This window comes from Azohydromonas lata NBRC 102462 (assembly GCF_001571085.1).
GTDB classification, from domain to species: domain Bacteria; phylum Pseudomonadota; class Gammaproteobacteria; order Burkholderiales; family Burkholderiaceae_C; genus Azohydromonas; species Azohydromonas lata.
Genome location: NZ_BCTC01000046.1, coordinates 1 through 48174, shown reverse-complemented (window position 1 = coordinate 48174; position 48174 = coordinate 1). Strand labels below are relative to the sequence as shown.

Genomic DNA, 48174 nt, shown 5'->3' with positions numbered 1-48174 from the left:
GGCCGCCGGTGAAAAGCCCGTAGCCATAGGCCACGTGCACGATGTCGCCGGCGCGGCCGCCCGCGGCGCGAATGGAGCGCGCCACGAGGCCGGCCCAGGTGTCGATGTCGTTCCTCGTGTAGCCCACCACCGTGGGCTTGCCCGTGGTGCCGGAGCTGGCGTGCACGCGCACCACCTGCTCGCGCGGCACGGCGAACATGCCAAACGGGTAGTGGTCGCGCAGGTCCTTCTTGGTGGTGAAGGGGAATTTGGCGAGGTCCGCCAGCGTCTTCAAGTCGCCCGGGTGCACGCCCTTGCCGTCGAAGGCGCGGCGGTAGTGGGGCACGTTCTCGTAGGCGTGCGCCAGCGTGCGGCGCAGGCGCTGCAGTTGCAGGGCCTCGATCTCGTCGCGGCTGGCGCGCTCGATGGGCTCCAGGTCGGCGGCAACGGGTTGCTTGACGGGCATGGCTTGTCTCCTTCCTCTTGTCGCAGCGGGCTCAGGCCTTGACCGCGGGCCGGCCCTTGGCGGTGTAGGAGCGGCCGCGGAACACCGCGATGCGCTCGCCGCGCTGGTTGTCCACCGTCACGTCATAGACGCCGGTGCGTCCGGCGCGCGAGACCTCCACGCAGCGCGCCGTCAGCACGTCGCCCAAGCGGCCGGGGGCGACGAAGTCCACTGAAAAGCCGGAAGCCACGGTGAGCTCGCCGTGGGCGTTGCAGCCATAGGCAAAAGCCGTGTCGGCCAGCGTGGCAATGAGGCCGCCATGGCAGATGGCATGGCCGTTGAGCATGTCCTCGCGCACCGCCATGGCCAGCGTGGCGCGGCCCGGGCCGATGTCCGTGACCTGCATGCCCAGCGCCTGCGCGGCGCGGTCCTCGGCAAACATGCCGGCGCGCACGCGCTCGGCCACTTCCTGCGGCGTCGCGGTCATGGGCGTGCTCCTGGCCGGTTCAGCGGTCGGTGAAGACGGGCGCGCGCCTGGCGCCAAAGGCGGCCACGCCTTCCTGGTAGTCGTGCGCAAAGCCCAGCTCGCGCTGCAGCTTGGCCTCTGCGGTGAGGGCGTGCGTGAGGTCCAGGTGCTGCGCCTCGTCCATGGCCCGCCGCGTGGCCACCAGCGCCTTGGTGGGCATGCCGGCCAGGCGTTCGGCCAGGGCTTGCGCCAGCGGCAGGAGCTCGGCGTCGTCCACGCTGCGCCAGATCAGGCCCATGCGCTCGGCCTCGTCTGCGGGCAGCTTGTCGCCCAACAGCGCCAGCCCAAGCGCCCTCGCCCGCCCAACCAGGCGCGGCAGCAGCCAGGTGCCGCCGCTGTCGGGAACCAGGCCGATTTTTCCGAAAGCCTGGATGAAGCTGGCCGAGCGCGCGGCCAGCACCAGGTCGCCGCAGAACGCCAGATTGGCGCCCGCGCCCGCGGCCACGCCGTTGACGGCCACCACCACCGGCACGGGCATGCTGCGCAGCCGCCGCACCAGCGGGGCGTAGTAGCGCTCTATGGCCACGCCCAGGTCCTTGGGCTGCGAGGTGTCGGGGCACACCAGCGGATCGGCCAGGTCCTGCCCCGCGCAGAAGGCCCGGCCCGCACCCGTGAGCAGCACGCAGCGCACGCCGGCATCGGCCGCGGCGCTCTCCAGCTCGGCGCGCAGCAGCGAGTGCATCTCGCCGTTGAAGCTGTTGAGCGCCGCCGGGCGGTTGAGCACCAGCGTGCGCACCGCGCCGCTCTGGCTCTTGAGAATCATGGACTCCGGCACCTTCACCACTCCCACTGCAAGCCACTGCCACGCTCCAGTCCCGTAACGTATGCACATTCGGGACTGAATCATTTACCGACCGTTCGGTAGATGATAGGTGCTGAACCGCGCTTGAGCCAGGTCAGGCGCACCGGGACAAACCCCGAGAGCCGGTACGCTCATGGCAAAGTCCGGGACAGTGGTGTTGCATTTGCACCGGCACGCCATGTGCACCACCCGGTCATGAGGCGCCCGCGGTTCTTGCCGCGGGAAGATGGAGCGAGCGGCGCGGCAATGCGCCGCTCATGACAAGCAAGGATGGAGACAGCGCATGGACAACCCTTCGACGCCGGACGCCGGCCAGTGGTTCACGCAGTTGCTGAAGTCGCAGCAAGCGGCGTTAGGCCCTTTCACCGCCGACCAGGCTTTCGCGCCCTGGATGCAGGCCGCCACCGCCTTCACCTCCTGGCAGCAGGAGACGCTCAAGCAGATGACGGCCTTCTGGCCCATGTCCCTGGCCGCGGCCATTCCCGGCTTTCCCAGTGCGGTCAACGTGGCCTCCGACAAGCGTTTCTCGGCCGAGGCCTGGAGCAGGCACCCGGGCTTTGACATGCTCTCCAAGAGCTACCTCGCGCAAACGCAGGCGCTGCGCCAGACGCTGGAGGCCACGCCCATGGACGAGCGCACCAAGGCGCAATGGGGCTTCCTGCTGCGTCAGGTCGTGGATGCGCTGAGCCCGGCCAACTGCCTGCTCACCAACCCCGAGGCGCTGCAGACGGCGGTGGACACGGGCGGGCGCAGCCTCATCGAGGGGGCACGCCTTTTCATGGAGGACTTCGCCAAGGGCCGCGTCTCCATGACGGACGAAAAGGCCTTTGAAGTCGGCAAGAACGTGGCCCTGAGCCCGGGCGCCGTGGTGTTCGAGAACGAGCTGTTCCAGCTCATCCAGTACGCGCCCAGCACGGAGCACGTGAAGCGCACGCCGCTGCTGATCGTCCCGCCCTGCATCAACAAGTTCTACATCCTGGATTTGCAGCCGGAAAACTCGCTGGTGGCCTATGCGGCATCGCAGGGCAACACGGTGTTCCTCGTGTCCTGGCGCAACGTCGACGAGTCGCTGGGCCACCTCACCTGGGACGACTACGAGCGCCAAGGCGTCATGACCGCCATCGACGTGGCCCGGGAGATTGCCGGCAGCGAGCAGGTCAACACGCTGGGCTTTTGCATCGGCGGCTCGCTGCTGGCGTGCACGCTGGCCGTGCTCTCGGCCCAAGGCGAGGCCGGCAAGGTGGGCAGCATGACGCTGCTGACCACGCTGCTGGACTTCACCGACACCGGCGAGCTGGGCCTGATGATCACGCCGCAGTCCATGGCGCTGCGCGAATCCACCATAGGCCAGCGCGGCGTGCTGCACGGGCGCGAGCTGGCGCACATGTTCGCGGCGCTGCGCGCCAACGACCTGATCTGGCCCTACGTCGTCAACGGCTACCTGCAGGGCAAGGCGCCGCCGCCCTTCGACCTGCTGTACTGGAACGCCGACGACTCCAACCTGCCCGGCCCCATGGCCTGCTTCTTCATGCGCCAGGGCTACCTGGAGAACAAGGTGCGCCAGCCCGGCGGCACGGTGCAGTGTGGCGTGCCGGTGGACCTGCGCAAGATCACGGTGCCGGCCTTCCTCTACGCCTCGCGCGAGGACCACATCGTTCCCTGGAAATCGGCCTACGCCAGCACGCAGCTGCTGGGCGGGCCCATCACCTTCGTGCTCGGCGCCAGCGGCCACATCGCCGGCGTGATCAACCCGCCGGCCAAGAAAAAGCGCAGCTACTGGGAGCTGCCGCCGCCGGATGCGGATGACAACGCACCCTCCCCGCACGCCGAGGTCGCCGCGCTGCTGCCCGCCGACCCCGAGCACTGGTTCAAGCAGGCCCAGCAGTACCCGGGCAGCTGGTGGACGGCCTGGAGCGAGTGGCTGGCTCAACAGGGCAGCGACGACGAGGTGCCGGCCCGCGCCGAGCTGGGCAGCGACAAGCACCGCCCCATAGAACCCGCGCCCGGCCGCTACGTGAAGGCCAAGGCGAGCTGAGCCGGCTTCGAGCCGCCAGCGGCCTGCCCCGGCACCGCCAGGGCATTCACCATGGAAAACGCCGCGCAGAGCGCGGCGTTTTCCACATTCAGCAGCGGAAATTCAGCGCGTGAGCCTTACGCGTTGCCATCGCCCACTTCGGCCGCGAGCTCCAGCAGTTGCTCGGCGCTGGGCTTGTCCCAGCCGGGACCGCGCGCGCCGTTGGCGTAGAAGCGGATGAAATCCTGGACGAAAAGCGAGTGCGTCCAGCCGCTGGTGTCAAAGCGCTTGAGCAGCGGGGAGCGCTTGTCGGCCAGGTACTCGCGAAACTGCGCCACCCAGCGCTCGCGCTCGGCTTGGGGCAGCGCAAGGATCTCGTGGCGCAGCGCCTCGCGCGCACGGCGCAGCCACTCGTCCAGCCAGCGCGCCTGGCGCCTGGGTGCGTCCACAACCGCTGCCGCGCGTGCGCGCGGCGGTGCGGCTGCAGGCGCGGCCTGGTCGGCCTCGGCCGGCTTCTTGAGCACACCCGGCAGCACGGCGCGCAGGTAACGGGCGGGGCTTTGCACCGGCTCGGCAACGCCGGGCGGCAGTGCGGTACGCCGCTGCAGGCTGTCCAGCCCGGCGGACAGCGCCGTTGGGCCGAACTCCTGCAGCAGTCGCTCGGCGTCCTCCTGCTTGAGGCCGCTGTCCATGGCCCGGCCTATGAGCGGCAGGTCCACCGGCTCCAGATCGCGGGCGCCGGCAGCCTTGCCGCTGGGCACGCGGGCACTGGCCTTGCGCAGCACCGAGAACTGGATCTGCTCGATCGTCTTGTTGTCCGCGCCCTTGTGCTCCACGGGGCCGCGCACCTCGATGTCGGACAGGGCGTTGATTTCCGCTATCGCCGGCGTCAGCACGTCGCGCTTGAAGTACCGGTACTCGGGCGGCTTGCGCGTCGGGTCGTCCTGTTGCCCGGTGAGTACCGGGCGCCACCAGCGCCAGTGCTGGCGCGCGGTGAGGTGGCTGGGGTTGTCGATGTAGCGCACGCAGATCTCGTACAGCGCCATGGCGGCGTGGCTGCGAAGCTGCGTCACCACGTCCAGCGCGATGCGCGCGTAGCGGTCGGGCCCCATGAGCTGCTCGCGGATCTGGGGCGAGTAGGACCACTCGATGGTGATGGCGCCGCTCTTGCGGTTCTTGATGAGCTTGCAGCCGGCCAGCAGCGTGGAGGCCTCCCACACGTCGAACTCGCCGGCCGTTGGGCTTTGCCACTCGACCACCGTGCCCATGAGCTGCTTGAGCGTCTTCTTCAGCAGCTCATAGTTGTTGGAGTCAAAGCGCGAGAGATTGATGATCTCGCTCAGCGGCGCGCTGTAGATGTCCTTGCCGCTCTGGCGCTGCGCCACGTGCAGCAGCACGTTGAAGGAGCGGCGCGCCAGCAGCGTGATCTTGCGGTCGCGCGGCATGAACGCCACGGCGTTGACGTGCTTGCGCACCACGTCGGCCGAGGCCGGCGCGTCTTCGTCATCGTCGTCAAAAAGGACGGGTTGCTGAGCCATGCCGACATGGTAGGCGATCACGTGAGTGAGCCGACCCAGACAGCTCACATGTGCTGTTCTGCTCCGCCCTGCCGGGCACTACCAAATTTCCTCACCTGCCCGACGTGTGGCCCGTGGCACCGGCCGTTACGGCCCAGCGATCTCGCTCGGCCGGCGCTACCAAATTTGCTCACCTGTGCCGAGCTTTCTACGGTCAGCGCAGGCCGTGGGCCTCGCGCCGGCACTACCAAATTTCCTCACATGGCGTTCACGCAACGGGCGGATTCAGGGCAACTTGGCGTGGTGACCATGCGGCCTGATCGCTACCAAATCTCCTCACACAAGCGACGAGCGAACAGCTTGGCGGCGCGGCATGGCGCCGGCTTGCCGCTGGATGCCATGTTTGGCGGCTTGTTCACGTCTGCCGCACGCGTATGGCCGGGCGATTTGGCCTGCTCACACGGCCAGGCGCACGTTCTTCGCCCGCCACGTGAGTGGATTTGATAGCGGCAGTGGCGCCAAGGCCTAGTACAGACCATTCACTTATCCGCTCACGTTCGCTACCAAGCACGCTCACCTTTATTACCAAGAGGGCTCACCTTCGCTCCCAAAACAGCTCACCTTCATTCCCAAGAAGACTCACCCATTTGCAGATAAGTCATTGATGCGTAAAGGAAATTCCGTCCGTAAAGGTATTAAAGGCTTTGAAGGAATTTGAACCTCTTAAATCCCGAACGGGGTGTTTGATAAGAAAACTCAGGGCTGACAGCTGCTTGATTCCTGATCCGTCTCGTGAACCGAAGCTACCCAAACGTTTCAGCAAACATGCGCTGACGCAGCCTTCAAACGCTGACTCGCCGTTATGATCCGTGCTCACGAAGGAGGACAGGAATGAACACGAATACGGCGACGCTGGCTCCCCAGACGCTGTCCGATGTGATGGACCAGGCTGACCGCTCCGGCCTGCTCATGAGCCGGGTGCGCAGCGCGATGCTGTCGCCCACCTCGCGCAAGCGCTCGCCCGTCTACAGCAGCGGACAGTTGGGCGCCATTTGCGGGCTGGACCGCAACCAGGTGGCCTACCGGCTGCAAAAGAGCGACTTGCCCGCAGGCCGCATGCTGGGCAACGGGCGGCGCGAATTCTCGCTGTCCGATGTGCAGACCTGGGCCCGCGCCTACCGCGGCGCGGCCATGCGGCCCGCGGGCGCCGAGGCCGTGACCATGGTGCTGGCCAATTTCAAGGGCGGCGTGGGCAAGACGACCACTGCCATGTCCGTGGCCCAAGGCTTGAGCCTGCGTGGGCACCGCGTGCTGGCGGTCGACTGCGACCCCCAGGGCTCGCTCACCACGCTGTTCGGCATCCTGCCGGACACCGAGGTGGAGGACGAACAGACCATCCTGCCCTTGTGCGTGGGCGCGGAGAGCTCGCTGCGCAGCGCCATCCGGCCCAGCTACTGGAGCGGCGTGGACTTGGTGGCGGCCGCGCCGCTGCTGTTCGGTGCCGAGTTCTCGCTGCCTTCGCGCCAGCAGACCGAGGACGACTTCGAGTTCTGGAACGTGCTCAACGTCGGCCTGGACGAGGTGCGCGACGAGTACGACGTCATCGTCATCGACACGCCCCCTTCGCTGTCCTACGTCACCATCAACGCGCTGATGGCGGCCAACGGGCTGCTCATGCCGCTGCCGCCCAACGCGCTGGACTTCGCTTCGGCCTCCCAGTTCTGGCGGCTGTTTTCCGACCTGGCCGGCCAGCTCGTCGAGCAGCGCGGCGTGGGCAAGGAGTTCGATTTCATACGCGTGCTGCTCACGCGCGTGGACAGCAGCGACTCCACCGCCACCGTTGTCCGCGACTGGATTGGTCAGGCCTACGAAGGCAAGGTCATGCCGGTGGAAATTCCCAAGACGGCGGCCGCCGCCTCCGCAGCCGCCGAGTTCGGCACCATCTATGACGTGGGCAAATACGATGGCAACGCCCGCACCTACAAGCGCGCCGCCGAGGCCTATGAGAAGGTCACGGAGCTGGTCGAGCAGCTCATACAAGCCACCTGGCGCCGCAAGGCTGCCGCGGCCTGAAGCGCGTTCCGGAGACGACCATGACCAAGAAGATCGCCGAGAAGTCCAAGCTGGTGAACCTGCTGCCGGACCCCGAGCCGCCCGCCGCCCCTGCCGCCCAGCCCCTGGTGGCCGAGGACGCTGCCACGCAGCGCAAGGCCTACACCGGCGTGGGCCAGATGATGGGCGTGCTGGGCCGCTCCAGCCCGCTGGGCAAGGAGCTGGCCGAGGTCAAGGCCCGGCTGCGCGAGTACGAAGGCAGCGTGCCGCTGAAGCTGCTGGACGCGCGCACCATCGCGCGCAGCCGCCTGGCCAACCGGCACGAGTCCGAGTTTGAATCCGCCGATTTCGCCAAGCTCAAGGGCGAGATCGAGCATGCCGGTGTCAACGTGCAGCCCGTGAAAGTGCGGCCCATCGAGGATGCGGACACGCGGCGCGACGGCGTGCAGTACGAGCTGGTCTTCGGCCACCGCCGCCACCGCGCCTGCCTGGAGCTGGGCATGCCGGTGCTGGCCATGATCGAGAGCGTCAGCGACAAGCAGATGTGGCTGACCATGGACCGCGAAAACCGCGAGCGCCGCAACCTTTCTCCATGGGAGCAGGGCCAAAGCATCCAGCGCGCGCTGCAAGCCAACCTCTTCAGCTCCATTCGCCGCCTTGCCGAAGAGTCCGGCATGGACCACAGCAACGCTGCCAAGGCGCTGCGATTGGCCGAGCTGCCTGCGGCCGTGGTGGCGGCGTTCAGCTCGCCGGCCGACATCCAGCTTCACTGGGCGCGTCCCTTGTCCGAGGCGCTTCAAAAGGACCCGGACGGCGTGCTGTCCCGCGCCAAGGCCATCGCGGGGCGGGGTACCGTACCACGGGCGCCCAAGGCGGTTCTCGACGAGCTGCTGGGCATGGCGCAGGTGCGCGGCTTGGCGGACAAGCGCCACTTGAAAAAGGACGGCAAGACCGTCGCCGTGCTCACGCAAAAAGCCGGTGGCGCCTTGGCGGTGGAAATCCGTCAGCCGGTGGACATGGCTGACGTGGAGGCTTTGTTGAAGAAGCTGCTCAAGCTCTGAGCCGGCTGCAGCGGGTCCGGGACGCCCACGGCGCCCGGTGCGTGGGGTACCGTACCACGCACCGGGCGCTTTGCTTTTGGGGGGCACAGGCCGTGCGGTAGGGGGTGTCGGCGGGGTGTGGTCCCGTACCACGGCGGCAAAGGAGCAGCATGCGTATGCCGGTCGGTCTTCCACGCAGGCGGCAGCTGGGAGGGGTGTGGTCTCGTACCACACCCCGTGTCGAACGAGGCCCTGGCTCATGTGCATCGCCGAGCCGCCGTTTCGACGGAAGCATTGGCGTACCCCCAACCGCTTTTTACCCACCTTCTTCAGAACCCTCGATGACGAACCCGCCGCGCCCGGACGCTCATGGCCACGCGGCTGCAAGCACGGTGCGGACGTCTTGCCGATCCAGCGTTTGGGACGAAGCCGGCCCTGGCTATGGCGGCGAACGTATCTCATGCAGGGGTGTGCTTCGGGTTGGGCTCCCGCGCGTTGCCAGTGCCGGCACGAGCGCTGGCCAGTGCACGCCTTTGTTCGGGATGTTCTTGCGCCGGCCATGTACCGGGGATCGGAGTGCCTGGTTCAGCAGTCGTTTGGATGCGCGTCTTTCCGGAGACAGACTGCGCGTGCCATGGGGCGCCGAGGCCTCACCAGTGCGTACTGGCTGTCATGCGGATCTGCCAGCTCCTGTACCGGCCGTGAGCCGCAGGCCGCTGCGCGCTGGATGCAATTTCGCCGGCTGGTCCTGTAGCCGCATGTCGCGGGCCGTGGGCAGTGGGGTGTGGTCTCGTACCACACTGCCGGGGCACCACGGGGCGTGGTCTGGTACCACACCCGGGCGGCGCCCTGCAGGTGCATGAACGGCGGACGACAACCTCCGGGGCTGCCTTTGCGGCGTCAACATATTGACGACTTCCCACATGAGCATCCAGGGCGTTGGAGGCATTGGGGCAAGCGCTCCGTCCACGCAAAAGGGTCGCGCACGCCAGGCCTGGTCCTGGTCCGCTGCCCGGCGTTCTCCGGCCAGGTCGCCTTCCGCTGCTCCGCCCAGCCAGTCATGGGCGGATGCCGGCCGCTTGTCCGTCCCGTCCAGGCCAGGACTGAACGCATCGCCCCGTGGGCAATCCGTAGGGACGGCCGTGCAAACGCCGAAATAATGTCGCCCGCGTGCGGGTGCGTTGCCGCGCCCGCCCCCTTGACCCAAGAAATAAGGAGCTCCCTTGGCAACCCCCCTGCGCATCATTTCCTCCATGGCCACCAAGCAGCTGCTGGCCGACCTCGTGGCCCAGTACAGCCGCCTCAGCGGCCAAGCCGTGGAGGTCGAATCCGTCGGCGGCGTGGACGCCGCCAAGCGCGTGCAGGCCGGTGAGGCCTTCGACGTGGTCATCCTCGCGTCCAACGCCATCGACCAGCTCACCCAGGCCGGCAAAGTCGTGGCCGGCAGCCGTGCCGATCTCGTGAAATCCGGCGTGGCCGTGGCCGTGCAGGCCGGCGCGCCGCACCCGGACATCAGCTCGGAGGAGGGCGTGCGCCAAGCCGTGCTCTCGGCAGGCAGCCTCAGCTACTCGACCGGCCCAAGCGGCGTGGCGCTCGTCAAGCAGTTCGAGCGCTGGGGCATCGCCGATCAGATCAAGGACCGCATCGTCCAGGCGCCGCCCGGTGTGCCCGTGGGCTCGCTGGTGGCCAAGGGAGAGGTGGAGCTGGGCTTCCAGCAACTCAGCGAGCTCATCCATCTGCAAGGCATAGACGTGGTGGGCCCGCTGCCGCCGGCCGTGCAGGTCACCACCATCTTCTCCGCAGGACTGGCCACGGCTTCGCAGCAGCCTCAGGCCGTACGCGCCTTCCTTGAGTTCCTGGTTTCCGACCAAACGGAGAACGCCAAGCGCGCCAACGGCATGGAACCCGCCTGAGTCCGACGGCCGTGCAAGCCGGCTTGCGGCCGGACAGGGCAGGGCGCAGGCCGTATGGGGCTTGCGCCCGTTTCACAAGCGATGGAGCTGCGCGGAAACACCCCGGGCTCAAGAACGGGCTGCCGCTCAAGCGCCCAAGTTAAACCAGCCCCTTCCACGCGGGCTCTTTCGGTCAGGGCTGCGGTATGCAGCAGGGCGCCATGCGAGAGCTGCTGGAGACACCCGCCCCGACAAGCTCTGGGCTGCCGGACCTCCGACGACGGGGGCTCACACACAGGAGCCAGGCACGCCGCTGCCGTCGTGGCGTGACGAGCTCACAAGGCCCCCGGCAAACCATGACCCGCACTCCCACCAGCGCACGATTGACGTCCCTCACATCCAGCCCGGCAGCTTCATTTAAGCCCTTGTCAGGCTGGCATCTTCTTTCCCGTCATTCGAGCAGCGGCTGATTTGTTGCTGTTTTTTGAAGGTATTGATAATTGGAGTTATCAACATCACGAGTTGACAATCAATGCAGCGAAATAACGAGGACATGGCGGCGGGCTGATCAGGGAAAACAGGGGGCGCACGTCATCCCGCATGGCGGGCCACCACGGCAACGAGGCCGGCTCGGGGCACCGGCAACCTTAGGGCAGCTGCACTGTGGCTTGAAGGCGAAATCGTCTTGGCGGGCATCAACACCCGGCACCGATGCGGCAGCCGAGTACGAAATCCAACTTCTGGGCACAGTGCCGGCTGATGCCGTCGGCAACGGGCTTCGTGCTTCAGCCAGGAGGCGCCGGGCTGCCCGGCGTGTACTTGTCGGCCTGCCGGCTACCCCTGCAGCGCTTCCCGCAGCCCGCTGGCCCGCTTCGTCTTTCTCTCTATGGCCGCCGCCAGCACGCCCGGCTGCGGTGACACCAGGGTGAAGGCCGCGCGCGCGCGCGTGATGCCCGTGTAGGCCAGCTCGCGCGTCAGCACCTGCGCGGACGCCTGGTCCGGCAGCGCCAGCAGGGTGTGCTCGAACTCCGAGCCCTGCGACTTGTGCACCGTCAGCGCGAAAGCGGTCTCCACGTCGGCCAGGCGGCTGGCCAGCACCGAGCGCAACTGCGGCCCCTCCAGGAAGTACAGCCGCAGCGAACCGCCGCCGGCCGGGCGCAGCGCGATGCCGATGTCGCCGTTGAACACGCCCAGCGCCGCCTGGTTGCGCGTGACCATCACCGGCCGGCCCTCGTACCACTCGCCGGTCTTCTTCAGCAGCCCGGCGCGCACCAGGCCGGCTTCTATCGCCTCGTTGAAGCCCTGCACGCCCCAGTCGCCCTCGCGCACGGCGCACAGCACGCGAAAGCGCTCGAATGCCGTCAGCACTTCCACGGCCCAAGCGGCGTGCGCGGCTTCGTCCCCGCCTTCGGGGCGGCGGTGCAACGCGTGCAGGTAGTGCGCGCTGCAGCCCGGGGCCCCGGGGCGGCCTTCCAGCGCGATGCGCACCACGGCGGCGGGCGAGGCCGCTTCCAGCCACGTCGCCTCGGGGCTGCGCTCGTCGCGCAGCACGCGCTGCGCGACCGCCACGTTGCCCTCGTTCACGGCCTGGGCCAGCTTGCCTATGGGCCCGCCGAAGCGCCGGCTCTCGCGCAGCATCACCGTCTGCTGCGCCAGCGCGGGGCCGTGCACGTGGCGGAAGGCGCCCGGAATCTCCTCGCCGCAGGTGTCGGCAACGTAGGCGCAGGCGTCTTCGCCGTATTGGCCTTTTTGTGCCTCGCCGCACAGGTCGCCGAGCACCGCGCCGGCCTCCACGGACGCCAACTGGTCCTTGTCCCCCAACAGCACCACGCGGGCGGACTGCGGCAGCGCGTCCAGCAGCGAGGCCATCATCTCCAGGTGGACCATGGAGGCCTCGTCCACGATGAGCACGTCCACGTCCAGCGGGTGCGCGGCGTCGTGCTGGAAGCGGCGCGTGTCGTGCCGCCCGCCCAGGAGGCCGTGCAGCGTGCGCGCCGCGCCCATGCGGGCGGTCAGCGCGGCCAGGTCCAGCCCGTCGCCCAGGCGCTCGGCCAGTGCCTCCAGCGAGCTTTCGATCGACTGTTTCAGCCTCGCCGCTGCCTTGCCGGTGGGCGCGGCCAGCGCGATGCGCAGCCGCTCCGGCGCGGGCGAGGTGGCCAGCAGCAGCGCCAGCAAGCGCGCCACGGTGTAGGTCTTGCCCGTACCCGGACCGCCGGTGATCACCGACAGGCGCCCGCGCAGCGCCACCGCGCAGGCCACCTTCTGCCAGTCCGGTCCCTTGGCCGGCTTCTGGCCCTCAGCCGGGGCAAAGAGCTTCTCCAACCAGGCCTTCACCGCGGCGGTGTCCACTGCTTCGCGCAGCGCGCCGCGCTCGCGCACCTGCGTGGCCACGCGTTGCTCGTAGGCCCAGTAGCGGCGCAGGTACAGCCGCGTGCCGCACAGCACCAGCGGGGCCGTTGAACCCTCGGCGCTGGGCAGGTGGGCGCCGGGCCCGGCCAGGCCGCAGGGAGCATGTTGCACCAGGGCGCAGCCGCGCAGCGCCGCGAGCCAGTCGTCCAGCGCGGCGGGCAGCCGGGGTTTCAACGCGTCCCAGGCCTGGCGCGGCTCGGCCGTCCAGCCCAGCAGCTCGTGCGGGCGGGCGTGCAGCTCATCGACCAGCAGGCAACTGTGGCCGCGGCTTTCCATGTGGGCCACCAGCGCCGCGCACAGCAGCGCGATGGGCGGGGCGTCCGGCACCAGCGTGGCGGCAAAGCGCGCCATGGCGGCGTCCAGGTGGCGCAGCCAGCCGGACTGCGTCCACTCCTGCAACGCCTCCAGCAGCTCGGCCGTGGTGAGACGGTCCATGGCCTCGATCCAGTCCAGCGTGTCCAGGTCCTTGCGTGCCTTCATGCCCGCGACTCCTCTTCGGCCATCGCCAGCGCCGCATCCAGCCCGTCCAGCAGCGCCAGGTCGGGCTCCACCAGCAGGCAGCCGCGCTGCGGGTGCCCAATGCCGCGCAGGAAGAAGTACACCGCCCCGCCCAAGTGCTCGGCCGGGTCGTAGGCCTCACCCAGCCGCGCGCGCAACTGGCGGTGCAGCGCCAGCAGGTACAGGGCGGCCTGCACGTCGTAGCGGTGCGCGGCCATCGCGCCTTCCATGGCGGCCTGCGTGTAGGCCGCGTCCGTTGGGCCCAGGGCGTTGGACTTGTAGTCCAGCACCCAGTAGCGGCCCTCATGCTCGAACACCAGGTCGGCAAAGCCCATGAGCATGCCGCGCAGGCGGCGCTGCGGCAGGGCAGGGCGCTCGCGCCCCGGCATCAGGTGCCTTGCACACAGGGCATCCACGTCCGCCGCCGACAAGCCTTCGCTGGGCAGCCAGAACTCCATCTCCGGCAGCGTGCCGCGCAGCCCCGACAAGGAAACGCCCAGGCCGGGCAGCTCCACGTCCACGGCCTGCGACAGCCACTGCAGCACCTCGTCGGCGCGGTTGCTCCAGCCCTGGCGTTCGCAGCGGCGGCGCAATTGCGACTGCAGCGCCTCGTTGTCGCACAGCGCGAAATCCTCGCCGGCCAGCCACTCCAGCTGGTCGTGCAGGAAATTGCCGGCGAAGGAGCCCCGCGGGAAGCGGTGCCAGGCCTGGCCGGCCGCGGGGGGCAGCACCAGCGCAGCGGGCTCGAACTCGTCGCTCTCGCGCGCCGGCGCCTCCTCCAGCCGCTCCAGCGGCGGCGCCGCCAGATGCTTCACGAGCTTGCTGAAGCTTCCAATCGTCCAGTCGCGCTCGAAGCGGGCGGCGTACTCGGCGCCGGGCTGCAGGGCAGGGGCGTCGTCGCGGGGCAGCAGCAGGGTCACGCCGCAGCTCGGCGGGGCTTCCAGCAATTCAAAGCCACCGCCGTCGCCGCAGGCGGCTCTCAGCTTTTCCAGCAGCGCGCTTTCGCTGATGGCCTCGCCGCCGCCCATGAGCTGCCCAAGCGCGCTCTTGTGCATCACGCAGCTTTTCACCTGCCCCTTCTTGAGGGCCGCCACGCCCACCCACAGCGCGTGGCGGGCGCGGGTGAGCGCGACGTAGAGCAGCCGCAAATCCTCGCGCAGCCGGTCGCGGTCGGCCTGCTCCAGCAGCTCAGGCGCCAGGTCGAAGGACAACTGCCGCGTGCCGTCCTCGGCCGCCACCTCGATGAAGCTGCGGCCCTTCTTCTCCACGGCGCGGAAGTCGCAGGGGAAGGGCAGGAACACCAGCGGGTACTCCAGGCCCTTGGACTTGTGGATGGTGACGACCTTGACCAGGTCGGCGTCGCTCTCCAGCCGGACGATGCGCTCGTCGCCCTCGGCCGTGTCCTCGTTGTCGATCTGCTCGGTGAACCAGCGCACCAGGGCCTGTTCACCGTCGAGCTGGGCGCTGGCGGCCTGCAGCAGCTCGGCGATGTGCAGCACGTTGGTCAGCCGCCGCTCGCCCTCGGCCTCCGAAAGCCAGCGCGCGGGCAGCGCCAGGCGGTGCAGGGTCTGGCGCAGCATGGTCAGCACGCCCTGGCGCTCCCACACGGCGCGCAGCTCGCGCAGCAGCTCCAGGCGCAGCTCCCAGGCCTCGTCGTCGGCGGCAAGCCGGGCCAGCTCGGCCAGCGGCAGGCCGATGAGCGCGGTGGCCCAGGCCGCGCGCGCCAGCCGCATGTCCAGCGGCGTGGCCACGGCGCGCAGCCAGCGCAGCAGGTCGCGCGCCTCGGCGCCGGCAAACACGGAGTCCTTGTCCGAGAGGTAGACCGAGGCGATGTCGCGCCGGCGCAGCTCGCGCCGCACGCCTTCGGCCTCCAGCCCCGTGCGCACCAGCACGGCGATGTCGGCCGGGCGCAGCCGCGTGAAACCGTCCTGGGGATGCCGGAAACCGGCCTGCGCGTCGTTGAGCAGCGTGGCAATGCGCTCGGCGCAGCGCTCGGCCGCGCGGCGGCGGTGGCTGTCGGCGTTGTCCAGCACCGCGTCCACGCACAGCGACAGCGCCGGCACCTCGCCCGCCGCGCACACGAAACGCTCGGGGCGTCCCTGGGCGTCCACGGCCTGGAAGGGCAGCGGGTCGTCCTGCGCGCTGCGAAAGAGGAAGGCGCCCGCACCCCCGGCCCGCGCCTCGGCCTGCTGGAAGAGCTGATTGACCGCCCGCACCAGCGCCTGCGTGGAGCGGTGGTTGGTGCCCAGCACGTAGTGCCGCCCCGCGGTGGCGCGCCGCGCACCCAGGTAGCTGTGGATGTCGGCGCCGCGGAAGGCATAGATGGACTGCTTGGGGTCGCCGATGAGCAGCAGCGCGCTGTCGCGGCCGCAGTCGGCCGTGCGGTAGAGGCGCTCGAAGATGCGGTATTGCAGCGGCGAGGTGTCCTGGAACTCGTCCACCAGCGCCACCGGGTACTGCTGCAGGATGCGCTGGCGCAGCCGCTCGCCCGCGGCCTCCTCGTGCAGCGCCTTGTCCAGCCGCGTGAGCATGTCGGCAAAGCCGTAGGTGCCGGCCAGCGTCTTGAGCTCGGCCAGGCGCCGCGCGATGCAGCGCGCGGCGTGCTGGCGCAGTTGCGCCTTCACGTCCGGCAGCGCGGCCAGCGCCTCGAAGAGCCGGTCGAGGGCTTCGAAGTGGTCCGGCAGTTCCAGGCCCGGCTTGGAAGCGTCCTCCATGCCGGCGCGCGTGAGGCGGCGCTGCCCGGCCTCGGTCAGGCCGATGTCCACCTTCAGGGGCTCCTGGGCCCAGGCCTCCAACTGGCTGAGCCAGCTCTCTATCGACGCCGGCTTGATCTTGACGCGGTTGAGCAGGCAGGCCTTGCGCGCCATTTCGACGGCAAACCATTCGCGCAGCTCACGCACACGCTCAGGCCAGCCTTGCTTGAGCCGCTGGAGCTGGCGGGCCTGCTCGCCCAACACGCGGGCGCAAAGCTCGGCAAGGGTGGGCGGAGTGGTTTCGCCCGCATCCAGGCGCGGGATCAGCGCCGCCACGTCGGACTGCAGCGCCGCCACGTCCGGCCACAGCGCCAGCACGGCGTCCAGCGCGGCGTGGTCCAGGGCGTAGACGTGCTGGCGCCAGTAGTCGCGCACGGCCTCGTCCTGCAGCTTGCGCTCGTCGGCCAGCAGCTCCTCGTCGAAGAGGTTGCGGCTGTCGAAGGCGTGCTCGCGCAGCATGCGCTGGCACCAGGCGTCTATGGTGTGGACGGCCGCGTCGTCCATGGCCTCGGCGGCGCAGGCCAGGCGCCAGGCGGCGCGGGTGCGCTCGGGGCCTTCGGGGTAGGCCCCGAGCAGCTCGTTGAGCAGCGCGTCGCCGTCCTTGGGCTGCCGCTCGCCGCGAAAGCAGCGCGCGGCCTCCAGCAGCCGCGCGCGTATGCGGTCCGACAGCTCGCGGGTGGCCGCGCGCGTGAAGGTCATGACCAGGATTTCCGAGGGCAGCAGCGCCCGGCCGAAAGCGTCGTCCCCGGAGCCGTGGCCCAGCACCAGGCGCAGGTAGAGCGCGGCGATGGTGTAGGTCTTGCCCGTGCCGGCGCTGGCTTCTATGAGGCGGCTGCCCCACAGGGGCAGGCGCAGGGCGTCCAGCCGTTCCCCATCATTTCCCGCAAAATCCATCATTTCTCTCTGAAAAGCACTGCCCGTTCACGGCTGTTCCCGCTCATTTCCTGCATCATTCACCCGCCAAAATCCCGCGCGGCATCCCGCGCGAAAAGAGGGGGAGTAGATGGCTTACATCAGGAAGGCGACGCGAGGATACCGCGCAGAAGTAGAGCGGGCGGGGCAGCGCCGATCGAGGACATTCCGCACGAAGCGTGAGGCGCAAGAGTGGGCTGCGCGGGAAGAATCCCTGCTGCTGGATGCGAAGTGCGGGAAATATCCCGCACACACCGTGCGCGACGCGCTGGAGCGCTACGCGCGGGAGATCAGCCCGAAGAAAGGCGGGGGCGACGTCGAGCTGTACAGGCTGCGAGCCATCCCGGAACAGCTCGGAGCAACGGCCGACAAAGTGCTCAGCGAGGTCACGACGGCCGACATTGCTGCATGGCGGGACGCAAGGTTGCGCCAGGTGACTCCGGGCAGCGTCCAGCGCGACATCAACCTGATCCGCAACGTCTGGGCCGTCGCGGCCGCGGAGTGGGGGTGGTGCGGCGAGTCTCCTTTCAAGGCGCTTGGAAAACCGGGGCAGAACCCGGCGCGAGAGCGGCGCATCACGCCGGCCGAGGTGCGGGTGATCTGTCGCACCCTGAACTACATCACTGGCGACGTGCGCACGCAGTTGCAGCAAGCAGCGCTGGCGTTTCTGATTGGCCTGCGCACGGCCATGCGTGCCGGCGAGATTCTCTCGCTGGTTCCCGGCGTGAACGTGGACCTGCAGCGGCGCGTGGCGCGGGTTGCGCACAAGACGCAGCACGTGACTGGCCGCCCTCGCGAAGTGCCGTTGTCGCGTGCTGCGCTGCGCCTGATGCGGCAGATCCCAGCCGACGGATTCACGTTGACCGGCAAGGCCTTGAGCAGCTCGTTTCGTACCGCGTGCAAGAAGCAGCTCATCGATGACCTGCACTTCCACGACAGCCGCGCCGAAGCGCTGACCCGGCTGTCACGCAAGGTGGACGTGATGACGCTGGCCAAGATCAGCGGACACAAGGATTTGCGCATCCTCCAGAACGTCTACTACCGAGAGACGGCCGAGGACATTGCCCGGCGGCTCTAGCGCACCCGCGCAAGCCATGCCGCGATGTCCTCGGCGCGCCAGCGGCGCAGCTTCTGGCTGAGGTTGACGTGCGGCCTGGGGAAATCCGGGCGCTTGCTCAGGCGGTCGGTAACGTGATCGCGGCGCACACCGAGCAGTGCCGCGATGTCGGCAGTGTCCAGCAGGCGCTTTTGGGTTGGCTCGGTCACTTCCTCAAGCTCCTGTTATGGTGGTCGAGGTGGGCGCTTTATTTGTTAAACCTTCTCTGAAGACGCCCCAAAGAATGTCATTGACGGCCCTTCTTTGCGAAGGGCGTGATACTCAAGTTGTGCCTTTGCAAGCCCGATCATCTTTCCTACGCAATTAGTCATTTCCGCAGCCTCGCTAGGCTTAATCGAGCCCGTCTTAAGGGACTCGAACACGGCTTGCAGTTCCATAGTCATCTGTTCAGCAGTTTTCATCCTTGTCCTTTCTGAGTTGGCGAAGCAGCCGCAGGTGCTCGCGCTTGAGGTCGATGAGTGCCTGCGGCACGTCTCCCGGCTGAATTCCGGAATCACGAATTAACTTCCTTCGCACATAGCCATCCGACAGCTCGGCCGTCTCCTGTCGCTGCTGCGCCCTGCGCTTGGGGGCGTGTTCTTGGTAATTGGATCGCCAGGCGTGGCGATAACAATTGCGGCACCAAGAGGTGTGGCCACTTGACTTTGTCTTGTCTACTGGAAATTCCGCCAGCGGATATATTGAGGCGCATTGCGGACATTTCTTTTTGTCCGGCGGCAATGCAGCCAGCTTATTGGTTCGCGCCTCAACCCTTGCCGCGTCTCTAGCGGCATTCTTGCGCTTTGACGCAATTCGAGTGCGCTCTGGATTTGCCTTGGTCCATGAGCGCCGTCTCTCGTTGTCGCAGGATTTGCAGCGAAGACGCAGGCCTCCGGCGCGCTGCGAATCCCGCGCAAACACATCCAGCGGCAGCGTCTCTTTGCATTTGGTGCAAGTCTTCATTTCAGGCGCCTTCGAACAGGTCGGCCATGGCCAGGCCGGCGCGGCGGGTGGCGTAGGCGGTCTGCTTGTGGTGCTCTGCGTCGTAGGCAAGGTGGTGCCGCTGGCACCATGCACGCAGGTTGTCGGGGTCCACGTGCTCCGGCACGTGATCCAAGTGGGCGACGGTCAGCACGATGCGGATCAGCTTCAGGCTGATGTGGCGGCCGTCCTTGTCCGTGGCGGCCACGGTGTCGCCGGCCTTGAAGCCGGCCTCTCGCAGCACCCGCGGCATTGGCACGAATTCGCCGTCGCTCCAGTAGCCGACCGTGTGGTGGCATGCCGTGCAGCCAGGCCACTCGCAGCGGTTGCCGGCGCGCTGGCGAATCGAGGCGCTGATGAGCTTCCAGTCCTTGGGGTAGCGCGCCAGGTTCTCAGGCTTGATTGGCATGCCCGCGCTCCTTGCTGGAAAGGTGAGTGTTTTTGTGAAGCCGGTCGCCGTTGACGTGCCAGCACGCCACCGCGGCATAGGCCGCGGCGACCAGGGCGAGGAGGGCGCGGCGGGGGTTCATGCGCGCGTCCTTTTTGCCGCCTTCGTCTCTGGCGCCCGGCCGTCCAGCCAGGCACGCACGTCGCCCACGCGCCATGCAGTCACCTGAGATCCGAGCTTCTTTGGTGCAGGGAATGTGCCTTCACGCACCCAGCGCCACAGGGTGGCATGGGACACCGGCACAACCGCTGGAACGATTTGCGCCAATCGCACATAAGCAGAATCGGGTAGCGCGTCGAAGTCGACTGGCGCTTGGCGAGACGCAACCTGATGCTGCCGAGGCCCATTCAGGTCTTCTTGCAATAGCCACGTTATGACCTTGCGCAGCGACTGAGCCGTCACCAAATTACTGTCCCCAGTATCAAGCTCCTTAAGGATCTGGCGCAGGCGCAGCACGTCGACGTTGGTAGGCTTCATGGAGGCCGCCATCAAACCCCCTCCCGCATCGCCACCCGCACCGCCTCATCCACACTCGCCGTATCCGTCCTCGGAAGGTTCGGCCACGCCTGGATCAGCGTCACAACCATCGGCGTGTCCGCAGGCGAGCCGGCTGGCTGCGTCGTTTCAATGTGGATGCGAGCGAGGTTGGCGCAGAGCCAGTGGTAGCGGGCAGCGATGTCGCGCAGACGGTCAACTTCTGAGGGTAGTTCTTTCTCGCGAAGGTGCTTCTCTACATATGCTTGGGCGTCACGAGGATGGACAAGCCACGACCTGTTCTTTCTGTCGTCCACCACGACGCTTCCCCAAACCGCCGGCAATGCGCCGGCTTTGATGTCCCGGAATACAGTCGCTCGCGAGCGGCCCGACATCTGGGCCACCCTGGAGCTCGGCAGGTAGCACGCATCCGGATCAATCTTCTGATGCTCGTGGTCCTTTTTGCATGTCACGCGCCGTTTCCGCAGCCTTCGCGAGTCGTCTTGATCATCTGAGGTCACCGCGTCACCCCGCGCCACACGTAGTCGCCCCGGTCCTCCCGCATCGCCGGCTCCTCGTCCTGGCACGGGCACACGTGGCCGCTCAAGTGGTCCGCCACCGCGCGCCAGAAGTTGCGCACCTTCCCGCCCGGCACGTGGTTGTCCTCCGTCGCGTCGAGCAGCTCGAACGCCGCCAGCGCGAACAGCGCATCGGCCGTGCTGCACCGATGCCCGCGCAGGCTGATGCTCAGGTGGTACTCCGGCCCCAGGTCTGGCGCGCCGGGGTCGTGCGCGACTTCCACGGCCGACAGCACGAACAGGCCTGACGCCGTGTGCTCCCAGGCCTGTACCGGGTAGCCGATCTCGGCCAGCTCGCGCGGGCAGGTCCACCAGGTGGCCAGGCGCCAGCCGGACGCGGTGGGCTGCCTGGGCTGGATGATGGAGAGGGTCACGGCCGCACGCTCCCTGCATCGCTCTCCCCGGGATGGCTGCGCCAGTAGATGCCAAACGCCTTGGAGCCGTGGTCTGCCGTGCGCTCGCTGATGCGATGCCAGCGGTCAAACATGCGCACCGGCTTGTGCGGTCGGCTGGCGCAGTGCCCGATGTGCCCCGGCGTCGGGTACGAGTAGCTGGCGCTGTCCATGCGCCGCTGCCAGAAGGGCGAGGTCTTGCAGTGCACCTTCTGCCAGTAGCGCCACTGTGGACGCATGCCGTTCATGAAGCTCATTCCTGGGGTCTCCCGCCGGCAACGGCCGGCTCTGTGTTTGCCGTCTGGTCTGCGAGCAGCAGCTGCGCCATGCGCTTGCCCAGCTCGGTGCTGATCACGTCCGGCGCCACCTTCCCGGCCTGCAGCGCCGCGGCCAGCTCGGTGCGCAGGTCGAGCAGCACCTGCAGCGCCTCGCTCGTGGACGGCGGCGCGGCGTAGAGGTTCGTACCCTCCGCCGGATGACCGCCGGGGAAATGGATGACCTTCTGCTGCGGGTCGTAGCCAGGGCCTTGCTCGGTCTGGGTAAGCACACGGCCGATGGGCTGTGGCGCCGGGCCTTCGTAGACCTTCATCGTGAAGCCGAACTCCGCCAGCATGCGCGACAGGTCGTAGAGCTTGTAGTTCGGGATGAAGCCGATGAGGTCGCGCCAGACGTGCTCCAGCCGCTCCTGAAAACCCTCCGGCCAGTTGCGGATGATGTTGAGCTTCACTTCGTTCACAGCGGGGCTCACAGTTCGTCCTCCGTCATCGCGCTCGTGTAGTGCGGCAGGTAGCCGCCCTTGAGCCAGTAGGTCTTGCCGCACGAGGGCGAGGAGCACGCGATCTCAGCGATGCCTTCGTTGCGGGCGAGTGCGAACAGGTCAGCTCCGCCTTCGCGCTTGAGCGCCAGCACTTCGCCAAGGCTGATCTCGTGCGCGCAGTGCGGGCACGTGGGCGCGCTGACCTCGAAGGTGTTGAAGAACTCGATGGGCATGCCGCTGCTCCGCTGCTGCGTTTCGAATGCCGCCTGCATGAGCTTCACGATCTCGCTGCAGGTGTCCTTGGCGGGTGCGCTCTGGGAGCGCCTTGCGATGTCGTAGGGCGCTAGGCCGGCCATGCGGTAGGCGTCCTGGCAGAAGCGCTCGAAGTGGGTCATGACTGCGTGCCTCCCCTGGCAACGGGCGTCAGCACCTTCACGGCGCGGCGCGACACCAGACAGCCGCCCTCGAACGGCTCACACAGGTAGTCGGCCGGGTTGCGACTGGTACCGGCGCGCAGATGGCAGCGCTCCAAGTCGGCAGCCGTGGCCTCCCGCAGCTTCAGCGTCTGGCCGGGACACACGTCGCGCCACCAGCCCAACTCGTCGCGCGGGATGTCGCGCTCCATCTCGCGGCGGGTCTTGAGCTTGGCACGGTAGAGTGGGGCGTCAGCCATGGACGCCTCCGCCGTCGCGCAGCCACTCGCCGAACTTTAGCCCGCTGTCGGCCGCCAGCCACGCGCGGTACCGGCGCTGGCCGCGCGTGAGCTTCGGTGGTGGTGGGCTCTCATCTTGTGCGGCCCGAATGCCTGCGCGCGTTGCGTTGAAGCAGGGCATACCGCCAGACAGAGTGCCCATGTCGCGCTCGGTCATGTAGCCCAAGGTCACCAGTTCGCGGCACGTTGTCTCGTCGTCGGCGCCGGCAACGAAGTGGTTCCGATATTGGCCGTAGGGCCCAAACCTGCCGTGTTCGTCCATGCCAGTGGTGTGCTGGAGGATGCGCAAGTGCTCGATGGTCAAGTCAGCCATGGCTCGCCCCCTGGGGGCTGGCATTGCGATCCGCGCCGTAGCGGTGATAAGCCGCGCTGCTGTCGAATTGCAGCGCGTTCACGGCCTCCCGGCCGCCCAGGTCGAGCACGATGGTCCACAGTGCGCTGGCGTAGTGGCTGTTGTCGTCGAAGTGCAGCGCGGCCACGGCCTCGCCAAGCGCATGCGCTACGTCCGGCTGCTGCTGCGCCGCCGTGGCGGCAGCCAGGGCTGCGCGCAAGCTCTCCGCGGTCGCCTCGCGGGGCGTTCCGTTTCGCCATTTGCCGGCATCCCGGCGCGGCATCTCGTCCGCCCTGCGCCAGTAGGCATCATTTGCCTCCAGATAGGCCGTGACCATTTCTGCCGTTACCTGCATCGGCGGCTGCACCGCCGTGGCGGCGGCCTCCCCCAGCCGCTCGGTGATGCTGTCGCGCTCGGCGCGCAGCTCGGCGAACGCAACGTCATCACGCACCGTGCGGCCCTCGTGCACCGCCCGTTCGCCCTCGCGCAGCGTCGCGCCCCAACCGCTGAACACGAACTCGCAGCGGTGCCCGGTGACGCGGGCGAACGCATCCTGCAGTGCCTCGCGCATGGGGCCATCTGCGGCGGGTGGCAGGCCCGTCACGCGCCCGCCGATCTTGCATTGCCAGATGCGCTCGACACCATCGGGCTCGCGCACCGGCTCCCGGCTGGCGACGGGAGTTTCCATGGCGGCGCGGGCCTGCCAACCCATCCACGCATGGTTGGGTGGGAGGGCGCCGGGCCATTGCGTGCTGGCCCATGCTTCAAACGCTGCGCGCTGCTCAGGTGAGCTTTTTTGGGAGTCGGCGGCCAGGGCGCGCCCAAGTGCATCAGCGGCCGGCGCGAGGGTCGGGTGGTAGCTGTTGCACGTCCAGCCCGGCGACATTTCCGCGCGCACGGCGCGCAGCAGGCGCTCGGCTGCCGCGATCACGTTCTGCGGCGGCTGCGCCGCCGTGGCGGTGCCTTCCACCTTGGCAAGCACCCGATTGGCCTTCGCGCGGGCGGCTTCGTAGCGATCACCTGGCCCCGTTGCCAGCAGCATGTCACGCAGCGCCGTGGCCAACTCATTGATGATGTCGCTCATGACTTCGCCCCCGGCGCAACGCACGTCCACCCACGCGAGCGCAGCAGCTCCACGGCGCGCTTGATCTCAGGCGGAATCCAGGCTTCGTTAATTTCCCAGGCCTCGCCGTCGTGCACGACCTGGCCGGCGGTGCGGCGCGCCTTGAGCAGGCCCCAGACGAGCTTGTCCTGCAGCCCGGTGGCGCGGGCCAGCTCGGCGGTGGTCAGCCGGCCGCGCTTGGTGAGCAGTTCGAGCAGCGCGTCGGTGCGCGTGCCGGAGAGGGTGAAGAGCGGCGGGCCTTGCGCGGGGTCTTCCTCGGGCAGCGGGGCGCGCTCGATATAGCCGCGGTCTGCGACGCGGGCGAGTTCGGCGAAGGGGTTGAGGTTCATCCGGCGCCACCTTCCTTGCGCACGGCCACAGCCAGGATGCCTGCGATTTCTTCCAGCGCCGCCGTCTGATCGCGGTATGCGGCACGCGCCTCGGTGAGTGCGGCAATGCTGAGGTTGTGCTGGCGCTGCTGCAGTTGCGTCTGCATGGTCTGCGGCGATACGACGCCACGGGCACGCCACTTCATCGTGTGCAAGCTGTTCAGCTTGATCTGGTCGCGGATGACTTTCATGCTGCGCACGCCTCCGCCTTTGCCTCGACCGTGCCCACCGGCATGTCGCACCATTCGATGACGCGCCAGCGCAGCGGCATGCCGTCGGCGCCGTGCCACTGCTCGCCGTCCCAGTAGCCGGGCCAGACCGGGCAGTCTTCGCAGTCGGTGTGCAGCAGGACGTCGATCTCGGCGTCGGGGAAAGCGCCTTCCTCAGGTTTGTGCCAAGTCAAGATTTCGGTGCGCATCAGACGTTCTCCGGTGGGTGCGATCCGCATACTTGGTTTCTCCAAAACACTCCAGGGATGGATACATGTCCGAGATCAATGCAGAGCTGGCACCTTATCGAGCGGCCACTGCGCATCACGCTGCAGTACTCACAAATGAGCAAATCAAGCTGGCGATTCAATTGGCCAACAAGCATTTCTCGGGTGCTGGCGACAACCCGAACTCGCCCTTTCTGGCTGCGGTTCTGACGGCGTTGGCGACCAACTACCACGCGTTCGTTCACGAGTCGAAGTAATTCCATCGAAGGCTCCTGCTCAGGAACCGGCCGCTGCCAGCAGCTCACCGTCATGCCGGCGGCGGTGTTGCAGGCGCAGCTTGTTGCGGTCGCAGCGCGGCGCCCGCGACGTGCCCACGTGCCAGGCGTGGCAGTGGACGCAGTGGTAGGCCTCGCGGCGGGCATCCTTGTTGCGGTTGGCGCGACGGGCGGCTTCGCTGGCCAGGGTGAAGCTGGCGAAGGGCTCCTTGCCGCTGCAGAGGGCGGCCGGGTCGGGGACGTGCTTCATTGCGTGGTCCGCCCCTGAAGCTGATGGACCATGCCGCCGATGCCATTGCCGGGCGCCGTGCTGGGCAGCTGCGGCGCACCGGCGCCGGCATCTATGAACGGCGACTCGCCGCCGCCCGTGGCGCGCAGGTAGTCCACCTCGACCTTGGCCGTATCCACCAGGGTCTTGCTCAGCTCGTTGATCGCGCGGGCCTTGTCCAGGTCCACGGTGCCGTCGCGCACGCCGCGCAAGGTCTCGAACAGGGCCGCGCGCAGAGCCGTGATGTCGTTGCTGTGGCTCATCGTCAGCCCTTGTTCGCAATGACGTAGCGACGCAGGAACTTGTAGAGCGGGTGAGCGGCCAGCGCGACGTTGTATTTCTCGGCCAAATCGCCATGCTCCGGCGGCAGCACATCCATCTCGATGGTCACCTTCACGGCAGACATCCAGCCGGCGGGCACGGCCCCAGCCTCCTGCGGGTGGTCCTTCGTCCAGAACGCGATGTGGAAGACGTTCTCTTGCTTCTCGCTCATGACTGGCGTGCCTCCTTGGTACGCTGGTTGATCTGGCGGGTGATCTGGCCGCGCAGCAGGACGCACGAGGCGATCTCTGGCCCGTACTGGTGGAAGGTGTGCCGGCGCATGTGCTCGACGCGGCCGATGCACTCCAGAACCTCGGGCGTGATCTGCTCCGGGTCGGTGGTGTGCGGACCCTTGAACACCACCATGTGGCCCTCGGGGATCGGGCCGTGCGTCTTCTCCCAGACGTGCCGGTGGTACATGACCCAGTCGCGCGGCGGGTAGCCGGTGTCGGTCAGCTTGATCTGAAGGTAGCTGCCGGACTCGGCGGACATGACGCGCAGGCTGCCGATGGGAAGCCAGTTCAGCGGCTTCTGGCCCGGCTTGAAGCGGGACGCCACAGGCGCCGTCTGCAGGCCCTTCATGCCGGTGTTCCAGGGCTTCTGGCCGGACTGGAACCGGGAGGATGAGCCTCGCACGCCATCGAGGCGGCCGCTGTCGGCGCCATTCAGGAATGCCGCCGACTTCTTGATGCCAAGGCGCTTGGCCAGCTTGACCACCTGGTGGTACTCAACGCCCAGGGCCAGCGCCAGGTCGGCGGTCTTGGTGTTGGCGAAGTTGCGGCGCACCAGCTCGATGTCGGCCTCGCTGGGCTTCCACTTCGGGCGGTTGATGTTGCGGCTCTTCGTCATGACGACTCGCCTTCCTCAACTACCCGCCGCACCGTCTCCGGGCACAAGCACAGCGCCTGCGCCGCGGCCTCGATGGCCTTGTCCAGCGCATCACCGAGCGGCTGCTTGCTGTGCGGGTCGATCTGCAGCGCGCGCTCCACGGCGGCGCGGATGCGAGTTTTCGGGACGATGTTCATGCCGACTCGCTCCCTTCCTTGACCGTGCCCACGAACTGCGCGAAGTCGGGCGGCTGCTCTATGGCCCTGGACCAAACCAATCCCTTGTGGGACTTTTTTGCACCAGAGAGGCAAGAACTTATGTTTGGAACACCGTAGCCAGCTCTTCCAGCGCTTGCCAAGGAATCAAACTCAACCATTCTTTTGCCGCTCTTCTTGTCGCATCCAATGACCGCCACGGCGTTGTGGTGTAGTGCGCCAAACTTCCCGGTGGTTGCAGACCTGCTGAGTCCGGTCACATAAGCGTGGCGTACGTTTTCTGACCGAGTGCACCACTCCAAATTCAATCGAGAGTTGTGCGTTTTGATGCCATCCTTGTGGTTCACATCAAGTTCTTCCGCATCGACGCGTGGCTCAAAGGCGAGCATGACAAGTCGATGGACCCGATGCGTCTTGGCTTTCCCATGCGCGCTCAAATAAACCGTCGGATAGCCTCGCCTGTCGGAGGATGCCTCCATCTTGTGACCCCTGATGGGCTTGAGCTTCTGCGTTGGATGGTCTGAAACAATCAGACGGTCTAGACTGAAAACATTGCCTTCGTCATCGACTTCGTAGAAGCCCTCGTAGCCAGGGACAGGAAGTCTCACTTTTCGGCCTCTTCGGATTGATTGGTCAGAAGGAAATTTGCGAAGTTGGGTGCGGTCCAGCCTGTCGGTTTCAACACCTTGGAACTGGCGTCCTTGATGAACCGCCCGTCCACCTGCTTGTCGGTGACGTTGCTGCGGTGCAGCTCGGCCCACGCGGCGGGGAGGCGGCGGCCGGTGAGGGCGCGGGCCAAGCCCAGCGCCACCCATGCGGTGTCCAGGGCCGCGTCCAGCGTGTCCGCCGGCTGCATGTCGGGCTTGAGCTCGCCGTGTCGAATGGCGCTGCTCAGGCTCTTGAGCTGCGCGCTCAGGGTCCGGGTGGGGCGCTCGAAGCCGCTGTCGGCGGCATAGCGCAGCGTCACGCCGTCTAGCATCTCGCCGCACTCTTCGAGCACCAGGGCGAAGTACAGGGGTGCCGTCTCCGGGCCGTGGCCCACACCTTCACACCAATCGGCGATGGATTGCAGGGGGTTGGGCGTCGTCACGCTGCGGCCTCCTCGGGTTCGGTATCCAACGCCGTGCCCTCGACACTCTTGTCGAACAGGCTGCCGTTGTCCGGCTCGCCCTTGAGCGCGCTCTCGGGCACGGCCAGCAGCTCGTCGATGTTCTCGATCACCACCGTCACGAACCCGCCGGCCACGTCCGCCAGTGCGTGCGTCTCCGGGTTGTTGACCAGCTTGAGCTTGGCCTCGACGTCGGTGGCACTTTTGAAGTTCACCCCGGCCACTTCGGCACGGAACGTCACGCGGGCGTTGGCAGAGATGATCTGCACCGCGTCCTTGACCACCACCTTCATGCTCTCGTGCAGGCGGCTGAGCACGGCGGCCTGCTCGTTCTCGCGCAGGCGGCTCCAGGGCTCGGCCAGGGTCGTGAAGTGGCGCTTGGCCACGTCGATCATGCGGCCGAGCATGAAGGCCTCGGCGTGGCCATCGGTGCCCCATTCCGGATCCTCTGCGACCGTAGTGCTCGGGTCCTTCGGCTCGTCGCCGGCCTCGGGCATCAGCCCTGCGCTGGTGGCGTCGGCGATGGCTTCGCCGATGGTCTGCATGGTCTCGCCGCCGAGATCGGCCTGGGCGGCCTCGCCGGCTGGCTCGGTGGTGGTGGACTTGGTCTTCTTGCTGCGGGTGGCCACGGTGGTACTCCTGGTGGTGGCGTTGGGCTTCAAGCGGGGGTGGGCAAGGTCGAACTGCGTGATGGGCTGGGCGGTGCTCATGCGGGTTCCTGGATCAGCGCCAGCCGTGGCGCCGTGCGCACCGCAGACCAGCGCTCCGCCCAGCCCGGCCGTTCGCTCGCAATCCAGTCGCCGTGCTTCTGCGGCATCACCAGCAGCAGCACCTCGGGATGGCGCTGGACTTGGAAGGTGATGACCGTCTCCGTCCTGGCCTGCATCGGCATCAGTTGCGGGCTGCCCGCGAAAGCCTCCAGCACGCGCGCCACGTAGGGACCATGGAATGGGTCGACCAACCCGGGGCGCAGCGCGGCAAAGTCAGGCATCACCTTGCGCCAGCAGTACCAGGGGCGCCCGTCATCGCGGCGCGCAGGCATGCAGGCGTCGTGCTCCTGGATGCGCGCGACAGCGCCGTCGGAGTCCACCAGCTGCAGCACGGGCGGGCGATCCTGCTGGGTCAGCAGCACCAGCCGGCGAGGGTCGGCGCCGGTGCCGCACCACATCGGCGGCAGCTCGTCGGCGAGTGCAAAGTTGGGCGTGAGCAGCGAGGGCTCGGTGCACACGGCGTCAGCGTCCTCGATGAGCACCAGCGTGTGGCCGTCGGTGCCGATGATGTAGGCGCCGCCGTCGGGGCGCGGCTCCACCATCACGCCGCCCAGGTAGTAGCGGGCGTCTTCTTCGATTGCAGCGGCACAGGTCAGCGCCAGGCGCGCGTGGGCTGCGCGGATGCTCACACGCAGGGTTGCAGGGGCCGTCATGGCTGTTCGCCTTTCTGGGTCGGGCGGTTGAAGAAAGAGGGCGGCCGCATCAGCGGCGCAGCACGGGAGAAGAGACAACGAAGGGGAGGAGGTCCGTGCTGCTGGTGTCGCCTGAAACTGGGTCAGCTCGCGGCCGGGTCGGCCGGCTCGGCCTTGACGTCCTCCGGCCGGATGCCCTTCTCCATGGCTGCGACGATGTCCTCCTGACTTGCCACGCTGCAGTCGTAGGCGTCGCTGGAGACGTGGCGCAGTGCAGAGGCCTGATGGGTTGCGCGCACGAGGCGCACGGTGTTGCTGGCCTTGTGGACCACCTGGTAGATGCGTGTGTTGGTTGCCATCGCGGCTCCTTGTTATTTGCCCAGCGCGGTGTTGATCACCTGCTTGGCGGTTTGGTGGTGGCGACCCTGCGGCGCGCCTTCGGCGTAGGCGGTCATGCGGCGGCTGCTCGGCCACCAGTGCACGTTGACCAAGCCGCCGATCACGAGGACACGGCCGTCCGGGTACTCGATGACTTCAAGCTCGGCGTCGCGCGCGAGCTTCTTGAGCTGCTTGACCTGCTCGGCGCTCACGAGGCGGCCTCTTGCTTGGGCCACGCCTTGACCAGCTCGTCCTGCACGTCGGGCGCGAGGGCGGCCCAGATCTGCTGGTATTCGTCCTCGGGCAGCGTGGAGAGGTAAGTGGCCGGCAGCTCTGCGTTGCCGGCGCGCACATCACGTTCGATCTCGGCCGCCCTGGTCTTGACGGACATCGCGCCGGCCGCGGGTGCGGGTTGCTGTGCCGGCTTGCCGCCCAAGGCCCAGCGGGCCAGCGCCGCGCCCATCTCCTCGTCCAGCGCTCGGCCAGGGACGACGATGGAGCGGTGGTCTTCCGGCACCTTTGGCACGCCGGTTTGCCATGCGTCCGGGCTCAGGTCAGGCACGCCGTTGGCGCCCGGCGGCAACAGGAAGCGGTCCGTCATCTCGTAGACGAACTCGTCGCCGGCGATGGCCTGCCAGCCCAGCGGCACGATCTCGGTCTTGCCCTGGGCGTTCTTCATCGGCTTGACCTTCTCTTTCGCGCGGAAGCAGAAGATCAGGTTGACGTTGAGCTGCAGGATGCCGTTGATGAGCTTGCGCCGCGCCGCCTTGGGCTTGGCCCAACCCAGGAGGTTGCAGGCCTCGCGCTTCTTCCAGTCCTGGCCGGCGATGCGATCCAGCTCGGCCTCGTGCCACTCCAGCACGCCGCCTTCGCCTTCGTGCTCGTGGCTCATGCTGTCCACAACCACGGTCTTGGCGCCGGCTTCCACGGCGGCACGAATCGCCTCCAGGTAGCGATCCGGGCCGTGCGGCGGCTTGAAGTCCAGGTGCAGGAACTTGAAGCGGCTGGCGTAGTGCAGCGCGCGGCGCGCCTCGGTGTCGATGACGGCGATGTCGCCGCCCACCACGGACTGGATGCCGCTGGCCAAGCGCAGGGCGGAGAAGGTCTTGCCGCCGCCGCTTGGGCCCACGTTGCCGAGCAGTAGCGGCACCTGGTCCCGCACCGCGGGCTTGAATGCGAAGCCGCTCATAAGCCCAGCGCCTCCTCGTCCTTGATCTCCCACGCGGTTGGGTACGCCTGGTAGATCTCCGGCGAGTAGCCGGGCCAGCGGTTGGAGCCGATGCAGTCGCGCCACAGCATCACGCCGCGGCTGATCTTGTTGGTGGCCAGCTCCACGCGCGCCTCGGTCAGTTCAACCAGGTAACACATGAACGGCTCGAAGTTCTCTTGCACCAGGAATACGAAGCGCGCACCCGGATAGCCCAGGACGGACAGGCCACGCGGGTACCAGACGCCCTGGGTGTCGTAGCCGTGGGCCGCCAGGTAGCGGCGCATCCACTCGCCCGGACCGCCGGCGCCGGTCGTCTTGTAGTCCAGCACCAGCGGCCGGCCGGTGTGGGGCTCCTGCAGCTCCAGCAGGTCCATGCGTGCACGGCACCAGATGCCGCCGACGTCCTGCCAGAGCAGCGTCTGCTCCGGCTTCGCCCGCTCGAAGATGCCGGTGAAGCCGGTGTTGGAGATGAATTCGCGCGCTGCAGCCACCATCGCGAGGGCACCGTCGTGCTGCTGCGGCAGCATCGGCACCAGGCCGGCGGCACGAGCCTTGTCGCGCGCCTCGCGGTGCTCCTTCTTGCGCCAGTCCGGCGCGTCGATGACGTGCGCCTTGTCCACGCCCTCCAGCAGTAGCGCGTGTGCGGCGTCGCCCAGCTCGAACACGCCGCCGCTCTTGGCCGGGTTGAACAGCGGGTTCAGGCGGGGATGCTTCAGCCAAGCGTGCCGCGGCGTGTTCTGGATCAGCGTCGTCAGCAGCGAGTTGCTGAGCGACGGCTGCGGAGCCGGGTCCGCGTGGTACTGCCACGCGGGCATCGTGTAGATGCCGGGCTTGAAGTCGCTCACAGCAGCTTGCCTCCGCACTTGGCCGCCTTGAGCAGCGCGCGCACCATGCGTCCGATCACGCCACGCCGCACGGGCCGCGTCTTCTTGAACGGCCCCTCGACAGAGCCGGCGGCCAGTAGCCGATTGATGTCCATCACGTCCCCTTGAATCGTCGTCAGAACTGCCGCGCTTCGGCGGTGTCGAGCACGGCAGCGGTTGCCACCAAAGCCAGGCCCTCGCCCTCATCCTTCTGCCTGCGCGCCGTCCGCGAGATGGAGCACTGCGGGCCCGCGTGCGTTGCGCCGGCGCCCATGACGGAAAGCGCCAGCGACACCAGCACGGCGGCAACGACGAGCACGATGCACAGTGGCTCGTTTGCGACCACGCGGAGTTCGGCGGCCGTAGCCACCAGGACCGCAGACGTGGGGATGGAGGGCGAGGACATGGCAGGCTCAGGCGGCCTTGCGGATGAGCTTCAGGGAGGAGCGGTAACCCCAGCCGTCGCCCGTCGTGGCGGTGCCGTCGTCATGCGTGAGGCGCACGGCGTCGCGGCCGCGCCGATCTTTCAGTTGGGTGACGAGACCGCGCTTTCCGGTATCGGGGTGGCTGTCGGCAGCTCCATAGACCACCTCGACGTAGTCGCCCAGCGCCAGCGGCTCGGTCATGGGGTCGAAGGTGGTAGGCGCGGCACCGCCGCGCTCAACGATCTCAAAGTTCTGGCGTTGCCATCCCGACCAATGGCCGTTGTCCCCTTGGCGGTTGTTGTCCCATTTGAGCCAGAAGCTGCCACCGTCCAGGCGCTGGACGGTGGCCATCTCGCCGTCGTTGATGAACGCCGGGTTGACCTGCTTCACGCGGTCTCCCGCCTGAAGCGGAGAGGTCTTGGGATCGAAAACCTCGGCCACGGACGCCACGACAACCGCCGGTTCGACGGCCACACCGAAATCCGTCTTGGGCACATACGCCGGCTCGCGGTACACCACGGGCATCGCCGCCGGGCACTCGCCGGCGTAGTTTGGCGCGAACGAGAGCTTGCCGTCGTGCTCGGACAACACGCCGGAGTCGGTGTACCGGAGCGTGCCAAGGCGAACGCTCAGGTTCGGCTTGGGCTGGGTCTTGTGGTCGTTGGCAAAGCGATTGGCCAACACAGGGCCGAGGGCATGGGTCATGAAGATCTCCAGGAAGGGGCAGGTCAGAGCCAGGAGCGCACGCGCTCGCGGGCGCGTACCGTCATCGCCTTGAAGCTGCCGAAGCGGGCGCCACACCAGAAGCCGCCGGCAAACGTGCCAACGACGAATGAGGCAAGGATCAGGTCAACCATGGGTGCTCCAGCGGGGCGGCCAGACCGCCCCGGGCCGATGCTTAGTCGTTGATCGCGGCCACGATCAGCTCGGCCGTCGTGGCGAACTTCTCAGCCTCATCCATCGTCTTCGCATCGACGATGTCGAACTTGGTGTTGAGACCGTCGTCCAGCGTCTTCAGGAAGCGCGTGGCGCCAGGGTCACGGCCCACCTGCACGAACAGGAAGGTCAGGTCATCGTCAGAGTCCAGGCCATTGGCCGCGCGGCGGATGACGTTCTTGGCGGCTTCCTCGTCGTCCGGCTCGCCATCGGTGAAGACGATGACGAAATCCTTTTTCGCGGACTTGCCGGCGCACTTCAGGGCGGCTTCGAGCGCTTGGTGCAGTGGGGTGGAGCTGCGAGGCGAACGGGTACGGAAGATCTCGGTAACCTTGTCGGCCGTCACGCCGGTGTGCGTATCGGTGCCGGCACCCGAGAACACGACAACGTCGATGCCGTCAGCGTCGAGCTTGCCCAAGTCGCGGCAGAACTGCGCGGCGGTTTCCTGCATGAACTGCCAGCGGGTGCGGCCGCCGGGCATGTCCTCGGTGCTCATCGAGCCAGAGGCGTCGATGACAGCAATGAAGTCGTATTCCGAAAGTTTTGCGAGCAGATCGCTCATGTGTGCTCCAGTAGTAATGTGCCGGCGCATAGGGCCGCCGGCGTGCCCGTTGAATCGGTTCAGACCGGCAGTCGGCCGGCGACGATGAGAGCGATCAGCACCAGCGAGATCACGACGGCCAGGGCGTCGATGGCGCTGCCGCTGTCGCCTTCGTCCAGCAGGTGCCGGTAGACGTGGCCGGCGGCGATGTCAGCGGCTTCCATGGCCAGCGCCTCGTCCATGGCGTACAGGTCGCTCACAGCAGCCGGGCCAGCGCGGCGGCAGCGGCCACGACCAGGATCGGAACCAGCCCGGGCAGGCACGCGGCCATCAGCTCACCCATGGACACGCCGCCGCCGCAGTAGGGCGAGGGCGTGCGGCACTTGTGCTCGCACTGGCTGCAGCGCTTGAGTTGCTCCTGCAACTGCGCTTCGAGCGCGTCCACGGCGTTGGCGTCTTCGGGACGGGCGCGGCGGTACATGAGGTGCTGGGTGGTGTTCACTGCCGGACCTCGCTCGTGATGAAGGTGTCGGTTCGGATCACGGCCAAGCGGCCGCCGATGACGTGCTGCGCGGCTTCAGGCGCCAGCTCGTTGCCGCGGTGCAGCGCCGCGAAGCGAACGACTTCAACGGCCTGGCAGCGCTCGCGCTGGCTGCAGCGGGCCTTGTGCTCGCACTGCTCGCCGGGCTGGACCTGCGTGCAGCACTCGCTCTCGTGCTGGGCGATGAGCCACAGCGGGGCCTGTTGGCCGGCGTGCTCCAGCCACTTGATGGCGACCTGGTGGGTCATGGCGTTCATGTGGCACTCCCGGTTGCTGCAGCGATGGCGGCGCTGGCATCGCGCTTCCAGCAGTCGCAGTCGGCGTCGGCCATGGCGCGGCCTTCGGGTGTGCTGAGCGAACTGGCTGGCCAACCCCACCAGCCGCAACCATCTTCGTGCGGCGCCGCGTCAACGGCCGTGCGCAGCGCGCCCAGCAGCGTCGGTGCGCCCGCAAAAAGCCGCGCGTACTCCTGGTTTTTCGGGCTCGCCACTCCGCAGTCGGCAACCATGAAGCCGCCGCTGCCATCCGACAGCCTGGGCGTGCGAACGTACTGACCCACAGCTTCCAGCGGACCAAAGGTGGTGGAGGCATCCATCACGCAGCCCTCTGGTAGCTGGCCGCATCGCGCTGGGCGATGAACTGGTCTTCGGCAACAGCCGCAGACAAAGGGCAGGGCTCCAGGCTCGCCGCGTGCGCGTTCTGTGCCGCCAGCTCCAGCGCGTCGCGTGCCATCTCGCTGAGGTGGTGCTCGTAATCGGCCTGCACCACGAGGTTCCAGCGCGCAACAAGTTGCGGGGTAAACAGATCGTTGTCGTCGGCGCTGTTGACGCGGCCTTCGATCCAGACGTTCAGCAGCAGCGCCACCGGCTCGTTGTCGTCGCTGCCGAGCTCGTACTCCAGAGCCACGGGCACGGCACCGAAGGCGGCGAGGCAGACGCGGTTGCCGGCGGCCGGGCGGGGCTTGCGCATGTCGGCGGCGAACTCGGCTTCGCGGCAGAGGGTGTCCACGGCGGCAGCCAGGTACTCGGCGCGGGCGCGGTGGCGGGCGATCTCGGCGCTGTGGCCGTTGTGCTGCCGCGGCTCATCGGCTTCGGCGCGGTGACCAGCCTGTGCGGCTCGGTCCTTGATCTGCTGCGCTCGCTGGGACATCTGCTGCCTCCGCTGCCTCGTGGTGAGGCGTTGGAGGTATTACACCGCACGGTGCCCTGAACTGCAACACCGCGCGGTGTAAGAGCGAATACTTAAGCCATTACGTACTGGCTGATGACGCCGCGAAGGCCTGATGCGGGCCTGCGACAGTTCTCGGTTCGCACATCGCTTTCCCGTAACCTGAGTGCATTCAGTTGTCGGGAGGGGCGATGGCATACCTGGGTATCGCAGCACTTGCGCTGCTCACCTTGTTTTCGTGGTTGGTTGGTCAGGGCAACAACGAGACAGCCCGGCTGATGGCCATCGTGTTCTTCGTCGCAGCCTTGGCGCTCTACATGTCGCCCACGGCGCTGGCGCTGCAGCGTAGGCACCGCAACCGGGTCGCCATCGGTGTGGTCAACCTGCTGCTGGGCTGGACCTTTCTGGGGTGGGTTGGTGCGCTGGTGTGGGCCAGCACCAGCAACACCAGCGACAAGCCTGGACGTGACGCCGACAACGCCGGCGCCAGCGCCGAAGAGCTGGCCCGGCTGCGGGCAGAAGCCAGCGCGCCTCCGGCGCCCACGCGCTTCACCGAGCCGCCGTCAGCCGCGGCACCATCTGCTGCGCCGACTCGCCAAGTCGCCGAAGGCATGAAGCTGTGCCCGTATTGCGCCGAGGAAGTGCGCGTGGAGGCGATCAAGTGCAAGCACTGCGGGAGCGTGCTGACGGCGTAGGGCAACCGACGCTTCCCAGGCAGCCCGCTCACGCGGGCTTTTTTGTGCCTATGCCTTGCGGCGCGCGTCCGCCATCACCCTTTGTGGTCTTGGTGCGCACGGACAGGGCACCCGGCTCCGCCGTTGCAGTAGATGACGTTGTGGTTGCCCAGCACATAGACCACGGTCGTGCCCGGCTGCTGTTCGCGCTCCTCGGTCGTCCTGGCCGCCAGTCGCCGCAGCAGTTCCTCCGTGGCACTGTGCACCTCGCGCTCCTCCGTGTTCCCCATCCCGACCCCTTTGGATGCTGTATGAACATACAGTGACTTTCTAAATCAAATCACTGCTTGGTGTCCATCAAGCATAGCGGTGTTGTGGGATGCGCCAGGCTGGTGCGTGGTCAGCGTTTGATGTGCCCGGAGCCGCGCTGGATCAGCGGCCACCAGCGGTCGAAGATTGCCGCGGCCTCGCGCTCGCTGGTCTTCTCATTCAGGCTCTCCATGGTGGCATCCACCAGGAGCAGGAACATCTCGGGCTCCATGGTGATCCTCAGCTTGGAGCAATGCTCTGCAAGGACGTTCGCCGCGGTGCGCCAGCGCTTCCAGCCGTCCGAAACGGGCTGAGGCGGGCCTGCGGCAACCTCTTCAGGTAGGGCCGATCCTCCCGCCACGTGAGGTGTGTCCAGCCACCGGTCTGGCAGACCCATCACCCCCTCGATCTTGCGCGCGGCCTTTTCTCCAAAAGGCTTGACCCCCTTGAGCAGGTCTCGCCAATAGGTGTATCGGCCGTGGTAGTTCTCGGCCAACTCCTTTGGCCCGAGCTTGCGCTCCGCGCACACGCGGCGCAGGTTTTCCAGGCGGATCAGGCGTTCGTCGCTCACGTCCGCAGTGGACGTGACATGACACACCGAATGGTGCTCATCGTCCTTGCGTTCATTACACTGCGCGGTGTAAGCTGCGCGTCCATGGCACACCGCCCTATCCGCACTCTCCTCGCTTTCGTCAACAGCATGCCGGACGACGAAATCCGCGCCGCTTTCGCCAAGCGGTGCGAGACGAGCCTCGGGCATTTGAAGAACGTCATGTATGGCTACAAGCCGTGCTCGCCCGAGCTGGCCGTCCTCGTGGAAAAGGAATCGGGGGGCCGGGTTACGCGGCCCGAATTGCGTAGTGATTGGCATCGCTTTTGGCCGGAGTTGGTCGAAAAGACTGCAGCAGACGGTGTACCTAGCCCCACTGAAGGGTGTAACCCGTGAAACGCGGCGCACGCCCCGCGCCCGCCTACAAGACCCGGCTCGCTGAGCGCGCGGCCCGGCTGCAAGAGCGGCGCGAGTTCGAAGCTCAGACCGAAGTCATCCGCCTGCATTGCGAATTTCTGCGTGCGCGCATGGACGCCCAGCTCAAAGCCCAACGCGAGGCCCGCGCCAAGTCGCAGCAGCTGACCATCCCGCGCAACCGCATCACCAGCTTCTTCGAGCGGCTCATCAACGTCGCCGCCGACACCACTCGTCGCCTCGCGCAGGACTTCACGCCCAAAAAAGGCATTGGTGATGCGCGCTTTTTCGCTTGATGCCGCAGGAGCTTTTGACGTGTCCACAGCCTTGAATCCTGAGCCCGCACTCCCCGGGTCACAACCCTCGCCTGGATCACACCAACGAGGGAGCCGCACCTTCAACTGCGCGCGCTGCATGACACGCCAGACCACGGAAGGCGCCCGCCGCTGGCTGCATTTGGGGCGGGTGTGTGCCGGCTGCGACCACGTCTTGCGCGGTGCGCCCAGCACCGCTGCGGCGCCCGCGAGCAAACCGAAGTTCACGGCATGCCCCGCGCGTGGACTGGCCGCCGGCTACGACCCGCGCACCCAGGTTGCGCCTGGCACCACCTTCACCGGCTTCTTCACCCGCGACTGGCAGGCCAAGCGCAGCGCTGCCTGATCGTTTTTCTCCACAGCCACAGGGGATTTCATGGACGCAATGGCTCTCGGCACCGTCTGGCGCCTGCCCTCCGGTCGCATCGCGCGCGTGGTGGGGCACGCGTGGAACGACTTGAACCTGATCCTGCAGTACGAGGATGACGGGGACAAAGTGACGCTGCGGCGCCAGTTCCTGGCGGCTTGCGGGGAGGCGATTTGATGGAAGCGGCGGCGCCCGCGGTGGACTACGACGCGTTCTTGCGCGCCAAGGTCCAGCTTGCCGAGGCCTCCGGCTTCGAGGTTGATCCGAGCGAGGTCAACCCGCTGCTCAAGCCCCACCAGCGCGCCATCGTGTGCTGGATGGTGGCCGGCGGACGGCGCGCGTGCTTCGCCGCCTTCGGCCTGGGCAAGACGCCAATCCAGCTTGAGGCGGTGCGCTTGACGCTGGTGCACGCCGGCGGCCGCGGGCTCATCACGTTGCCGCTCGGCGTGCGCCAGGAGTTCCTCAACGCCGCGCACATGCTCAACACCGGCGAGGACCCGAGCATCACCGACGAGCAGCGCCAGGAGCTCAGGCGATGGCAGGAAGGCCGACCCGAGCGGCTGCAACAGCCGCGTTTCATCCGCGGCATCGAGGAGGCGGGCTCGCAAGGCCTGTACCTCACGAACTACGAGACGGTGCGCGATGGCAAGCTGGACCCGCGACTGTTCACCGTGGCCAGCCTGGACGAGGCGGCGTGCCTGCGCGGCTTCGGCGGCACCAAGACGTTCCGCGAATTCATGGCGCTCTTCGCCGGCGACGACCGGCGCGACCACCTCAGCAGTCGCGTGCGCGGCGGCGCCGTGCCGTATCGCTTCGTGGCCACGGCCACACCCAGCCCGAACGACTACATCGAGCTGCTGGCCTACAGCGCTTTCCTGGGCGTGATGGACGTTGGCCAGGCGAAGACCAGGTTCTTCAAGCGCAACAGCGAGAAGGCCGACCAACTCACGATCCATCCCCACAAGGAGCGCGAGTTCTGGCTGTGGGTGGCGAGCTGGGGCCTGTTCGTGCAGAGGCCTTCTGACCTGGGCTTCAGCGATGACGGCTACGAGCTGCCGCCGCTGGCCATCGCCGCCGAACAAATCATGGACGAGCTGCGCGAGCGCGGCATCCGCATCGACGTCGTGCGCGCCCCGCTGGACAAGCGGTTCATGGTCTACATCCTGGGCCGCGGCGTGCCGCCACCCAACAACAACACGCTGCGTTGGTGCACGCGGCAGATCAAGATCGACCCGATGGAACAGGCGCTGCGTGACCGCCTGGACCAGCTCGACGGCCAGATCCTCATGATCACCGGCGTGCGCCAGGGTGAGAGCGCCATCCGCGACCGGCGCATCGAGATGAGCTGCAGCAAGGATGGCGCTGAATGCGGCCAGGGCTGGTACCAGCAGGTGCTGCCAAATGCCAGGGGCCTGCGCGGCCGCATCGCCACGCTGGCACCGCTGCTGCACTGGCGCGTGTGCCACGTGTGGGAGTGGCTCAAGCACTGGGCGCCCACGGCCGAGTTCGGCGACTGGAGCACAGCTGCCATTGCCGACGCCTACGGCGGCGACGAGGCCGAGGAGATCAACGCGCGCACCGGCTGCATTGGTTGCCCGCTGGCCCAGGAAGAGAAGGCGCTGGAAACGGTGCTGGCCCTGCCGCACTGGGCATACCTCGCGCCACTGCGTGGCCTCAAGCCGCTGTGGCGCGAACTGCGCGAGCCCCAGCACCGGCTGAAGAAGGCTGGTGCTGAGCGGCTCAAGGACGGCTCTATCGCCAAGAACCCGCAGCGCATGGGCCCGCTGACGCTTGAGGCCCGCGGCATGGCGCTGGAGCGCGTGCTGGCCATCCAGGCCGCTTGCAACGCCGCAGCGCGGGCGCAGCGCCGGCCCGAGATCAACCTCATCGACGCCGAGGAAGAGGCGCGCATTCGCGCGCTGATCGCCGCCGGCACGTGGCCCGATGGCTGGGAGGGCGACGAGCCCACGGCCGACACGGTGCTGCCGGCCATCGTCTACCAGAACGGCGCCGAGCAGCCGGACATGTTCGCGCTCGGAGCCTTTGCGGCCTGAGTCCTGGCGAAGCCGCACCAAGCAGTACCCGCCATGACCCGGCCATCCTTTCAGTTCTACCCCGGCGACTGGCTCAAGGACACGAAGCTGCGCCGCTGCTCGCACGCGGCTCGTGGAGCCTGGATTGACGTGCTCTGCGTGCTCCACGACAGCGAGGAGTACGGCGTTGCCCGCTTCCCCATGGCCGAGCTCGCCAACGCCGCCGGCGCACCCATCAAGCTGCTCAAGGAGCTGGCCGACAAGGGCGTACTCAAGGGCTGCGACAAGGGTGAATGCGCGCCGCTGATCTACACGCCGCGTAGCGGCCGTAAGGCCGGCCCCGCGGTCACTTTGGTGCCGCCTACGGTGGGCCCGATCTGGTACTCAAGCCGCATGGTGAAGGACGAGTATGTCCGCACCGTTCGAGGCGAGGGCAGCCGCTTCGGTGAGGGCTCTGGTGGGGCATCCAAGCCTTCACCAAAGGGGGGCATTGGTGAAGGTCAAAGTGACGGCTCTTCTTCTTCTACTTCTTCTTCTATAGGAAAGGTAGTAGAGAGCGATAGGGCGCATGCGCGCGCTGGAGCTGTGGATAACTCCGACCCGCCGGAGGCCAACGGCATCCCGCCGACACCCGCCGGGCAGGTCTTCAGGGCGGCCCTGGACGTGGGCCTTGAGGGTGCAACGCCCAACGACTCCAGGCTGCATGCGCTGCTCGGCCAGGGCGCCGGCGTGGCCGAGATCGTGGCCGTTGTGAACGAGGCCGCCGACAAGGGCAAGAGCTGGCCGTGGGCCCTGACCGTCGTTGAGCGCCGCCGTGGCGATGCCGCGCGCATCGACCTCGCGCCAGCGCCCCCGCCGGACCCCAACGCCTGGACCGCCACCCGCAGCGGCATCGAGGCCAAGGGCGCAGAGCTCGGCCTGGGCCGCTGGGACCAGGACGCCTTCGACCACGGCCAGGGCGAGACCTTTGCCGCCTACACCGAGCGCGTGCGCCGCGCCGCCAACCAGTGAGCCCTGCATGACCCGCACCGCCATCCGCACCCCGCGCGACGTCCGTGCACGCTGCGAGGTCCGTCGCGGCTGCCACGTCTGGACCGGCGCCGTGAGCCGCCGTGGCCACCCGTATGCGTCCATCGACGGCCGCACGCAGTACGTGCGCCGCTGGCTGTTCGAGCAACTGCACGGCTGGGTGCCGCGCGTGGTTGGCTTGACGTGCGAGAACCTGCTCTGCTGCAACCCGAAGCACCTGGTGGCGCAGGACGTCTGCGACGTGCGTCGCCGCGCTGCCGCGAACGTGGCCCAGCCCGAGCTGCGCGCGCGGCGCGTGGCTCTGGGCCGTGAGCGCGCCGGCCTCGTGAAGGTCAACCAGGCCGCGGCCGACGCCATCCGCGCCAGCGAGCTGCCGGCCAAGGAGGAGGCAAAGCAGTGGGGCATCAGCGCCAAGCACGTCCACCAGATCCGCCAGGGCAAGCGCTGGCCGCCGCAGCAGCAGGGAGCACTCGCCATGGCCGCCGCCGTGCTCCTCGGGAGCGCCCTATGACCCGCCCCAACGTCGCCGAGCTGGAGCGCATCGTCGTGAAGAACCTGCGCACCGTGCGCGACTGCCTGGAGGCGCCCGGAGGCTCGCCCGCCGAGGCCGCCATGACGGAGCTCGAAAGCTTCGCCGACGCGGCCCTGCGCCTGTGCCGCGCCAGCAGCGTCACGCGGTTGCGCGAAAGCTTTCGCGCCGTGGCCATCAAGGCGCACCTGGACGTGAAGGAGAACCCGTGACCCGCCCCATGCAAGCCGTCGCCGTCGTCGGCGCCATCGCACTGTTTGCGTTCGCAACGTGGGTGGCGTGGACGGTGCCTGTGATCGAGATCGGAGGGCTGTGATGCGCGAGAGGCCGATCAGCTTTAGCGCGCCGATGGTGCAAGCGCTGTTGGCAGGGGTGAAAACGCAAACGAGGCGGACCTACAAGCCGCGCAAACATCCAGACTTCGGCTGCGAGATGGCCGCAAGCGAGCTGGCACGCGAGCCGAAGCATGTCATCGAGCGCTGTTGCCCGTATGGCGCTCCTGGAGACCGCCTGTGGGTGCGCGAGGCCTTCCGCGGCGATAGCTCCCATGACCGCCTGCCGCCATCGGAGCTGCCGCCGGCCTACGCCGTTCGCTATGAGGCTGATGGTGGCGTGCGTGCCGGACTGGGCGAAGCAGACGGCAAGCGGCGCCCGCCCATGTTCATGCCGCGCCGGCTTTCGCGCATCACGCTGGAGCTGACGGAGGTTCGGCTGGAACAGCTGGGGTTGATCAGCATCGCCGACTGCATCGCCGAAGGCGCCCAGCCGCTGCCGCCTGACCCGGCGTGCTCGCAGGTCTGTCCTGAGGACTACGTGGCCGGCTATCGCGCCATCTGGGAGCGGATCAACGGAGCCGGGAGCTGGGACGCGAATCCCTGGGTGTGGGCCTTGTCGTTCAGGGTCGTCAACGGAGCCTCGTGATGGCGGTCTACGTGGACGACATGCGGGCGCCGTTTGGCCGGATGGTCATGTGCCACATGCTGGCCGACAGCGACGACGAGTTGCACGCCATGGCCGCCAGGATCGGCGTGGCACGCCGGTGGTGGCAAAGCCCGGCGAAGACCAGCGGCTCGCACTACGACATTGCGCTGAGCAAGCGCGCGCTGGCGGTGGCCGCTGGTGCGTTGGAGATCACGATGCGCCAGGCTGCAGCGATGAACTTCCGCCGCCGCATCACCGGCGCCTTGGGCTCGCCCAGCGACGCCGAGCAGTGGGTGCGCGAGTACCGGAGCCAGCGCAACGCTGGCGCCGTAACCCCGCAATCGACCGTGGAGAGCTGCTGATGTGCTGGCCCTTCTTCGACCTCATCTTCGAGACCCTGGAGCGCCTGGCCGTGTCGCTGACCTGCTGGGCCCTGGGCTGGCACCGCAACACGCTGCAGCGCGCGGATGTGGAGTGGCTGGAGCTTCGCGTGGGGGTGGTGCGGTGAACTGCAAGCAAGGCGACATCGCTGTGATCGTCGGCTGCGGCGACGCTACCGGCTACATCCGCGAGGCCATGCTCAAGGTCGTGGGCATCCCGAGGCGCGTGGTGAGGTTGCGTCCGCCTTGTGGCGACGAAAACTGCACTGCCGATTTCGTGTGGCACTTCGACGAGCCTTTGATCGTGCGTGTCCAAGGCGCGAAGGTGACGATCTTCGGTGCGGCCGACCATGTGCTGCGCCCGCTGCGCGACACCGACGGCGAAGACGAGATGCTGCGCATCGCCCGGCTGCGACCGCGTGAGATGCGCTTGGCCAAGCTGCTGGGAGTTGATCTATGACTCAGCAGTCCCTGCTCCAGCGTGAGGTGCTCTGCTTCACCATCTACGGCCAGCCCGCGTCGAAGGCCAACAGCCGCAAGATCGTGGACTTGCCCAACGGCAAGGGCGGCAAGCGCAAGGCCAGCATCAAGAGCGAGCAGGCGCGCGCCTTCGAGGCTGATGCGCTCCGTCAAATCCCGGCCATGGCGCGCAAGAGGCTGGCCGGCCCCATCCGCTTCACGGCGCGGATCTACTACCTCAGCGAGCGCTCCGACCTTGACGAGTCGGTGGTTATGGACGTGCTGCAGGACCGCTACATCAAGGCGCCTGATCCGAAGGATCCAACCGGCAAGAAGCGGGTCCGCAAGCTGGTGCAAGACGGTGTCTACCGCAACGACCGCCAGATCAAGGAGAAGCACATCTACCACGGCATCGACAAGTGCCGTCCGCGCGTCGAGATCCGGATCGAGGAGATGGCCCCGTGAAACACGCCCACCGCCCTGGCAGCCGCACGCACACCCAGCGCATCAGCTTCCGCGAGATCCCGCGCCCGGAGCGGCTCAACGAGCTGCTGGGCGTGCAGCCCGCCACGACACCGCACGACGAAGAGCGGGCCCGCCGCCGCGCCGAGTTCGCGGCCGAGAACAAGCGCCTGGCCGAAGCCGCACGCCAGCGCCAGCAGCAAGAGCGGCAGGAACGAAATAACGCCGCGGCGTTGCATCCCCAAGGAGCTGACCAGTGAAGTGGCTTTGGCTTGATCGCCTCTTGATCTCCCTGAAACTGCGCCGGCCGCGTCGCGCCGCGGTCGAGCCCGAGGCCTTGGCCGGGCGGGCCTGGAAGGACGGCGACACGCTGCCGTTCGTCCACCGCCACGCCGTGACCATCCCGCTGTCGCAGATCCCGACGCGACCGCGCACACGGACCGTGCCGCCGCAGCAGCACCCGCGCGCCGCGGCCAGCCGCCCGGACAACGCCACGGGCGACCCGTGGGTGCCGCCTGGTGCCTATGGCGCGGCCGCGGCGCAGGTGGAGGGCGGCGAGGCACCGGCACCGGCACCGATGTTCCGGGCCGGTGGTGGCGGCGAGTTCTCCGGGGGCGGCGCCGATGCCTCGTGGAAGACCGATGGCGACAGCGGCTCCAGCAGCAGCGACTCGGGCAGCGACAGCGGCGGGAGCGACTGATGCGCCTGAGCACCGACTCCAAGGACCCCGCCTACATGCAAGGCCTGTGCGGCGGCGTCACGGTCTTCCTCGATGGCATCGAGCGCACTGGCGTGTTTACGGCCGATGAAGAAGGGCGCCACATCGTGATCGCAAAGCGCGACGAGCGCGGCCACATGGCGGTGGACCGCGAGAAGGGCGAAGTCGTCCGCGAAACGCTCCACGGCGACGTCCGCATTGAGCTGGCCGACGGCACGCGCAAGGCGTTGCAGATGCTGGGGGTGATCTGATGCGCCTCGCCCAAATGCTCAAGCTCTACGCGCTGACCGTGGACGGCATGTCCATCGCCCGCATCGCCGAAGAGATCGACGTGCCGGCGCACAAGCTGCAGGCCTGGATCAACGGCGACGAGACGGCGCTCATCGCGCGCCAGTTCGCGCGGCTGCAGTGCTGGACGTTCTCGCGGGTGCCGGCGCGGGAGGTGTTGTGCGAGGCCATGCCCGCGGACAGCGAAGGCGGTGAAGCATGAGCCTCGACGCCCACGCATCTCGCCTGGCCAAGCTCGGTACCGTGACCATCCACCCGAAGGCTGAAGGCGGTGTTCAGATCGTCGCCGAGGGCTTCGAGGGCGAGAACTGCAGTTGCCGCGACATCGCCGTGCTCGCCTGCATGTGGGCCATCGGCGAGCTGCAGCGCGAGGTCATGCGGACCATCGAGGCGCCAGGCGGTAGCGCGATTGGGGTGGACTGATGGACACGCCGCAGAGCCTCCCCGACTGCCGCCTCTGCCGCCGCTACAGCACCAACGGCTGCGGCAGCTTGACCGCGTGCCTGGGTGCGTCCAACTTCGTGCCGGCCGCGCCGGTGCGGCTTTATCCACTGCAGCCGTTGGCTGGGAGTCAGAAGGCATGAGCATGAGCGAGACCGGAAATTGGCGCGGGCCGTATGCCTCCGCGGACGTGGCCCTTGACGAACTGCGCCGCTCGGTGGCGCAGATCATCGGAGCGGACCCCGAGACCTGGCCCGAGCACGGCAATGCGCCCCTGGCAATCGCGGCGGCCATTGGGCTGCGCGAAGGAGCACTGAAAGGTCAGCACAAGACGCCCGCCGTCCGCGACGTGCTCGCCGAGCGCCATCGGCAGATCAGCGCCGAGGGCTACACGCCAGAGCATGACGACCATCACGTCGCCAACGAGCTTGGCATCGCCGCTGCTTGCTACCTTGGTGGCGGATCGATAGACCAGAGCATCGCGCCGTGGCCCATCAAACTCGGCACGGACGAACGCAGGGCGAAAGTCATTGGCGCGGCGCTGGCGCTGGCCGAGATTGAGCGCATGGACCGTGCTGCCGCCGTCACCGGAGACGGCTGATGGCCGCCCCGCCGCCTATCTGCCACCAGACCCTCACCGGCCGCGTGCGGCCGCGCCGCACCTGGCTGGGCCGCGTCGTGCTGCAGGTCGAGGTGCTGTGCGAGCGCCTGTCGCCGCCGGTGCCGCCGATGCCTGGAGAGCTGCACGCGCCGGAGCAGCGCGTGATCAGCACGCACACCGAGTGGCGCGACGCCCGCATGAATGACCCGCTGGCGCACGTCTACCGATCCGACCCCGAGCGAAGGAGCCTTGCATGAAGTCGACCGTGAAGCGCGTGCTGTGGCAGCGCGCGTTGGATGCCACCGTGTTGCGCCGGCTATTGCCTGTGGCGCCAGCCCCCGCGTCGCCGGGCATCAAGGAGCGGTTGACCGTGGATGTGCGAGTCGACACAAACAAGCTGGAAGCTCAGCTGGCTCGGTGGCAGCGTGCCCTGGAGCGGATTGGTGCACAGGAGGTTGGCACACGCTTGGGCTGGCACGATCCCACGGAGTTCCGGCGCCAGGAGGACGGCTCGATGAAGCCGTTTCGGCCCCACCGGGCGACGCTGTTCGGCATGAACTTCGCGCAGGGCGGCTTGCTGGATCAAACCATCGTGCGTCTGGTGGGCGAGCGCGGCCCGGAGGTGCGGCTGACGATCCCGGTCGGCGGGCCGAGGGTTCCGCAGGGCTTCAGCCGGTACACCGATCAGTTCCTCTTGTCGCTACCGCAGATGGTGCGCGAGATCAACGAGGCATCCGGAGGGCGTGATGCCGACGTACCGCGTTGACGAGCTGGAGGGCGCGCGGCTGGATGCGGCGGTCGCCAAGGCGGAGGGCATGGAATTCCGCATCGAAGTCATGGGCGAGGCTGGCCAAGTCTGCTTCGCGCCGTGGCATCACACGTTTGGCATGTTGGGCATGCAGCCGTACAGCCCGAGTGTGACTTGGGGCCTGGCGGGGCCAATCATCGAGCGCGAGGGCATTGCCCTGGAGCGCATCAACGGGCAGTGGTTCGCCAACATCGGTGAGTGGATCAACGGTGATCACCTGGCAGTCCACCACAGCCACGCATCTCCAACGCTTCTTGTCGCGGCCATGCGTGCCCTGGTTGTGGCCAAGCTGGGCGCTGAGGTCGACCTGTGAACCAAGCCCTCGCCGTTCAGCAACTGCGCGAGCGCCGCGCCGAACTTGAGGCGCAGCTCGCTGCCGCCATCGCGCCGCTGCTCACGAAATTCCGCGCCGACACTGGTTTGACGCCGTCGCAGGTGGACGTGCGCATGCACCAGCTTTGGCCACTTGGTGACGCACATCCATACCGTGTGCTCGAATCGGTTCGGGTCACGTTGGATTTGTGACCGCGCAACCACAGGAGCAGTAATCGTGCAGTGCGCATCCCAGGAATCGCGACGCAAATCGACACCCAAGAGGAAGGCGCAGCCAAGCGAGTTGCCATCGGCCGAGCGAGTGCGGGAGCTGTTTGACTATGACGCGAACTTGGGGGTGCTGCGATGCCGAGTTAGGGGCGGCAATCGCTCAAAAGCGATCGGCGCCATCGCTGGCAATCGCAATGCGCTTGGGCGCCGCGTAGTCTCCATTGATGGCATTCAATACCTTGCGTACCGAGTGATATGGCTCCATGTCACTGGCGCATGGCCAAAGCATGAGATTGACCACATCGACGGCGACTGCACAAACGATCGGTTCGAAAACCTGCGCGACGTTGAAGGGCGCGTGAACCACGAAAACCAGCGCCGCGGCCGCATCGACAACAGATCCGGAAAGGGTTTGCTTGGTGCTTACGAATCAACCGGCGGCAGATGGCGCGCGCAGATCGTGGTGGCCGGCAAGGCCAAGCACCTTGGCTGCTTTGCAACCGAGGATGAGGCTCATGAGGCCTACGTGAAAGCAAAACGGAGGCTGCATGTCGGCTGCACCATTTAACGGCGTGTTCGCCTCGGTCGGGCAAGCTCTATTCGTTGCCTTCCTCATGGAAGTGCTGCCCGTCACCCAGCAGACCAGCACGCAGATCCTCATCGACGGCCTGCGCAAGCGCTGCGGCGTCTGGGATGACCAGCGGGCTCCGAGCACGATCAACTTCAGCGGCCTGTCGCCGCTGGAGGTGCGCGGGCAGTGCGCGCTCGTGCGGGCTACGGTGCAGGACCATCTGCCTGGGCCTGAGCGCGATGCGATCTGGGCCCGCTTCGGGCACAACGGCGCCAAGGTGCACGATGACCGCCTGGACGTGTACGGCCGCAAATCCGTGGGCATCGCCAGGATCTGCGACTACCTGCAGCCGCTGACGGGCATGGACCATGCGCAGTCGCTGCGCGCGGTGGCCTACAGCCTGTACCAGCCCGGCAACTTGCGCGAGCAGGACAAGATCACGCAGGCCGACATCACCAGGCAATGGGGCGTGCCGCGGCACAAGCTGCAGCGGGCGGCGCAGGTGATCAGGTCCATGGCGCAGGGGCTGGAGCGGCGGGCGGATGAGCGGCTGACGGAGTTGTTCGAGCGCACACAGCTCGTGGCGACAGAAGAGCGGGATGTGCAGTCGGCGTGAGCTGGCTGCGCCCATGAAAAAGCCCGCCGAAGCGGGCTTTTTGCTGCCTGTTCGGCAGTGAACGGCAAGATCGCAGCCGTCATTTTCTCAGCTGCCTATGCGGCAGTACATCGATATCCAAACGGATCGTTTTC

The 48174-nt window shown here is 67.5% G+C and carries 77 protein-coding genes and 1 pseudogene; 32 read left to right on the top strand and 46 right to left on the bottom strand.

Annotation, left to right across the window (positions count from 1 at the left end):
- From ALA01S_RS16865 to ALA01S_RS16855, 3 genes and pseudogenes are all read right to left on the bottom strand, one after another.
- Positions 1–445 (bottom strand): annotated as a pseudogene (locus ALA01S_RS16865) (phenylacetate--CoA ligase); the annotation flags it as partial.
- Positions 446–476: 31 nt separating this feature from the next.
- On the bottom strand, positions 477–911 hold the full coding sequence (gene paaI / locus ALA01S_RS16860; protein WP_066338486.1) for a hydroxyphenylacetyl-CoA thioesterase PaaI: 435 nt from the start codon (positions 909–911) through the stop codon (positions 477–479).
- 19 nt (positions 912–930) lie between these two features.
- Complete coding sequence (locus ALA01S_RS16855; RefSeq protein ID WP_066338497.1) at positions 931–1725, bottom strand: enoyl-CoA hydratase-related protein; 795 nt, start codon at positions 1723–1725, stop codon at positions 931–933.
- A 310-nt stretch (positions 1726–2035) separates the two neighbouring features.
- On the opposite strand from ALA01S_RS16855, the gene ALA01S_RS16850 reads away from it, so the two are divergent.
- Positions 2036–3787 (top strand): PHA/PHB synthase family protein, encoded by a 1752-nt coding sequence (locus tag ALA01S_RS16850; RefSeq protein WP_066338481.1) that lies wholly within the window; start codon positions 2036–2038, stop codon positions 3785–3787.
- Between the two features lie 116 nt (positions 3788–3903).
- Here ALA01S_RS16850 and ALA01S_RS16845 read toward each other — a convergent pair whose 3' ends face one another.
- Positions 3904–5304 carry a replication initiation protein gene (locus tag ALA01S_RS16845; protein WP_157119063.1) on the bottom strand — a complete coding sequence of 467 codons (1401 nt, stop codon included), beginning with the start codon at positions 5302–5304 and terminating at the stop codon, positions 3904–3906.
- An 870-nt stretch (positions 5305–6174) separates the two neighbouring features.
- Between ALA01S_RS16845 and ALA01S_RS16840 the strand changes: the two genes are divergently transcribed.
- The 3 genes from ALA01S_RS16840 to ALA01S_RS16830 all read left to right on the top strand — a co-directional run bounded on the left by ALA01S_RS16840 (position 6175) and on the right by ALA01S_RS16830 (position 10288).
- Complete coding sequence (locus tag ALA01S_RS16840; protein WP_066338472.1) at positions 6175–7356, top strand: ParA family protein; 1182 nt, start codon at positions 6175–6177, stop codon at positions 7354–7356.
- 20 nt (positions 7357–7376) lie between these two features.
- Positions 7377–8396 (top strand): ParB/RepB/Spo0J family partition protein, encoded by a 1020-nt coding sequence (locus ALA01S_RS16835; protein ID WP_066338470.1) that lies wholly within the window; start codon positions 7377–7379, stop codon positions 8394–8396.
- A gap of 1202 nt (positions 8397–9598) precedes the next feature.
- Positions 9599–10288, top strand: a complete 690-nt coding sequence (locus ALA01S_RS16830) for a substrate-binding domain-containing protein (RefSeq protein ID WP_084267650.1) — start codon at positions 9599–9601, stop codon at positions 10286–10288.
- A gap of 813 nt (positions 10289–11101) precedes the next feature.
- On the opposite strand, the gene recD is transcribed toward ALA01S_RS16830, so the two are convergent.
- Both recD and recB read right to left on the bottom strand, forming a co-directional pair.
- Positions 11102–13156 carry an exodeoxyribonuclease V subunit alpha gene (recD, locus tag ALA01S_RS16825; RefSeq protein WP_084267649.1) on the bottom strand — a complete coding sequence of 685 codons (2055 nt, stop codon included), beginning with the start codon at positions 13154–13156 and terminating at the stop codon, positions 11102–11104.
- Positions 13153–16821, bottom strand: coding sequence for an exodeoxyribonuclease V subunit beta (gene recB, locus ALA01S_RS16820; protein WP_066338493.1), 3669 nt, complete (start codon positions 16819–16821; stop codon positions 13153–13155). Before recB ends, recD begins: the two co-directional genes overlap by 4 nt.
- A 109-nt stretch (positions 16822–16930) precedes the next feature.
- Between recB and ALA01S_RS16815 the strand changes: the two genes are divergently transcribed.
- The gene (locus ALA01S_RS16815; RefSeq protein ID WP_066338460.1) at positions 16931–17917 is read left to right on the top strand and encodes a tyrosine-type recombinase/integrase; all 987 of its coding nucleotides are present in this window, start codon (positions 16931–16933) and stop codon (positions 17915–17917) included.
- On the opposite strand, the gene ALA01S_RS16810 is transcribed toward ALA01S_RS16815, so the two are convergent.
- The 16 genes from ALA01S_RS16810 to ALA01S_RS16750 all read right to left on the bottom strand — a co-directional run bounded on the left by ALA01S_RS16810 (position 17914) and on the right by ALA01S_RS16750 (position 24517).
- Positions 17914–18105 (bottom strand): helix-turn-helix transcriptional regulator, encoded by a 192-nt coding sequence (locus ALA01S_RS16810; protein ID WP_066338459.1) that lies wholly within the window; start codon positions 18103–18105, stop codon positions 17914–17916. The genes ALA01S_RS16815 and ALA01S_RS16810 overlap by 4 nt on opposite strands.
- 238 nt (positions 18106–18343) lie before the next feature.
- Entirely contained in the window at positions 18344–18898 is a 555-nt protein-coding gene (locus ALA01S_RS33115) for a hypothetical protein (RefSeq protein ID WP_157119062.1), read from the bottom strand.
- A gap of 1 nt (position 18899) precedes the next feature.
- Positions 18900–19325 carry a hypothetical protein gene (locus ALA01S_RS16805; protein ID WP_066338458.1) on the bottom strand — a complete coding sequence of 142 codons (426 nt, stop codon included), beginning with the start codon at positions 19323–19325 and terminating at the stop codon, positions 18900–18902.
- On the bottom strand, positions 19309–19446 hold the full coding sequence (locus ALA01S_RS33110) for a hypothetical protein (protein ID WP_157119061.1): 138 nt from the start codon (positions 19444–19446) through the stop codon (positions 19309–19311). The genes ALA01S_RS16805 and ALA01S_RS33110 overlap by 17 nt, the downstream gene beginning before the upstream one ends.
- Positions 19443–19841, bottom strand: a complete 399-nt coding sequence (locus ALA01S_RS31945) for a helix-turn-helix transcriptional regulator (protein WP_084267653.1) — start codon at positions 19839–19841, stop codon at positions 19443–19445. Before ALA01S_RS31945 ends, ALA01S_RS33110 begins: the two co-directional genes overlap by 4 nt.
- 11 nt (positions 19842–19852) lie before the next feature.
- Positions 19853–20311 carry a helix-turn-helix domain-containing protein gene (locus tag ALA01S_RS16800; protein ID WP_066338457.1) on the bottom strand — a complete coding sequence of 153 codons (459 nt, stop codon included), beginning with the start codon at positions 20309–20311 and terminating at the stop codon, positions 19853–19855.
- 44 nt (positions 20312–20355) lie between these two features.
- Positions 20356–20790, bottom strand: a complete 435-nt coding sequence (locus tag ALA01S_RS16795) for a hypothetical protein (RefSeq protein ID WP_066338455.1) — start codon at positions 20788–20790, stop codon at positions 20356–20358.
- On the bottom strand, positions 20787–21065 hold the full coding sequence (locus ALA01S_RS16790) for a hypothetical protein (protein WP_157119060.1): 279 nt from the start codon (positions 21063–21065) through the stop codon (positions 20787–20789). The genes ALA01S_RS16795 and ALA01S_RS16790 overlap by 4 nt, the downstream gene beginning before the upstream one ends.
- Positions 21062–21556, bottom strand: coding sequence for a hypothetical protein (locus tag ALA01S_RS16785; RefSeq protein WP_157119059.1), 495 nt, complete (start codon positions 21554–21556; stop codon positions 21062–21064). The genes ALA01S_RS16790 and ALA01S_RS16785 overlap by 4 nt, the downstream gene beginning before the upstream one ends.
- A complete protein-coding gene (locus ALA01S_RS16780; protein WP_066338442.1) occupies positions 21553–21960 on the bottom strand; it encodes a hypothetical protein in 408 nt (135 codons plus the stop codon). The genes ALA01S_RS16785 and ALA01S_RS16780 overlap by 4 nt, the downstream gene beginning before the upstream one ends.
- Complete coding sequence (locus ALA01S_RS16775) at positions 21957–22238, bottom strand: hypothetical protein (protein WP_066338441.1); 282 nt, start codon at positions 22236–22238, stop codon at positions 21957–21959. The genes ALA01S_RS16780 and ALA01S_RS16775 overlap by 4 nt, the downstream gene beginning before the upstream one ends.
- Positions 22231–22590: a hypothetical protein gene (locus ALA01S_RS16770; protein WP_066338438.1), complete on the bottom strand. Its 360-nt coding sequence runs from the start codon at positions 22588–22590 to the stop codon at positions 22231–22233. The genes ALA01S_RS16775 and ALA01S_RS16770 overlap by 8 nt, the downstream gene beginning before the upstream one ends.
- Entirely contained in the window at positions 22583–23692 is a 1110-nt protein-coding gene (locus ALA01S_RS16765) for a hypothetical protein (RefSeq protein WP_066338436.1), read from the bottom strand. Before ALA01S_RS16765 ends, ALA01S_RS16770 begins: the two co-directional genes overlap by 8 nt.
- Positions 23689–24060, bottom strand: coding sequence for a hypothetical protein (locus ALA01S_RS16760; RefSeq protein ID WP_066338434.1), 372 nt, complete (start codon positions 24058–24060; stop codon positions 23689–23691). The genes ALA01S_RS16765 and ALA01S_RS16760 overlap by 4 nt, the downstream gene beginning before the upstream one ends.
- Positions 24057–24290: a hypothetical protein gene (locus tag ALA01S_RS16755; protein ID WP_066338432.1), complete on the bottom strand. Its 234-nt coding sequence runs from the start codon at positions 24288–24290 to the stop codon at positions 24057–24059. The genes ALA01S_RS16760 and ALA01S_RS16755 overlap by 4 nt, the downstream gene beginning before the upstream one ends.
- On the bottom strand, positions 24287–24517 hold the full coding sequence (locus tag ALA01S_RS16750) for a hypothetical protein (protein WP_066338429.1): 231 nt from the start codon (positions 24515–24517) through the stop codon (positions 24287–24289). The genes ALA01S_RS16755 and ALA01S_RS16750 overlap by 4 nt, the downstream gene beginning before the upstream one ends.
- 65 nt (positions 24518–24582) lie before the next feature.
- On the opposite strand from ALA01S_RS16750, the gene ALA01S_RS33105 reads away from it, so the two are divergent.
- Complete coding sequence (locus tag ALA01S_RS33105) at positions 24583–24792, top strand: hypothetical protein (RefSeq protein WP_157119058.1); 210 nt, start codon at positions 24583–24585, stop codon at positions 24790–24792.
- Positions 24793–24811: 19 nt separating this feature from the next.
- On the opposite strand, the gene ALA01S_RS16745 is transcribed toward ALA01S_RS33105, so the two are convergent.
- The 23 genes from ALA01S_RS16745 to ALA01S_RS16650 form a co-directional block, all read right to left on the bottom strand.
- Entirely contained in the window at positions 24812–25060 is a 249-nt protein-coding gene (locus tag ALA01S_RS16745; protein WP_066338426.1) for a hypothetical protein, read from the bottom strand.
- Complete coding sequence (locus ALA01S_RS16740; RefSeq protein WP_066338424.1) at positions 25057–25341, bottom strand: hypothetical protein; 285 nt, start codon at positions 25339–25341, stop codon at positions 25057–25059. Before ALA01S_RS16740 ends, ALA01S_RS16745 begins: the two co-directional genes overlap by 4 nt.
- A 2-nt stretch (positions 25342–25343) precedes the next feature.
- Entirely contained in the window at positions 25344–25571 is a 228-nt protein-coding gene (locus ALA01S_RS16735; protein WP_066338420.1) for a hypothetical protein, read from the bottom strand.
- Entirely contained in the window at positions 25568–26248 is a 681-nt protein-coding gene (locus ALA01S_RS16730; protein WP_066338417.1) for an HNH endonuclease family protein, read from the bottom strand. Before ALA01S_RS16730 ends, ALA01S_RS16735 begins: the two co-directional genes overlap by 4 nt.
- The gene (locus tag ALA01S_RS16725; protein WP_066338415.1) at positions 26245–26424 is read right to left on the bottom strand and encodes a hypothetical protein; all 180 of its coding nucleotides are present in this window, start codon (positions 26422–26424) and stop codon (positions 26245–26247) included. The genes ALA01S_RS16730 and ALA01S_RS16725 overlap by 4 nt, the downstream gene beginning before the upstream one ends.
- Complete coding sequence (locus ALA01S_RS31940; RefSeq protein WP_169805944.1) at positions 26421–27050, bottom strand: NUMOD4 domain-containing protein; 630 nt, start codon at positions 27048–27050, stop codon at positions 26421–26423. Before ALA01S_RS31940 ends, ALA01S_RS16725 begins: the two co-directional genes overlap by 4 nt.
- The gene (locus ALA01S_RS34010) at positions 27047–27532 is read right to left on the bottom strand and encodes a nucleoside triphosphate pyrophosphohydrolase family protein (RefSeq protein WP_066338413.1); all 486 of its coding nucleotides are present in this window, start codon (positions 27530–27532) and stop codon (positions 27047–27049) included. The genes ALA01S_RS31940 and ALA01S_RS34010 overlap by 4 nt, the downstream gene beginning before the upstream one ends.
- Positions 27529–28260, bottom strand: coding sequence for a hypothetical protein (locus ALA01S_RS16715; RefSeq protein WP_066338409.1), 732 nt, complete (start codon positions 28258–28260; stop codon positions 27529–27531). Before ALA01S_RS16715 ends, ALA01S_RS34010 begins: the two co-directional genes overlap by 4 nt.
- The gene (locus ALA01S_RS16710; RefSeq protein WP_157119057.1) at positions 28257–28973 is read right to left on the bottom strand and encodes a hypothetical protein; all 717 of its coding nucleotides are present in this window, start codon (positions 28971–28973) and stop codon (positions 28257–28259) included. The genes ALA01S_RS16715 and ALA01S_RS16710 overlap by 4 nt, the downstream gene beginning before the upstream one ends.
- Before the next feature lie 122 nt (positions 28974–29095).
- Entirely contained in the window at positions 29096–29311 is a 216-nt protein-coding gene (locus tag ALA01S_RS16705; RefSeq protein WP_066338406.1) for a hypothetical protein, read from the bottom strand.
- A 12-nt stretch (positions 29312–29323) separates the two neighbouring features.
- Positions 29324–29542, bottom strand: coding sequence for a hypothetical protein (locus tag ALA01S_RS16700; protein ID WP_066338403.1), 219 nt, complete (start codon positions 29540–29542; stop codon positions 29324–29326).
- Entirely contained in the window at positions 29539–30519 is a 981-nt protein-coding gene (locus tag ALA01S_RS16695) for an AAA family ATPase (protein WP_066338397.1), read from the bottom strand. Before ALA01S_RS16695 ends, ALA01S_RS16700 begins: the two co-directional genes overlap by 4 nt.
- Positions 30516–31385 (bottom strand): PD-(D/E)XK nuclease-like domain-containing protein, encoded by an 870-nt coding sequence (locus tag ALA01S_RS16690; protein WP_066338395.1) that lies wholly within the window; start codon positions 31383–31385, stop codon positions 30516–30518. The genes ALA01S_RS16695 and ALA01S_RS16690 overlap by 4 nt, the downstream gene beginning before the upstream one ends.
- Positions 31382–31519 (bottom strand): hypothetical protein, encoded by a 138-nt coding sequence (locus ALA01S_RS34005; RefSeq protein ID WP_169805943.1) that lies wholly within the window; start codon positions 31517–31519, stop codon positions 31382–31384. The genes ALA01S_RS16690 and ALA01S_RS34005 overlap by 4 nt, the downstream gene beginning before the upstream one ends.
- A 20-nt stretch (positions 31520–31539) precedes the next feature.
- Positions 31540–31809, bottom strand: a complete 270-nt coding sequence (locus ALA01S_RS16685) for a hypothetical protein (RefSeq protein WP_066338388.1) — start codon at positions 31807–31809, stop codon at positions 31540–31542.
- Between the two features lie 7 nt (positions 31810–31816).
- Positions 31817–32533: a hypothetical protein gene (locus ALA01S_RS16680; RefSeq protein WP_157119056.1), complete on the bottom strand. Its 717-nt coding sequence runs from the start codon at positions 32531–32533 to the stop codon at positions 31817–31819.
- Between the two features lie 23 nt (positions 32534–32556).
- Positions 32557–32685: a hypothetical protein gene (locus ALA01S_RS35220; RefSeq protein ID WP_259375525.1), complete on the bottom strand. Its 129-nt coding sequence runs from the start codon at positions 32683–32685 to the stop codon at positions 32557–32559.
- Positions 32686–32726: 41 nt separating this feature from the next.
- Positions 32727–33326, bottom strand: a complete 600-nt coding sequence (locus tag ALA01S_RS16675; RefSeq protein ID WP_066338384.1) for a VWA domain-containing protein — start codon at positions 33324–33326, stop codon at positions 32727–32729.
- A gap of 59 nt (positions 33327–33385) precedes the next feature.
- Positions 33386–33565 carry a hypothetical protein gene (locus ALA01S_RS16670; RefSeq protein ID WP_066338382.1) on the bottom strand — a complete coding sequence of 60 codons (180 nt, stop codon included), beginning with the start codon at positions 33563–33565 and terminating at the stop codon, positions 33386–33388.
- Positions 33562–33807 (bottom strand): hypothetical protein, encoded by a 246-nt coding sequence (locus ALA01S_RS16665; protein ID WP_066338375.1) that lies wholly within the window; start codon positions 33805–33807, stop codon positions 33562–33564. The genes ALA01S_RS16670 and ALA01S_RS16665 overlap by 4 nt, the downstream gene beginning before the upstream one ends.
- On the bottom strand, positions 33804–34103 hold the full coding sequence (locus ALA01S_RS16660) for a hypothetical protein (RefSeq protein WP_066338373.1): 300 nt from the start codon (positions 34101–34103) through the stop codon (positions 33804–33806). The genes ALA01S_RS16665 and ALA01S_RS16660 overlap by 4 nt, the downstream gene beginning before the upstream one ends.
- Positions 34100–34441: a hypothetical protein gene (locus ALA01S_RS16655; protein ID WP_066338370.1), complete on the bottom strand. Its 342-nt coding sequence runs from the start codon at positions 34439–34441 to the stop codon at positions 34100–34102. The genes ALA01S_RS16660 and ALA01S_RS16655 overlap by 4 nt, the downstream gene beginning before the upstream one ends.
- Complete coding sequence (locus ALA01S_RS16650) at positions 34441–34995, bottom strand: hypothetical protein (protein ID WP_066338367.1); 555 nt, start codon at positions 34993–34995, stop codon at positions 34441–34443. The genes ALA01S_RS16655 and ALA01S_RS16650 overlap by 1 nt, the downstream gene beginning before the upstream one ends.
- 209 nt (positions 34996–35204) lie before the next feature.
- On the opposite strand from ALA01S_RS16650, the gene ALA01S_RS34435 reads away from it, so the two are divergent.
- Positions 35205–35708, top strand: a complete 504-nt coding sequence (locus ALA01S_RS34435; protein ID WP_066338364.1) for a superinfection immunity protein — start codon at positions 35205–35207, stop codon at positions 35706–35708.
- A gap of 379 nt (positions 35709–36087) precedes the next feature.
- Here the strand turns inward: ALA01S_RS34435 and ALA01S_RS33100 are convergent, their stop codons facing one another.
- Positions 36088–36567, bottom strand: coding sequence for a hypothetical protein (locus tag ALA01S_RS33100; protein ID WP_157119055.1), 480 nt, complete (start codon positions 36565–36567; stop codon positions 36088–36090).
- 30 nt (positions 36568–36597) lie between these two features.
- Between ALA01S_RS33100 and ALA01S_RS31935 the strand changes: the two genes are divergently transcribed.
- The 25 genes from ALA01S_RS31935 (at position 36598) to ALA01S_RS16520 (ending at position 48040) form a co-directional block, all read left to right on the top strand.
- A complete protein-coding gene (locus ALA01S_RS31935; RefSeq protein WP_238455834.1) occupies positions 36598–36942 on the top strand; it encodes a transcriptional regulator in 345 nt (114 codons plus the stop codon).
- Positions 36939–37256: a hypothetical protein gene (locus ALA01S_RS16630; RefSeq protein ID WP_066338358.1), complete on the top strand. Its 318-nt coding sequence runs from the start codon at positions 36939–36941 to the stop codon at positions 37254–37256. The genes ALA01S_RS31935 and ALA01S_RS16630 overlap by 4 nt, the downstream gene beginning before the upstream one ends.
- A gap of 118 nt (positions 37257–37374) precedes the next feature.
- Entirely contained in the window at positions 37375–37620 is a 246-nt protein-coding gene (locus ALA01S_RS16625) for a hypothetical protein (protein ID WP_066338356.1), read from the top strand.
- A 30-nt stretch (positions 37621–37650) separates the two neighbouring features.
- Positions 37651–37818 (top strand): hypothetical protein, encoded by a 168-nt coding sequence (locus ALA01S_RS33095; RefSeq protein ID WP_157119054.1) that lies wholly within the window; start codon positions 37651–37653, stop codon positions 37816–37818.
- Positions 37818–39695: a hypothetical protein gene (locus ALA01S_RS34430; RefSeq protein ID WP_084267645.1), complete on the top strand. Its 1878-nt coding sequence runs from the start codon at positions 37818–37820 to the stop codon at positions 39693–39695. Before ALA01S_RS33095 ends, ALA01S_RS34430 begins: the two co-directional genes overlap by 1 nt.
- 33 nt (positions 39696–39728) lie before the next feature.
- Positions 39729–40685 (top strand): hypothetical protein, encoded by a 957-nt coding sequence (locus ALA01S_RS33090; protein ID WP_157119053.1) that lies wholly within the window; start codon positions 39729–39731, stop codon positions 40683–40685.
- A gap of 7 nt (positions 40686–40692) precedes the next feature.
- The gene (locus tag ALA01S_RS16605) at positions 40693–41214 is read left to right on the top strand and encodes a hypothetical protein (protein ID WP_066338342.1); all 522 of its coding nucleotides are present in this window, start codon (positions 40693–40695) and stop codon (positions 41212–41214) included.
- On the top strand, positions 41211–41444 hold the full coding sequence (locus tag ALA01S_RS16600) for a hypothetical protein (RefSeq protein ID WP_066338341.1): 234 nt from the start codon (positions 41211–41213) through the stop codon (positions 41442–41444). The genes ALA01S_RS16605 and ALA01S_RS16600 overlap by 4 nt, the downstream gene beginning before the upstream one ends.
- A gap of 103 nt (positions 41445–41547) precedes the next feature.
- Positions 41548–42153, top strand: a complete 606-nt coding sequence (locus ALA01S_RS16595) for a hypothetical protein (RefSeq protein ID WP_084267644.1) — start codon at positions 41548–41550, stop codon at positions 42151–42153.
- Complete coding sequence (locus tag ALA01S_RS16590; RefSeq protein WP_066338336.1) at positions 42153–42515, top strand: DUF4031 domain-containing protein; 363 nt, start codon at positions 42153–42155, stop codon at positions 42513–42515. The genes ALA01S_RS16595 and ALA01S_RS16590 overlap by 1 nt, the downstream gene beginning before the upstream one ends.
- Positions 42515–42661, top strand: coding sequence for a hypothetical protein (locus tag ALA01S_RS33085; RefSeq protein WP_157119052.1), 147 nt, complete (start codon positions 42515–42517; stop codon positions 42659–42661). Before ALA01S_RS16590 ends, ALA01S_RS33085 begins: the two co-directional genes overlap by 1 nt.
- On the top strand, positions 42658–42993 hold the full coding sequence (locus ALA01S_RS16585; RefSeq protein WP_066338334.1) for a hypothetical protein: 336 nt from the start codon (positions 42658–42660) through the stop codon (positions 42991–42993). Before ALA01S_RS33085 ends, ALA01S_RS16585 begins: the two co-directional genes overlap by 4 nt.
- Positions 42990–43457 (top strand): RusA family crossover junction endodeoxyribonuclease, encoded by a 468-nt coding sequence (locus ALA01S_RS16580; protein WP_066338332.1) that lies wholly within the window; start codon positions 42990–42992, stop codon positions 43455–43457. The genes ALA01S_RS16585 and ALA01S_RS16580 overlap by 4 nt, the downstream gene beginning before the upstream one ends.
- Positions 43454–43714, top strand: a complete 261-nt coding sequence (locus tag ALA01S_RS16575; protein ID WP_066338329.1) for a hypothetical protein — start codon at positions 43454–43456, stop codon at positions 43712–43714. The genes ALA01S_RS16580 and ALA01S_RS16575 overlap by 4 nt, the downstream gene beginning before the upstream one ends.
- Before the next feature lie 23 nt (positions 43715–43737).
- On the top strand, positions 43738–44154 hold the full coding sequence (locus ALA01S_RS16570) for a hypothetical protein (RefSeq protein WP_157119051.1): 417 nt from the start codon (positions 43738–43740) through the stop codon (positions 44152–44154).
- Positions 44154–44423: a hypothetical protein gene (locus ALA01S_RS16565; RefSeq protein WP_066338323.1), complete on the top strand. Its 270-nt coding sequence runs from the start codon at positions 44154–44156 to the stop codon at positions 44421–44423. The genes ALA01S_RS16570 and ALA01S_RS16565 overlap by 1 nt, the downstream gene beginning before the upstream one ends.
- Entirely contained in the window at positions 44423–44662 is a 240-nt protein-coding gene (locus ALA01S_RS16560; RefSeq protein ID WP_066338320.1) for a hypothetical protein, read from the top strand. The genes ALA01S_RS16565 and ALA01S_RS16560 overlap by 1 nt, the downstream gene beginning before the upstream one ends.
- A complete protein-coding gene (locus ALA01S_RS16555; RefSeq protein ID WP_157119050.1) occupies positions 44659–44883 on the top strand; it encodes a hypothetical protein in 225 nt (74 codons plus the stop codon). Before ALA01S_RS16560 ends, ALA01S_RS16555 begins: the two co-directional genes overlap by 4 nt.
- Positions 44884–45040: 157 nt before the next feature.
- The gene (locus ALA01S_RS16550) at positions 45041–45502 is read left to right on the top strand and encodes a hypothetical protein (RefSeq protein WP_157119049.1); all 462 of its coding nucleotides are present in this window, start codon (positions 45041–45043) and stop codon (positions 45500–45502) included.
- Positions 45502–45759: a hypothetical protein gene (locus ALA01S_RS16545; protein ID WP_066338309.1), complete on the top strand. Its 258-nt coding sequence runs from the start codon at positions 45502–45504 to the stop codon at positions 45757–45759. Before ALA01S_RS16550 ends, ALA01S_RS16545 begins: the two co-directional genes overlap by 1 nt.
- Positions 45756–46268: a hypothetical protein gene (locus tag ALA01S_RS16540; protein WP_066338306.1), complete on the top strand. Its 513-nt coding sequence runs from the start codon at positions 45756–45758 to the stop codon at positions 46266–46268. The genes ALA01S_RS16545 and ALA01S_RS16540 overlap by 4 nt, the downstream gene beginning before the upstream one ends.
- Positions 46249–46623, top strand: coding sequence for a phage protein NinX family protein (locus ALA01S_RS16535; protein WP_066338304.1), 375 nt, complete (start codon positions 46249–46251; stop codon positions 46621–46623). Before ALA01S_RS16540 ends, ALA01S_RS16535 begins: the two co-directional genes overlap by 20 nt.
- Positions 46620–46835, top strand: a complete 216-nt coding sequence (locus ALA01S_RS33995; RefSeq protein ID WP_066338302.1) for a hypothetical protein — start codon at positions 46620–46622, stop codon at positions 46833–46835. Before ALA01S_RS16535 ends, ALA01S_RS33995 begins: the two co-directional genes overlap by 4 nt.
- A gap of 25 nt (positions 46836–46860) precedes the next feature.
- Positions 46861–47421: an HNH endonuclease signature motif containing protein gene (locus ALA01S_RS31925; RefSeq protein WP_169805942.1), complete on the top strand. Its 561-nt coding sequence runs from the start codon at positions 46861–46863 to the stop codon at positions 47419–47421.
- Complete coding sequence (locus ALA01S_RS16520; protein ID WP_157119048.1) at positions 47402–48040, top strand: hypothetical protein; 639 nt, start codon at positions 47402–47404, stop codon at positions 48038–48040. The genes ALA01S_RS31925 and ALA01S_RS16520 overlap by 20 nt, the downstream gene beginning before the upstream one ends.
- Positions 48041–48174: the final 134 nt, after the last annotated feature.

Excerpts from the sequence above, each read along its gene's own strand:
- paaI (WP_066338486.1), bottom strand. The coding sequence starts at position 911 with ATGACCGCGACGCCGCAGGAAGTGGCCGAGCGCGTGCGCGCCGGCATG.
- ALA01S_RS16845 (WP_157119063.1), bottom strand. The coding sequence starts at position 5,304 with ATGGCTCAGCAACCCGTCCTTTTTGACGACGATGACGAAGACGCGCCG.
- ALA01S_RS16560 (WP_066338320.1), top strand. The coding sequence starts at position 44,423 with ATGCGCCTCGCCCAAATGCTCAAGCTCTACGCGCTGACCGTGGACGGC.
- ALA01S_RS16835 (WP_066338470.1), top strand. The coding sequence starts at position 7,377 with ATGACCAAGAAGATCGCCGAGAAGTCCAAGCTGGTGAACCTGCTGCCG.
- ALA01S_RS34005 (WP_169805943.1), bottom strand. The coding sequence starts at position 31,519 with ATGGACATCAATCGGCTACTGGCCGCCGGCTCTGTCGAGGGGCCGTTC.
- ALA01S_RS31945 (WP_084267653.1), bottom strand. The coding sequence starts at position 19,841 with ATGAAGCCTACCAACGTCGACGTGCTGCGCCTGCGCCAGATCCTTAAG.
- ALA01S_RS16555 (WP_157119050.1), top strand. The coding sequence starts at position 44,659 with ATGAGCCTCGACGCCCACGCATCTCGCCTGGCCAAGCTCGGTACCGTG.
- ALA01S_RS33095 (WP_157119054.1), top strand. The coding sequence starts at position 37,651 with ATGGACGCAATGGCTCTCGGCACCGTCTGGCGCCTGCCCTCCGGTCGC.
- ALA01S_RS16730 (WP_066338417.1), bottom strand. The coding sequence starts at position 26,248 with ATGACGAAGAGCCGCAACATCAACCGCCCGAAGTGGAAGCCCAGCGAG.
- ALA01S_RS16605 (WP_066338342.1), top strand. The coding sequence starts at position 40,693 with ATGACCCGCACCGCCATCCGCACCCCGCGCGACGTCCGTGCACGCTGC.
- ALA01S_RS34435 (WP_066338364.1), top strand. The coding sequence starts at position 35,205 with ATGGCATACCTGGGTATCGCAGCACTTGCGCTGCTCACCTTGTTTTCG.
- ALA01S_RS16715 (WP_066338409.1), bottom strand. The coding sequence starts at position 28,260 with ATGAGCACCGCCCAGCCCATCACGCAGTTCGACCTTGCCCACCCCCGC.
- ALA01S_RS33110 (WP_157119061.1), bottom strand. The coding sequence starts at position 19,446 with ATGAACCCCCGCCGCGCCCTCCTCGCCCTGGTCGCCGCGGCCTATGCC.
- ALA01S_RS16840 (WP_066338472.1), top strand. The coding sequence starts at position 6,175 with ATGAACACGAATACGGCGACGCTGGCTCCCCAGACGCTGTCCGATGTG.
- ALA01S_RS33115 (WP_157119062.1), bottom strand. The coding sequence starts at position 18,898 with ATGAAGACTTGCACCAAATGCAAAGAGACGCTGCCGCTGGATGTGTTT.
- ALA01S_RS16520 (WP_157119048.1), top strand. The coding sequence starts at position 47,402 with ATGTCGGCTGCACCATTTAACGGCGTGTTCGCCTCGGTCGGGCAAGCT.
- ALA01S_RS16685 (WP_066338388.1), bottom strand. The coding sequence starts at position 31,809 with ATGTCCTCGCCCTCCATCCCCACGTCTGCGGTCCTGGTGGCTACGGCC.
- ALA01S_RS16755 (WP_066338432.1), bottom strand. The coding sequence starts at position 24,290 with ATGAAAGTCATCCGCGACCAGATCAAGCTGAACAGCTTGCACACGATG.
- ALA01S_RS16600 (WP_066338341.1), top strand. The coding sequence starts at position 41,211 with ATGACCCGCCCCAACGTCGCCGAGCTGGAGCGCATCGTCGTGAAGAAC.
- ALA01S_RS16535 (WP_066338304.1), top strand. The coding sequence starts at position 46,249 with ATGCCGACGTACCGCGTTGACGAGCTGGAGGGCGCGCGGCTGGATGCG.
- recB (WP_066338493.1), bottom strand. The coding sequence starts at position 16,821 with ATGGATTTTGCGGGAAATGATGGGGAACGGCTGGACGCCCTGCGCCTG.
- ALA01S_RS16695 (WP_066338397.1), bottom strand. The coding sequence starts at position 30,519 with ATGAGCGGCTTCGCATTCAAGCCCGCGGTGCGGGACCAGGTGCCGCTA.
- ALA01S_RS16790 (WP_157119060.1), bottom strand. The coding sequence starts at position 21,065 with ATGAGCTTCATGAACGGCATGCGTCCACAGTGGCGCTACTGGCAGAAG.
- ALA01S_RS16780 (WP_066338442.1), bottom strand. The coding sequence starts at position 21,960 with ATGACCCACTTCGAGCGCTTCTGCCAGGACGCCTACCGCATGGCCGGC.
- ALA01S_RS31935 (WP_238455834.1), top strand. The coding sequence starts at position 36,598 with ATGGTGCTCATCGTCCTTGCGTTCATTACACTGCGCGGTGTAAGCTGC.
- ALA01S_RS16660 (WP_066338373.1), bottom strand. The coding sequence starts at position 34,103 with ATGAACGCCATGACCCACCAGGTCGCCATCAAGTGGCTGGAGCACGCC.
- ALA01S_RS16770 (WP_066338438.1), bottom strand. The coding sequence starts at position 22,590 with ATGGCTGACTTGACCATCGAGCACTTGCGCATCCTCCAGCACACCACT.
- ALA01S_RS33085 (WP_157119052.1), top strand. The coding sequence starts at position 42,515 with ATGTGCTGGCCCTTCTTCGACCTCATCTTCGAGACCCTGGAGCGCCTG.
- ALA01S_RS16745 (WP_066338426.1), bottom strand. The coding sequence starts at position 25,060 with ATGAAGCACGTCCCCGACCCGGCCGCCCTCTGCAGCGGCAAGGAGCCC.
- recD (WP_084267649.1), bottom strand. The coding sequence starts at position 13,156 with ATGAAGGCACGCAAGGACCTGGACACGCTGGACTGGATCGAGGCCATG.
- ALA01S_RS16750 (WP_066338429.1), bottom strand. The coding sequence starts at position 24,517 with ATGCGCACCGAAATCTTGACTTGGCACAAACCTGAGGAAGGCGCTTTC.
- ALA01S_RS16725 (WP_066338415.1), bottom strand. The coding sequence starts at position 26,424 with ATGAACATCGTCCCGAAAACTCGCATCCGCGCCGCCGTGGAGCGCGCG.
- ALA01S_RS33090 (WP_157119053.1), top strand. The coding sequence starts at position 39,729 with ATGACCCGGCCATCCTTTCAGTTCTACCCCGGCGACTGGCTCAAGGAC.
- ALA01S_RS16815 (WP_066338460.1), top strand. The coding sequence starts at position 16,931 with ATGGCTTACATCAGGAAGGCGACGCGAGGATACCGCGCAGAAGTAGAG.
- ALA01S_RS34430 (WP_084267645.1), top strand. The coding sequence starts at position 37,818 with ATGGAAGCGGCGGCGCCCGCGGTGGACTACGACGCGTTCTTGCGCGCC.
- ALA01S_RS16595 (WP_084267644.1), top strand. The coding sequence starts at position 41,548 with ATGCGCGAGAGGCCGATCAGCTTTAGCGCGCCGATGGTGCAAGCGCTG.
- ALA01S_RS16625 (WP_066338356.1), top strand. The coding sequence starts at position 37,375 with ATGACACGCCAGACCACGGAAGGCGCCCGCCGCTGGCTGCATTTGGGG.
- ALA01S_RS35220 (WP_259375525.1), bottom strand. The coding sequence starts at position 32,685 with ATGGTTGACCTGATCCTTGCCTCATTCGTCGTTGGCACGTTTGCCGGC.
- ALA01S_RS16735 (WP_066338420.1), bottom strand. The coding sequence starts at position 25,571 with ATGAGCGAGAAGCAAGAGAACGTCTTCCACATCGCGTTCTGGACGAAG.
- ALA01S_RS16655 (WP_066338370.1), bottom strand. The coding sequence starts at position 34,441 with ATGGATGCCTCCACCACCTTTGGTCCGCTGGAAGCTGTGGGTCAGTAC.
- ALA01S_RS16550 (WP_157119049.1), top strand. The coding sequence starts at position 45,041 with ATGAGCATGAGCGAGACCGGAAATTGGCGCGGGCCGTATGCCTCCGCG.
- ALA01S_RS16850 (WP_066338481.1), top strand. The coding sequence starts at position 2,036 with ATGGACAACCCTTCGACGCCGGACGCCGGCCAGTGGTTCACGCAGTTG.
- ALA01S_RS16710 (WP_157119057.1), bottom strand. The coding sequence starts at position 28,973 with ATGACGGCCCCTGCAACCCTGCGTGTGAGCATCCGCGCAGCCCACGCG.
- ALA01S_RS16765 (WP_066338436.1), bottom strand. The coding sequence starts at position 23,692 with ATGAGCGACATCATCAATGAGTTGGCCACGGCGCTGCGTGACATGCTG.
- ALA01S_RS33105 (WP_157119058.1), top strand. The coding sequence starts at position 24,583 with ATGTCCGAGATCAATGCAGAGCTGGCACCTTATCGAGCGGCCACTGCG.
- ALA01S_RS16740 (WP_066338424.1), bottom strand. The coding sequence starts at position 25,341 with ATGAGCCACAGCAACGACATCACGGCTCTGCGCGCGGCCCTGTTCGAG.
- ALA01S_RS16705 (WP_066338406.1), bottom strand. The coding sequence starts at position 29,311 with ATGGCAACCAACACACGCATCTACCAGGTGGTCCACAAGGCCAGCAAC.
- ALA01S_RS16590 (WP_066338336.1), top strand. The coding sequence starts at position 42,153 with ATGGCGGTCTACGTGGACGACATGCGGGCGCCGTTTGGCCGGATGGTC.
- ALA01S_RS16805 (WP_066338458.1), bottom strand. The coding sequence starts at position 19,325 with ATGCCAATCAAGCCTGAGAACCTGGCGCGCTACCCCAAGGACTGGAAG.
- ALA01S_RS16565 (WP_066338323.1), top strand. The coding sequence starts at position 44,154 with ATGCGCCTGAGCACCGACTCCAAGGACCCCGCCTACATGCAAGGCCTG.
- ALA01S_RS16775 (WP_066338441.1), bottom strand. The coding sequence starts at position 22,238 with ATGGCTGACGCCCCACTCTACCGTGCCAAGCTCAAGACCCGCCGCGAG.
- ALA01S_RS16675 (WP_066338384.1), bottom strand. The coding sequence starts at position 33,326 with ATGAGCGATCTGCTCGCAAAACTTTCGGAATACGACTTCATTGCTGTC.
- ALA01S_RS16580 (WP_066338332.1), top strand. The coding sequence starts at position 42,990 with ATGACTCAGCAGTCCCTGCTCCAGCGTGAGGTGCTCTGCTTCACCATC.
- ALA01S_RS16680 (WP_157119056.1), bottom strand. The coding sequence starts at position 32,533 with ATGACCCATGCCCTCGGCCCTGTGTTGGCCAATCGCTTTGCCAACGAC.
- ALA01S_RS16545 (WP_066338309.1), top strand. The coding sequence starts at position 45,502 with ATGGCCGCCCCGCCGCCTATCTGCCACCAGACCCTCACCGGCCGCGTG.
- ALA01S_RS16540 (WP_066338306.1), top strand. The coding sequence starts at position 45,756 with ATGAAGTCGACCGTGAAGCGCGTGCTGTGGCAGCGCGCGTTGGATGCC.
- ALA01S_RS16760 (WP_066338434.1), bottom strand. The coding sequence starts at position 24,060 with ATGAACCTCAACCCCTTCGCCGAACTCGCCCGCGTCGCAGACCGCGGC.
- ALA01S_RS16650 (WP_066338367.1), bottom strand. The coding sequence starts at position 34,995 with ATGTCCCAGCGAGCGCAGCAGATCAAGGACCGAGCCGCACAGGCTGGT.